Source organism: Rhizobium herbae (assembly GCF_017873135.1).
Taxonomy (GTDB): Bacteria; Pseudomonadota; Alphaproteobacteria; order Rhizobiales; family Rhizobiaceae; genus Pararhizobium; species Pararhizobium herbae.
The window spans coordinates 1-57,671 of record NZ_JAGGJV010000015.1 but is presented as its reverse complement, the minus strand read 5'-3'; the positions used below and the strand labels follow the sequence as shown (position 1 = coordinate 57,671).

The window sequence follows — 57,671 nt, the reverse complement described above, 5'->3', positions numbered from 1 at the left end:
CGTTCGTCATCCTCGCATTAAATCTGGGTTTCTCTGAAAAATTCGCCCTCGCGTGGCTGCGTTCATGGGGCATTGGCTACGTGATCGTCATCCCCGCGATCCTACTGATCGGCCCGCGCGTACAAGCCCAGGTCGAGCGCCTGATCAAGTGAACCGCTACTAGGTTATCGAGGTATCGCTCATGTCAAAACTATCGCTGGCCGCACTGACCGCCTTCATCCTGAGTTCTTCCATCGCTTGGGGGTGTACAGACATCCCTGCAGACCGCGCTCAGAATGTGGAGGTTGGATACACCGCCGTCGATCGTGACGTCACCCTTAGAAGAATGGTCGTTCACAACTCCAAACCGAAGGTGACCGTGCTCTTGCTGCATGGTTTTCCTGAGATCATGTGCGCTTGGACGGATATTTCGTTGAAGCTCGGCAAAGACTATAAAGTCCATGCGATCGACTGGCCCGGGGTACGGTCTTTCAACGAGACCCCCGGCCGGGAAATTTTCTTATGCGCCAAAAGAGTACGCTCGAATTCTACAGGAATGTGCAGATAAGGCGGAAATTCGGACGGACGAGCTCACGATCTACGCGACAGATATTGGAGCTCTACCAGTATTGCTCCTGGCTCTAGAAAATCGCGCTATCGCGCGAACGATCATTTTTGGCGACTTCGCTCCTTTCAACAGGCTGCAATATATGTATGAAAGTCTGCAAAATCTGAAGTCGCAAGCTTCGGCGGATCAAACCCGCGCTTACCTGAACAAGAACCGTGACGACATCCTTGAGAACGCCTACAGGCGAGGCCTTCCTAAAGAAGGCCAGTTCGACGTGTCTCCTGCACAAGGCAGACATGTATCCGGGTGGAATGACCTCCGCCGACGCCTTCTACCAGTACTCCAATTTCACGCGAGACCAAGATTATTTTGAGGCGAACCTGGCCAACCTCAAAACCCGCGTGAAAGTGATTTGGGGTGGTAAAGTGATTTGGGGTGGATATCTACATCAAGAAGGCGATGGGAATTGAATTCGCCAAAACGATCAACGCCGAACTGAGGCTCCTGCCTGTCATGGGATACTACCCACATCTCCAGGATGCCGAGCAAATCGTTCAAGAGATCCGCGCGTCATTTCAATAACCTGTGCTGGCGGCGCTCTGGCGGACCACGTCCGCCGCGCTCGCCAACCAGCGACCCGCCCGTTCTCCGGCTTCACTCACCGTTAACGCTTGTTTAGGTGACACGATACAACGCAGATATGCGCCTTTCTCAAAGCCTAACGCTCTTCCCACCGCGGTTGGGGCCGTTTCAACCTTCGAACAGCGGCGGCAAGGCTGGCCACCTCCGACTGCGGAAACGACCAGCCAGAGAAAAAAGATTTCAAACGAGACCCCTCAGAAGCGCCGGGATTTGCTCCGATACCGTTGGATGGATCGGAACAGACCACTGGAGATCGGTGTAGCGGGTCCCGGTGCTCATGGCGTCGATGATCCCGTGTATGGCTTCATCGCCTTCTATGCCCAGAATCGCTGCTCCGAGGATTTCCTTGGTATCTGCGTCGGCCAATACTTTCATGAAACCCCTTGTTTCACCGCGTTCCTTTGCCCGTCCTACTGCGGCCATCGGTCGCCGAGAAACAAGCACCCTGCGTCCTGAGGAGGAAGCCTCCCTTTCGGTCATCCCGGCACGACCCAGGGGTGGGTCGATGTAGAGGGCATATACGGGAATCCGGCTCGACAGCTTACGGTCTTCGCCATCGAGCAGGTTTGCGGCAGCGATCTCGAAGTCGTTGTAAGACGTGTGCGTAAAGGCTCCTCGCCCGTTGCAGTCGCCGAGCGCCCATATGCCCGCGACGTTGGTCGCCAGCCTGTCGTCAACGACGATGTAGCCACGGGAATTTACCGCGACACCGGCGACGTCAAGGCCCAGATCATCCGTGTTCGGCGTACGTCCGGTCGCAACAAGAACGTGACTGGCGTTGACGGCGGCATCACCGAAGGATATCAGAACCCCATCACTGCCGCGCACGAACGTGATGTTTTCCGCTCCTGTGCGGACGTGAATTCCCTCCGCCTCAAGGATTACCCGAATGGCTTCGGAAGTGTCCTCATCCTCGCGCGAAGCCACATGGGTTGCGCGCTCGATCACGGTAACTTCCGAGCCGAACCGTCGATACATCTGTGCGAACTCCAGGCCAATATAGCTTCCGCCTATGACAGCGAGGTGGCGAGGCAGGGTGTCGAGGTCGAGGATTGAAGTGCTGGTCAGATAGTCGACGTCGTTGATTCCGGGAAAGTCTGGAATGACCGGGCGAGCTCCGACGTTGAGGAATATCTGGGGGGCGGTGAGGGTCTCGCCGTTGATGCTGATACTGTCGGCTGCCTTGAACCGAGCATGGCCATAGACAATGGTGACGCCATCCATGTTGCCGAGCCAATCTGCCAGTCCATTGCGAGCATCCATGGTCACCTTGTTTGCGCGGTGTCGAACGACTTGCATATCGACGGAGATTGCGCCCTCGATTTTAACGCCCAACTCGGAGCCGCGCCGGCTGATATATACCGCTCGGGCGCTAGCAACCAGCGTTTTCGTAGGCATGCAACCGGCATTGACACAGGTTCCGCCGAGGAACTTTCGTTCAATAAGCGCCACCTTCATGCCGCGTTCGGCCATTCGCGCTGCTAGGAAGGGGCCGGCCTGGCCAGCGCCAATGAAAATCGCATCGAACCGTTGCATCTCAGTGCTCCGAACTATCCAGACGTTAATCCTCGAGGACGCGTCTCACCGCAGCTCCTCGCTACAGACCAAGCTTATCACACTACATTGTCTGTCCTGGCGCACCGACCTTGCGCTCGAAGCAACAGCCCGGTTTCTTCAAGTGAAGGTGTCTGCTCCGCGCAGGACAGCTGTTTCAAGGCTTGGCGGCGGCGCGCAGCTTGCGATATTGCGCTGTCGGAAGGCCGCCCCAACCCCAGTTGTCAAGGTCGACCTCCTCAATCACCACATAGGTCGATTCAAGCGGCTTATTGAGGACGTCGAGCAGCACCTGACTAACCCCCTTGATGATGGCAGCCTTTTCTTCGACGGAAATCGAACTACGGTCGGGTGTGGTTCCTTCGCGGGTAACCTGTACGGTGACGATAGGCATTGCAGTCTCCTTTGGGGGGCAAGGTCTTGATGTGCTGGTTTCGGCACCATCCCGAACCCGCATCTGGTGCTTACCAACGTCCGGCGTTTTGGCCGCCATCGACATGAAGAATTTCGCCGGTGACGAAGCCAGCAGTCTCGAGATAGAGGACCGCATCGACGATATCGCGAATTTCGCCCATTCGCCCCACGGGGTGCAGGCCGGCTAGGGCCTCGTGCGTCTCCGGTGGGTTCATCGGCGTCTTGATGATCCCCGGCGAGACAGCGTTGACGCGAATACCGCTTTTGGCGAATTCGATGGCGAGCTCTTTCGTCACGGCGTTAAGGCCGCCCTTGGTCAAGGAGGCAAGCGCTGCGGGTACACCGGCAATTGGCTGATTGACCAGGCTTGTGGTGATCGTGACGATATGGCCGCAGCCCTGTTTCAGCATTTCGGCGGCGACGCGCTGGGTAATGTGGAAGAACCCGGCGACGTTGACGCCCATGTTTCTGTCGTAGTCTTCCTGGGTGAACTCGATGAACGGCTTGGCAACGAAGACACCCGCATTGTTCACCAGCGTGTCGATACGGCCGAAGTGCTCTAGCGCTTTGCGCACAACGCGCTCGGCAGTCTCGGGCTTGCTGATATCGCCGGCCACTGCGAGAATATCAGCATCGGAATAGGCCTCGACGGATCGGGAGGTGGCGATGACGCGGTAGTTCCGGTCGCGGTAGGCGCGCACCAGGGCTGCGCCGATCCCTTGCGATGCGCCGGTGACGATGGCGATTTTCTGTTCAGTGCTCATGATCTGATCCTTTCACGGAGGTTGAGTGCATCGTCAGTTCGATGCACGTTTGTTCGGGGCGAAGCACAGCAAAGAGCTTGGGATTTTGTGCCCAATGGTTTGCGCTTCCGGTACTGGTCGATTGCGGGCGCTTAAGGCCGCATAGCCTTGAATGCGGTTCTAATCTCTTGGCTAAACAATTCGGGTTCCTCCCAAGCTGCGAAGTGTCCGCCCTTGGAAACCTGGTTGTAATAGACGAGGTGAGGGTAGGCCTTGGAGAGCCATTTCTTCGGTGGCTTGTAGACTTCGCCGGGAAAGATGGTGACCCCGACGGGAACATTGATGGGAGTCAATTTCGCTCCGGAAGCGGCATTCTCCCAGTAAATCCGTCCGCTCGAAGGGCCGGTATTCGTCAGCCAGTATAACGTGATATTGTCGAGTATTGCGTCCTTACCCAGAGCAGTCTCCGGATCTCCGGTCGTAAAAACCCAGTCGGCGATCTTGTCGTATAGCCATGCCGCCAGGCCGACAGGTGAGTCCGCGAGGCCGTAACCTATCGTCTCGGGACGGGTATTCATGATGGCCGCGTAGCCGAAGCCGTTGTTCACGAAATCACGAACCTCTCCAAAGACCATCTTTTCTTCCGGGGAGAGAGTGTCTGGTGCTGGTGTGCCGTTCATGAGCGCCTGTGCTGCTGCGGTGGGAAACGTTGTCGCGCGTTCGACCCGGTTGACGTGGATGCCCAAGAGACCATCGGGTGCTTGGCGGCCAAGGGCATCACTGATGATCGCGCCCCAATCTCCGCCTTGGGAGACATAGCGATTATAGCCGAGACGCTTCATCAACATGTCCCATGCCGCGGCGATGCGTTGAGGATTCCAGCCCGTGCTGGTCGGTTTCTGCGAGAAACCGAAGCCGGGGATCGACGGGAGCACCAAATGGAACGCATCTTCTGCCTGACCGCCATGGGCGGTCGGATCTGTGAGCGGTCCTATGACGTTCAGTAATTCGAAGACCGAGCCTGGCCACCCGTGTGTCATGATAAGCGGCAGAGCGTTTTCATGCTTTGAACGAACGTGGATGAAATGGATGTCCAGGCCATCGATGTTGGTCAGGAACTGGGGTGCCGCGTTGAGCTTCTCTTCGGCCTTGCGCCAGTCGTAGGACGTCCGCCAATAATTGACGAGCTCCCTCAATTGGGCCGATTGCACGCCCTGAGACCCGTCGCTCACCGTTTCGTCATCCGGCCAGCGGGTCACGGCAAGACGCTGCCGCAAATCGATGAGTACGGTCTCAGGAATGTCAGCCCGGAACGGCCGGATCGCCCCGGCGGCGGAAACTGCATCGACCGCGTCAGCTGCGATTGCCACCAGCGGGAGGATGGCCGTGGACAGTCCGATCGCAGCACTGCCGACCAATAGAGAGCGTCGGGACATCTGCACTGCTTGATTTGAATTTTGTCCTGTCATGACTGCCTTCCTTGGTTGGGGCCTATTTGACCAGTTCGACGAGGGCGACGCCCTTGCTGACGATGTAGGTGGCAAGTTCCGAAGCCTTGGCGTCACCGACGTTCCTGGCGGAATGCGGTGTTCCAGCAGGAATGAAGAGCGACTGGCCTGCTCTGAGCGTGACGGGCTTTTGCCCCTCGAGCTCGTACTCAAGCATACCCTCGATCACATACGCGACTTCTTCTCCGGGATGCCTATGGCTGACCGCGAAGACGCCTGGCGCGAAGTCGACCCTGACCTGGACAACTTCCTTTCCGGAGACGCTGATGTCGCTTTTGATGAGATCGGTTCGCTGCACCTGCAATTGCTGGGCCTGGACCGTCGAAAACGGCATGATGGACAGCGCAATGGCTGAGATGATGATCATGTGAGTGTTCATTTGTTTCTACCTTTTTAGGTTTCAGATGTTGCCGATAGGGCGGCGAGGGCGGGTTGCCCAAGCTCTGTCTCAGAGCGGCAGGGGCTGGCCGGCCCGTTCCGCCACGATGTAAGTGGCATACCAGTCTGGCCAGTTTGCATCGTGTTGATCACCATTCCGCTTTTCGTGTTCACCGTGTGCGGAGGCGGCGCGTCGAAGCGCGGCCGCAAGCTCGATCGATGAAGTGAACGTCGTTATGTCCGTGTCTACGCGTCCTGGCAGCCTGTCGGTCACCTCCTGCAGGAGCCAGGAGTTGCCGTCCGGGTCACTGAATGTGGCGAACGAACCATAGCTGCGCCGCTGCGGATCCAGGCCGTTGATCGCAGGCTTTCCCGGACCTGTACGGTGAAACACGTCGCTTACAGCAACGCCGCGGACGATAAGCTCGGCACGGGTCGCCTCGATGTCCGAGACGATAAGGAAAAGGCCCTGAGCTGAACCGGGTTCAGCTGATGTAGCGTTCGTTCCAAAGTGCACGGAACTGGGTGAGCCGGAGGGAGTGACCTGTACGACCCTGAACGAATCTCCGACGGTGAAATCGGCATCCAGTCTCCAGCCAAGGCCCGTGTAGAAGGTCTTGGCGCGTTCCACATCCGAAACCGGGATGGTGGCAACCTCAAGCTTCATGTCGAGAGGTCGCGCGATCACGGTCCGGATTGCCGTTTCGGATATTTTCTCTTGCTGACGGTCCATCTGTGGCATTGTCGTTTCCCTTCTGATGTTGGGTTGGTTGCTGTGGATCGGCACTAAACGGTGGCCGGGGTGCGGTAACGAGCCGGTGGGGTGCTAAGGGAAAGGCTCGGGATCAATCTCTGCCTTGCCGCTTCGTATGCGTCCCAATCCGCCCCATCCGGTAGCGATGGAATCGTGACCAGCTCACCCTGGTCCAAGCCGGCAAGTGCTGCATCGACGAGGTCATCCGATTGCATGACCATCTTGCTGGGCAGTTGCTCAACGGAGCCGCCGGCCGCGGCCCAGAAATTGGTCGCGGTGGCACCGGGTAGCACGGTTTGGATACGGACGTTCCTGTCGGAAAGCTCCTTGTGAAGTGATTGGCTGAACGCCAGCACAAAGGACTTGGTACCGCCATAGACGCCGTTTAAAATCTCCGGCGCGATGGCGACGGCCGAGGAAATGTTGATAATTGTGCCACGTCCACTAGCCACGAAAGCCGGAACAACAGCGTATGTAAGCCGTGTGAGCGCGATGACGTTCAAGGCGATCATCGCCTCCATCTCATCGACGTTTGATTCAAGCAGCGATACCAGAGCGCCGACGCCGGCGTTGTTGACCAGCATGGTGATGGCGGGATTGGTGGACAACAGGGTCTCGATTCGCTTGAGATCCATCTTGTTGTTGAGGTCGGCCGCGACGGTTTGCACGTTACGGCCCGTTGCGCTGATCAGGCGGTGGGCCACATCGTCCAACGCGCTTTGGTTGCGTGCCACTAGGATGAGGTCGTAGCCGCGACGCGCCAGGCGATCGGCATAGATCGCTCCAATACCGGCGGATGCGCCGGTGATCACAGCGATACCGTTTTTGGAGGTCTTCATTGGGGCTTCTCCTGTTTGATGTGCGCGCGTCGAAGGCGCGCTAATTCAGATCGCATCGATTGATTTGATCGAGGATGCGAGAATTAGTCCTGTGTGAGGGTCTCGGTGTAATGACCAAGTTTGCGTTCGATCTCGCCGTTGGTTTGCAGACCCAGTTTCATAAGTTGGGTGATTTTGGCTTGCGCCTCAGGACGTTGAACGGATGTTATGAATGCATCCCATCCGGCGGCGATCTCCGGATCACTGGGAAGGCTTGCGAAATCGACCAGCCGCTTGGTGTCGGCAATCGCGTTGCCGTCAAAGTTCGAGATGCGCATGGCGAGCGCATTCACGAACCCGTCAAGCTGATCGTCCGGCAGCGAGCGATTGACGTAGCCATATCTCTCGGCCAAATCGCCGTCGATGTCGTCGGCGCCGAGCAGAATTTCGAGTGCCCGCCCGCGGCCCATCAATCTTGGAAGCCTTGCCATCGGTCCGCCACCCGGCACGAGCGCCGCGCCGACTTCCCACTGAGATAGGATGGCCTTTTCGCGGCTTGCGAAACGCATGTCGCTTGCCAGCGCAAGTTCGCTCCCGACACCGGTCGCTCTTCCACGGATCAGACTGATCGACACGACCGGTGCGCGAGACAACCGAACCAGCATGTCGGGCAGAGGATGAAGACCAGTCGGCCCGGATGGCAGGCCCGTGGAATCTGTGAGCGGAGGAACGAAATCATAGTGGGTGAGAAAAAACCCAGGAACCGCGCTGTCGAATACGACGACCTTGAGGTTCGGATCATTTTCGATCGCGGTGACCACAGTATTAAGCTGCGGGATGGTTTCCGGGCCGAAAATGTTGAATGGCGGATTGTTGAATGTTACGCGCCAGTAGGAAGGCGTGCGGCGCTCCACAAGAACCTGATTTGCGGATGACGTTGCGCTTTGTGGCGAAGTTTTTGCCGTCACTTGGGTTGTAGCAATTTGAGTGGGTGCGGTAGCGTGCGAATCCGCGCCGGCCGCCGGGGCCGCACTGGCACTCATGATTGCGACGGCAAGAATTCCCGCCGAGACAGCACTGGGCTTATTTGCCCCAATAAAGTTTCGCTGCGTCGGAACACTCTTCTCTACGGCCGCGGCACCGAGCGGCGCCTTCGGTAGTCGCCCGTGCGGTAGAGGTGAAAGCGATACTGATGACATGTCGTCCTCCTGTATTGAACCGCCAACTCTCAGGCAGTTCCGTTGGAATTTTCGATGGCCGGCGGCCGCTTTCCCAATGAACAGATGGTAGGCGCAGTCCAATTGGGGCGCCACTTAAGCTCTGTGAGCAAACCTGAAATATCCTGAAGCCATCTGATCGCTTGCCTAAGGGGCGGATACCGTTCAATGCGCTCGATGGAGAAGCGGCCATTGCGTGTGCGTGAGTCCTAAATTATAAATTTCCAGTCAGAACAACTGAGACGTTATCGCCGTGGGACAGATCGAGCTACGCGTGTTTGAGTTCCGCGGTTGGGAGATCGATCTCGCGCGTCGGGAGTTGCGTGCGCTTGGCTCGGTGGTACCGATCGGCAGCCGTGCCTTCGAGATTATCGAGACGCTGTTGGATTCGCCCGGCGAACTGGTGACGAAGGACGATCTGATGAAGCGGGTGTGGCCCGGTCTCGTCGTCGAGGACAACACGATTCAGGTCCATATTTCAGCGATCCGGAAGGTACTCGGCGAGGATAAAAATATCCTCAAGACAATCGCCGGCCGCGGCTACCGCCTGCTCGGCGACTGGACAGCCCGGCCAGAAAATTTTACCGAGCAGCCCCATCTGCACGAGCAGGCGCAGTCTACAGCGGTTGCATTCAGGACCAATATTCCGATGGCTGCCTCGCCGCTCGTCGGGCGCGAGACCGCAGTCGAGCAACTCAGCGAGCTTGTCTCGGCCTATCGTGTGGTGACACTGACAGGCCCGGGCGGCATTGGAAAGACAGTGCTGGCATCTGAAGTTGGCCGCAGGGTGTTTCCAACCTTCCAGGGTGATGTCTTGTTCATTGAGCTGGTGTCGTTATCAGATCCCGATCTGGTTTCTTCGACAGTCGCTCATGTCCTTAGTCTGCGAATACACGGCGAGAAGCTGTCGCCGGAATTGGTGGCGAGGGCGATCGGCGGCAGAAGGGCCCTGCTGATCCTCGACAATTGCGAGCACGTCATCGAGGCTGCAGCGGCGCTTACCGAAAACATCGTTCACGTGTGTCCGGATGTCTGCGTGCTGGCGACCAGCCGGGAACTCCTTCGCATCGATGGCGAGTATGCTTATCCTGTGCCGTCACTAGAGGTGCCGGCACAGGATCTGGAGGGCTCGCAGGATGCCTTGGAGCACAGCGCCGTCCAATTGTTCGTCGCGCGGACGCATTCACTGAGGGCAGATTTTGAACCGCAGGATGATAAACTTCCGGCGATTGCTTCGATCTGCCGTCAACTCGACGGCATTCCACTCGCCATAGAATTCGCTGCTGCTCGGGCAGCAACGCTTGGTATCCAGCAGGTTGCAGGGCGTCTCGATGATCGCTTTGCGTTGCTTACCGGCGGACGTCGCACCGCCCTGCCGCGGCATCAGACGCTACGCGCGACGCTGGATTGGAGTTACGACCTACTGCCCGAGACAGAACGGCGGCTTCTTCGGCATCTTTCGATCTTCCCAGCGGGATTTACGATCGAGGCGGCCGCGGCGGTGGTAGATGACCTGGAAACGAGTGTCGCACTCGGTATTTCCAGCCTGGTTTCCAAGTCGCTGGTGGTGCTGGACGGATCGGAGGTGGCACGACGGTGGCGACTACTGGAATCAGTTCGAGTGTACTCGCTTGAGAAGCTGGCGGATGCGGATGAACATGGGAGGGCCATGCGCCACCTCGTGGAGTTCTGCTTGATTTTGTTCTCACCGTTCGCGCCGGAGAGTGAGATCGACCCGCCAATCGATGATCTCGAAGAGTATCGCCGCGAGATTGGCAATCTTCGTGCGGCACTGAATTGGGCGTTGTCGTCTGGTACAGACGCTACTCTCGGAGTCGCGCTTGCAGCTACTGCAAGCGATTTCTGGGTTGCCGTGTCACTGGTCGCTGAGGCAGGCGAGTGGGCCGAAAAGGCGCTCGGACAAATCGGCGACGCCACTGGAACCCGCACGGAAATGGTTTTGCGATGCAGCCTCGGCTACGCTCTGATCTATACTCAGGGGATGAGCCCGCGCGCGCGGCAGATGCTTACGGGTGGGCTGGCGCTCGCACATACCTTTCAGGATTTCGACTACCAGCAGCGCGCAACCTGCGGCCTTTGGCTCTTTTCCGCTCGCTCCATGGCGTTGAAGGATGCGCTCGCTTTTGCTCGGGAGTATGAAGAAGTTGCCAGAGGGCGTGACCTCCAATCTCGATCAACTGCCGCTTGGTTGGTGGGAATACCGCAAACGTATTTGGCATCGCACGCCGAGGCAAATGAGCAGTTGCAGTGGGCGATTGACCAATATCCCTGCGCAAGGCGGCGGCGCGATATGATGCGACTGGGCGCCGATGTGCGAACGTCGGCAAAGGCGCACAACACGGTCAATCTGCTGTCGCAAGGTTTTCTGGATACAGCCTCCCGAACGGCAGGCCGGGCGATCGAAGAGGCACGCGAAACAAATCAACCGTTCGTAGTGTGCGTGGCTCTTGCGTGGGCGGCCGGCTTCGTCGCGTTGAGCCTTGGCGAGTTCGACAAGGCAAGATCCTTTGGCGAGGAACTCGTACATCTCGCGTACAAACACGGGTTGCGCCCGTTCCACGCAGTTGGCCTCTGCGTCAAGGGCAGTCTGGCGGCGAGGGGTGACAACCCTGAAGCAGGGATCGCTCCTCTTCGCGCCGGCCTCGCTGAAATGCAACAAGCAACTTATCTTCTGTTCTATCCCTTTTTTTTGACGGAGCTTGCCGCCGCATTAGGAGCGATCGGTCGGGTCGACGAGAGCCTTGAGGAAATCGGTAAGGCGCTGCGCTTTGCGGTCGAGACAGACTACCGCTGGTTCGTGCCTGAAATCCTCAGGGTAGAAGCTGAACTTCTCGTCCTGCGTGGTTCCGATGATCCGGCGTTGATCGAGAGTCTCCTGCGCCAATCGATGGGGCAAGCTAGTGCGCAGCAAGCCGTTTACTGGGAACTATCTGCAGCTGTGTCCTTGGCTGAGCGATTGCGACGTGTGCAAAAACACGACGAGGCGGTTGAGGTCCTGGCGCCCGTATATGATCGTCTTAGCGAGGGCTTCTTTGCGCCGAGAGTCAAACGGGCCAAGACACTGTTAGACGAATTGGCATAATTCGAGTCGTTCCGCCGTCGAAAGATACCTCAGGATGGAGGTCGAGTTGGCTTTCGAACCACTCCTGGCGCTGGTCTGTGGGCTACCGGCATTATTCAGGTGCAGTTTTTGCCGAGACGGCTGAACAGATCGACCACGATGCCGGGGGCGGCAGCATCGAAAAATTTCGAAACGATGGTGCCAATGGCGATTGGATATCGGCCAGGCCGCATGATGTCTGACCTTCCATCCTAACTCAAAGGGTTAGCGGCCCGCTGATGAGATGCATCTCTTGCTTTGACACATTCCTCTTCAAATGAGAACTAATAGAGAACAGTATGGAGACTCACTGCCGATGATTCGCTATTCCCGCTATATTGAACCCGACGTACCACAGCCACGGGCAGTCCCAAAATCCCCGAGCCCGAAACCACGTACCTTTGTCGTGCCACCGGTGCAGGCTGCGACGGTGTCGGCACCTACATCTCCGAAAACCGAAATACCGCAGCCGGCTGTCGAGACCTTGTTAACGGGCGTCGAGCAACTCGAACTGGCGGCGCTCGACAGCCCGCCGCCGAAAGCCAAGAAAGGTAAGCCCGCCCCCCGCAAGCCTAAAATGCCACCAGCTGATAGCAGCACGGCGCCGGCATTGCCTTTACTCACACAGTTCGAAATTTAAGCGCGGGCCGCGTTAACCAACATCTAAAGCACTGCCTGCCGCAATAGCGAGAGTCGTTTCCCGGTGCGGTGCGGCAGGCGGGCGCTTTAACCGATGCGGGGCCGCCGAGAGCCACCATCCTATGTGAGGACTAAGCCGCCTCCCAAACTTGGTTCAGGATTTTCGCTGCCAAGGCTACCTTGTTCTGCGGTAGGAAACGATCATAGTGCTACTGATTGTCAATCGTGTGGAATATTGGGTCTGACTCACATTTGATGATTTCGAGGTCGAAACTGGTGCAGCTATCAAAAAGGATTCAGCACCATGGCGACCAAATTTCGTCTGTCGTCCCTGATCCCGGCCGGATTGATTGTTGAGCGTTCCGACGAGAGCGACGGGGTTATCACTGTTTCAGCGCGGGCAGCCACCGATCAGCGTTCCTGTCCTTTATGCAACCGTATGTCGGATCGTATTCATAGCCGTTACGTTCGGATAATTGCCGATTTGCCCTGTGCCCCAACGCGGCAGGGTTTCGGAACCACGCTGATCAAGCGCTCCTTCAAGTTAGCCCGAATTCGCCAGCGTTTCGTTTCAATGCATGACCCGTCGCCAACCTTTTTAACATTCTAAGCAACAAGACCTCATTAGACCATCATCGCGAACTGACAACCGAAACCATGCAGATGTGGAACGAAATCGCACGCCTGCAAACCGCATAAGTGGAAGCCGCGCACAACATTTTTGACCGATGTCGGTTAAATTTACAGTGCCCTCTGCTTTGATGCACAATATGCAAGTAGAGACAAGGAATGAGCGAGTTACGGCGCAATTTCTAACTAGAAAATCTCTATTGCCGGACGACTATCACCTTTGATATAAAGCACCCTGAGTTTGGACTTACACACGTTTATAATTTTCTTGCGGCGCACTTTCTCATCCGGAAAAGATGTTGCGGGCTAGGTGGCATACTCGAAGCTCCCAATGTCACCCGGTTGACACCCATGTGTTCGCGTCATGCTCTATATCCGGTAAGTAGCGCCACGACATGCATGCGTTTGTCGTGTGTATAGTTTAAGATGCCACGCTCGCGATGCCTACCGTAACGCCGTCATTTGCTCTGCAGTTCTGCCGCAATCAATCCGATTCCGATCGATCATATCAGTTCAGGAGTGTTACAAATGGCCATCACCAAAAGCTTTTCATTCAGTTTCGTCGAAAACATCGATCCTTTCTCCATTACGGGGCGTGCTGACGCCACCAGCCTTTCCGACGGCGGTATCGCCGTCGTCGGCGATCATATAGGGCACACCGACCTCACGACCTTCGAGGCTGACGGAGACATTGCGGGAAGCGCGTCCGTCATCACCGGCGTCGACTCGGCTGTGACTCAGCTCAGCAATGGAAACATCGTCATACTCTCGGACATCGGCACCGACATGTCATTCCGCATTGTTACGACTACGGGTGCGACCGTGCGAGCCGACACCAGCATCGGCGAGAGCGGAGGCGATGTCTTGGATCCGGAAGTGGAGGCCCTGACCGGCGGCGGTTTCGTCGTCGCCATCCAGGATTTCTTCAGCGGAACCGACAACGACATCGACCTCCGGATTTACGACAGCGCCGGCAACCTGATCATGAACTTCGCGGTCGACAGCAGTGGTGCGAATGATCAGAACCCGAGCGTCGCCGGACTTGTCGACGGTGGCTTCGCCGTTGCCTGGCACCGGAACATCGGCTCTGAAAGCGAGATGTGGTATGCTGTCTATAACGCCGACGGCACCGTGCGGAAGGCACCGGCGCTGCTTGACACGGCCGGTACCGTGAACCGCAATGCCAGTGTGGTTGCGCTCGACAATGGCGGATTCGCTATCGCATACGAAGATAATGGCTGGTCCGGTACCGATATCGACATCACGCTCGCGCGCTTCGACTCCGCCGGCACATTCGTCGACTGGGACGACATCACGCAGAATACCTCGAACGACACCGGGCCATCAGCCACCGTGCTTTCGAACGGCATGATCTCCATCGGCTACACCAACGACACCTTCCCCGACACCGACACGAGAGTCACGCTTGTCGATCAGAACACCGGCGAGGCTCTTACAACTTCGACGGTCGGCGGTTCGCTCGACAACGAATCGGAGATCACGATCGCCGCCATGAACAACGGCCAGATCGGGACGTTCCACACCGATTCGACCACCGGCGACGTCGTCGGCTCGATCCGGCAGGCCACCCGCTTCTCGAACAGCGATGGCGCAAGTGACACCATTGTGGTCGACAGCCTGCGCGACGTCGCTTCGGGCAATGACGGCGACGACACGTTCCAGGGCGGCGCGCTGGATGCGTTCACCAGCGATTCGATCGACGGCGGTGCGGGCAGCGACCGCATCCTGGCGACCGGCGACATCAGCCTCGTCGACACGACGCTGACCTCGATCGAGGAGATCGAGATATTGTTCCCGAACACGGCGACCAGCGTGACGATCCGCGCCGACCAGGTCGGGGCGGGCCTCGCAGCCAATTTGGTCGTCGATTTCAGCCTCAACGCAAGCCCGGACAAGTTCCGCGTCGAGATGCTGACCGCGACCTCCGTTGACCTGTCGCAGTTCCAAATTCAAGACTTCAATCCGAGCGTCGGCGAGGCGGACCGGCTGATCATCCTCGGTGACAACGACGATGAATTGATGCGCGGCACTTCCGTGCGGGACGAACTCTACGGCACGGGCGGCAACGACCTGCTGGACGGTGGCGGGGGCGGAGACTATCTGTCCGGTGGTACCGGCTCCGATCGGGTGACTTATACCAACGCGGCAGCCGGCGTCATCGTCGACCTCTCCAGCCCGGCGGGCAATGCCGGTGAAGCGGCAGGCGATACCTACAATTCGATCGAGAACCTTACCGGTTCGGCCTTCGACGATACGCTGACCGGTACGAACGGCACCAACAGCATGCTCGGCGGGAACGGCGATGACAGAATGGCCGGCTTGAACGGGAGCGACAACCTGTTCGGCAACGACGGAAATGACGTGCTGCTTGGCGGAGCAGGGGCGGATGACCTCTCAGGTGGTGCAGGAAGCGACCGTGCATCCTACGAGACTGCGGCCGCGGCCGTCATCGCAAGCCTCTCCAGTCCTGCGGGTAATACCGGTGATGCTGACGGTGACACCTACAATTCCGTCGAGAACCTGACTGGCTCGGCCTTCGACGATACGCTGACGGGCAACAACGGCACCAACAGTATCCTGGGGGGCGATGGCGATGATACGCTCACCGGCCTTAGCGGGGACGACAATCTATTCGGAAACGACGGTAATGACCTTCTAATCGGCGGAATCGGCGCTGATGACCTTGCCGGCGGCGCAGGCAGCGACCGCGCGTCCTATGCGACGGCGGTCGCAGGCATCATCGCGGCCCTATTGAGCCCGGCAACCAACACCGGCGAGGCGGCGGGCGATACTTTCACATCTGTGGAAAATCTCACTGGCTCCGGCTTCGATGACAAACTGACCGGCACCAACAGTGCCAACAGCATCATCGGCGGCGATGGTGACGATACCATCATAGGACTTGGTGGAGACGACAATCTGTTCGGGCAGGACGGCAATGACATCTTGAACGGGGGTGCTGGCGCGGACGCCTTGTCCGGCGGCGCGGGGACGGATCGTGCGTCCTATGAGACAGCCGGAGCAGGGCTGGTCGCAAACCTGACGAGCCCGGCCAGCAACACCGGCGATGCGGACGGCGACACCTATTCCTCGATCGAAAACCTGACCGGCTCGGCTTTCAACGATAGTTTGACCGGCAACAGCGGGGCCAACAGCATCATCGGTGGCGACGGCAACGACACCATCTTCGGCCTCGGTGGCAATGACAATCTGTTCGGACAAGATGGAAACGACAACCTGATCGGAGGCACCGGTGCCGATGCACTGTCGGGCGGTGACGGAACTGACAGGGCCTCCTACCAGACGGCTACATCAGGCGTGATCGCAAGCCTTACAACACCGGCCAGCAATACTGGTGACGCCGACGGCGACACGTATTCATCGATCGAAAACCTGACCGGCTCGGCCTTCAACGATACGCTGACTGCCAACAGCGCCGATAACGTTCTGATCGGCGGCGATGGCAACGATACGCTCAATGGCCGGGCGGGAAGCGATACGATCACGGGTGGAAACGGTAACGACAATTTCCTGTTCGACACGGCACTCGGAGCAAGCAACGTCGACGGCATAACCGACTTCAGTTTCGTCAACGATACAATCCGGCTGGACAACGCCATCTTTAACGCGATCATAGGCGTTGGAGTGCTCAGCGCCTCGCAGTTTGTCGCCAATACGAGCGGCACTTCTGCCGATGCCAGCGATCGCATTATCTATGAGACCGATACGGGCGAACTGTACTACGATTCCAACGGCACCTCAGCCGGTGGATCACTACTGTTCGCAACCCTCTCGCCCGGCCTCGGCATCAGCAACACGGACTTTTTTATCGCCTGAGGAACACTTGAAGTCATGAAAAAAATCAAAGCCGCCGTCAACCTCTTCCAAATCATGGTACTTGAGCGAGCCAGGAAGCGCTGGGATTTCTTGGTAATTTGATTCTCGGTCCAAGGCCTGGCTCGGCTTCCGGGCCTGTTCGCATGAGCAAAACTAGCGGTTGGCTTTCCTGAGCTTCTAGGTTGGCGTGGGTCATTGTCTCCCGCCTCACGAAATGAGCATTGCCAGCCGGGGCGCAGTATCCGTACGCGGTGTTTTGACCCCACCTACCAGCAGCACCGCCCCCGCTGATTTTCGTGCCGATCTGCAAGAGCCGGGTTTGTACCCTTCGCGATCGGCAAAGGCAGTAAAGCTATCTTGCCGCTCCACCGGGAAGGTGCACGGCGAACGTGGGCAGCCCGGTCCAAGGTATCCCCACGGTGACGGCCGTCTTGACGTTTGTCGGCATTTTGTTCGTCATCGCTTTCGCATTCGTCATCGCGATGTATGGCTTCTAAGTCTCTGACACAGGTTCCAAGTTCAGGGTCGGTCACAAATGTCGAATAGAAATTGAACAACGGGGTCAGTGGTTCAGTTCCCATCAAGGCGATCCATTCGCATGGCTCTTTCACGTTCAGGTTCTAGTCAGCAAAGCTAATTAGGCGTCACTGACAACTTCAAGTGATAAGGTTAAACTCATGAGCGTCTTCCAATCTTCGATCGCTGCACTTGCTGTCATTTGTCTTGGATCGCCTGTATTTGCGGCAAACACGGTCAAAATCACTGAGGGCGGTGAAGGCGGCGGCCCGATGACGCTGTCGGTGGACCAATCGACGATTAAAGCCGGCGAGACAACTTTCCTGGTTCACATCGACGCGCTGAGCGAAGAGCACGAGATGGTGCTTGTGAAAATGAAATCAGCAGATCAAAAGATTGCGGTCGAAGCCGCCAAGGACCGGGTCAACGAAAAGAAGCTGAACAGTATGGGCGAAGTTTCCGAGCTGAAACCCGGCGCGGATGGAGAGCTGAAAGCCAAGCTTGTGCCCGGCTCCTATGTCCTTCTCTGCAATATCAAGGGCCATTTCCAGGCCGGCATGCATGCCATGCTTACGGTTACCAAGTAAGCGTGCCATCATTAGTGTTGATGGCTTTCCAGAAAGCCATGCCGCTTCCTTTGCTCTGATCGCCTACGCCTCGTCCTATATCAAATGCCACTATCCGGATGTGTTCTGTGCCGCCCTCATCAATGCGCAACCGATGGGGTTCTACGCGCCGGCCCAGATCGTCACGGATGCCCGCGTGCACGGTGTTACAATCCGGCCAGTCTGCATCAACCGTTCGCGATGGGACTGCACGCTGGAAGAGATCAAGGGAACCGACAGTCATGCCGTGCGCCTCGGAATGCGTCTGGTCAGAGGCCTACCCGAACAGGATGCGGCAAAAATCGCGGTGGCGCGCGGCGACGAGCCCTTCGCTTCCATCGACGATATGTGGCGCCGCGCCGGCGTGTCATCGGCCTCCTTGGTCAAGTTGGCCGAAGCCGATGCGTTCCGGCCTTCTCTCAAACTTGAAAGACGCGATGCGCTCTGGGCGATCAAAGCCTTGCGCGACGAACCGCTTCCACTATTCGCTGCGGCTGCCGATCGCGAGCGGGCGGTCATTGCCGAACAGCAAGAGCCGGACGTGGCACTTCGGCAGATGACCGAGGGCGCCAATGTCGTCGAGGACTATGGCCATACCGGCGTGACGTTGCGAGCCCATCCGGTGAGCTTCCTGCGCGAGGATCTCATTCTGCGAAATATCGTCACCTGCGCCGAGGCAACCTCGGCCCGCGATGGTCGCTGGCTGATGACTTCAGGCCTTGTTCTGGTCCGTCAGAAGCCAGGTAGCGCCAAGGGCGTCATGTTCATGACGATCGAGGATGAGACAGGCGTTGCCAACATTGTCGTCTGGCCGAGCCTGTTCGAAAAGCAGCGCCGCGTCGTGCTCGGATCCTCAATGATGGCGATCAACGGCAAGATCCAGCGCGAAGGGGGCGTCGTGCATCTAGTGGCGCAACGGATGTTCGATCTGACCACCGATCTGGCAAGCCTGGGCGAGCGGGATGGTTTCCGTCTGCCGTCAGGACGGGGCGACGAGTTCGCGCATGGATCGCCGGGCAGCCCCGATAGACGCGAGCGGCCACCGGCGGGGGTCAAGCCTCGGGACATCTACGTGAGGTTATGCCGAATTCGGCATAAAGGTATTTATCCCGAGCCCGAGACTATGCCGAGCCAGTTCCCTAAAGCCCGCGAATTCCGATAGGTCTGGATGGCAAGCTCGGCATAAAACCTTGATCTGCGCTCGGCTGGATTGCGCCAACAGCGGTCATTCTGCTTGCCAACTGCAGACGATGCGGAAACGCTCTGACCGCCTGCGCTCATGCTTTAAGGCAAGGCGTTGAGTGTCAACCTGGACATTCCGCACCTGTTTGCAGCCATGCGGTGATCAAGGCGGCAAAGGTTTCTTGAGAACCCGGCGGGGCGGGGCGACCGTCCCCCGGATGCCACGCCCACCCTACGAGGTGATCGGTTCCCATGTGCTTGATGAGATCGGCGTGGCTCCGGTTGCCGTTTCTGCTCGTATCTTTGACCTGTCGGCATATTTCCCCCACCGTCAGGCCTTGCCAAGCCATGCTTGCCGGGGCGAGCTGCCAGTGGGCATTCCCAGGGATGGATTTGAGGCGGCTGCCGACGATCTGCCTATTCTCGGGGCCGTGACATGTGCTGCAGACGAGCCCGGCGGGTCCGAATGATGAATCTTTGGCTACCATCAGAGGGGCATGGGGATGCATGTCTTCGCCCTGGGTCGGGCTTCGGGTCGCGGGATGGCAGTTTATGCACCGCGGATGAGTGATCACGCGGCTGGCCTCCTCGAATATGGCCTTCGAGCGCTCGCTGGTATCGGCAATCGCATCGAAATTCGAGACGGCCTTGAGCTGAGTGCCGCCGGATGTTTCGGCGTAGCCACGGATCGAACCGAAGCCCGCAACGATGCCGAAGGATACGACAGCAAGCAACATGAGGTATGATCGCCTGGACATCTTAGACCCTCCGCAGACCCGACTGGTCGATCGGCAGTGTTCTCAGTCGCTTTCCGGTCGCAGCGAAGATCGCGTTGAACAGTGACGGCCCAACGCCCGGCGTGCCGACCTCTCCTATCCCGCCCGGCTTCTCGGAACTGGAGACGATATGGACGTCGATCTTGGGTGCCTCGTGAATGCGCAGGACAGGCGAGTCGTCGAAGTTGCCTTCCACCACTGCTCCGTCTCTGACCGTGATGCGGCCGTAAAGGGCCGCGCTGAGGCCGTAGACGATACCGCTCTGTATCTGTGCCTCAACGGTGTCGGGATTGATTACCTGCCCGCAATCGACGATACAGACGATGCGCTCGGTCTTGAGGCTGCCGTCCTCCCCGATGCTGACCTCGGAAATGGTGGCGGAGAAACTGCCGAAGTCATCCAGCAGGGCGATACCCCTTCCTTTGCCTTTGGGAAGTGGCGTCGTCCACGCCACCTTTTCGGCAGCGAGATCGAGAACGGCAAGGAGCCTCGGTTTGCCTTTCAGAAGGCGGCGGCGGTATTCCAAGGGATCGATGCCCGCTACGTGCGCGAGTTCGTCAATTCCTCCTTCGATCGCGGGCACGTTTCGGGTCGCGCCCACTCCCCGCCAGTTCCCGGTCAACATGCCATCAGGTGCTTCGTGCCTGGCGAAATCTGTGAATTTATTTGGGATCGAGTACGGGGATTCCGCGCCAGCCATGCTGTCCAGGTCGATGCCATCCTTCGTGAAGGCAGGAAACCATCTAGCCATCACAGACGGACCGATCACCCGGTGACGCCACGACAGCGGCATTCCGTCTGGCCCCAGCGTGGCCGTCACCTTGCTATAGTTGAGATAGCGGTAGCAATCATGACGGACGTCTTCTTCGCGGCTCCACGTGACCTTGACCGGGCCTTCAACCTGCTTTGCGATCTTCGCGGCAAGGATCACCCCGTCGACATCGAGCCTGCGCCCAAAGCCTCCGCCCAGCAGATGATTGTGAACCACAACCTTCTCGACAGGTAGGCCCGTGACATCCGCAACGGCCTTCCTTGTCCGCCCCATGACCTGGGTTCCCACCCATACGTCGCACCCGTCGGCGCGAACGTGCAGCGTACAGTTCATCGGCTCCATCGCGGTGTGGGCGAGGATCGGAAGGCGGTAGACGAACTCGTGGACTGGACCGTGTTCGGCCTCCGCTTTATTGACATCCCCTTCGTTGATATAGGCGAGGGCCTGTCCGTTAACGGCGCCTTCCATCCGCGCCTCAAGATCGTCGATCGTCAGATTGCCGTCAGCTCCCTTCTCCCATTCGATGGCGAGGGCTGCCAGTCCCTTGCGTGCGGCACCCGTGTTGTCGGCGACGACCGCAACTGCATCTTCAATCGTGACGACTTGTCTGACGCCCTTGACGGCAATCGCTGGCCCGTCTTCGACCCTGCCCAACTTGCCGCCGAAGTGGGGACAGATCGCTATGGCCGCGTACAACACGCCCTCGGGCCTCGCGTCGATGCCGAATTTCGCCGACCCATTGACCTTGTCCGGACTGTCCAGACGGCGGACCGGCTTGCCTATAACATTGAAGCTGGATGCGTCCTTCAACGGCACATCTTGAGGAACCGGGATCGCTGCAGCCGACTGTATGAGTTTTCCATACGCAACTCGTCTGCCACTTGCCTCGTGAACGACATGACCGGCATCCGCCTTGCATGTATCCGGAGGGACATCCCAATCCTTGGCAGCGCCGTGCACGAGCATTGTCCGCGCGCTCGCGCCAGCGTTTCGCATTTGGTCATAGACCGCGCGGATAGCGAAGGAACCTCCAGTTATCTGGTCGCCCAGGAGGGGGTTCGAATATAGAGACGGATCGGCCGGGGCATGTTCAACTGTCACCTGGTCGATAGGGACTTCGAGTTCCTCAGCAAGGAGCTGGGCCACCGCAGTATAAATGCCCTGTCCCATTTCCACCGAAGGCATCACGAGGACAATCTTTCCCTCGGCAGGAACACGGATGAACGCGTTAGGCTCGAAATCGCCTGGTGGCGTGTCGGCTGCTCGGGACGGGACCGCGCCGATTACAAGACCTGCTCCGGTCAGGGCCGCTCCGATTAGGAAGTGACGTCGAGGAAGGCGAAACTCGATCTGATCGCGGATGGACATCTCATCACCTCGCCTCTGCTGCAAGCTTGATGGCCGCCCGAATGCGGGGATACGTACCGCAACGACAGATGTTCCCGGCCATGACGGCATCGATGTCCTCGTCCGCAGGCGATGGGTTGGCTGCAAGGAGCGCGGTCGCGGACATGATCTGCCCTGACTGACAGTAACCGCATTGCACGACGTCGATGTCGAGCCACGCCTTCTGCACCCGCGCGCCCGCCTCGGTTTCGCCGATCGCCTCGATCGTCGTGATCTGTTTCGAAACCGCTTCAGCAACGGGCAATACGCATGATCTCATCGGCACGCCGTCGATATGTACGGTGCATGCACCGCACATCGCGATCCCGCAACCGAACTTCGTGCCCGTGAGACCTATGCTGTCTCGTATGACCCATAAGAGAGGAATATCGCCGTCAACATCGACGGCATGCTTCACGCCGTTCACCACGAGATCGTATGACATGTGAGCTTCGGCTGAAAGCCGCCCCCAACGAACATCTAGTGCGGGCTGAAAATATCAAACCTTCACCTGTGTGGCAACATAGTCAAACTGGGCTATAGCCTACCAAGGTCACTCCACGGCGACCACCGCCTTATACATTGAGAGGCCGGAGCATCTGGTATGATGCTCCGGCCTCGTTTGTCATTGGGGTGGAGCAACACCGCAATGGCTGCGCGCAAAGCGGTTGGGCTTGACTCCAGCGCTACGCGTAGCAGGGTTCTTCTTTGATCATGCGTGCATTGGACCCTTGTGGCGTCCGCTTCGGGCCGATATTGTTGAAAACCCGGCGAAATGCGCCCGGGTGCGTGTCTCGGGGATGGCCGGGAATATATTTTGCACCGCCGCCCCGATGAAAATTGAAGTGCGCCATTTCGAGCATTTGGGCGAATGGCCGCAAAACCATTTCAAGAGTGATCGGTGCGGCGAGGGCTGAGCGAGTTTTTCAAGAGTATCCGCCAAAAGGCGACTATCGCATCATTCAACCGCGTGTGAACTCGGCCGCCAGAGCACCGAATTCTCCTATGGGCTATAGGCATAGACGTTTCCGCTGGGCCTGCTGTGGCAGAGGTTGGATATTATGCCGAGCTTAGCATCCAGACTTACTGGAAATTCCGTGGCTTTGGGAAGGGGCTCGGCATAGTCTCGGGATCGGGATAAATTCCCGACCTGCACGTCGACGCGCTGAAGATCAAAAGCCGGGATTTTCAGTGAGTTCGGTGGGAGGCTACAGAGGAGATGCGGTCAAAAGCAAGGCAACAGGGACACTGAGCGCTGACGCGGTCAATGCCCACGCAGAAGCTAACTTGATCAGGCGCAATTTTCGCGCGCGGCCTTCGTCCCACTCATATGCCATGCTCAGTTCTCCGAGCGATAATGAAGCATTCCGAGGGATTTGAGTCGAGTCGAGAAAAGGGGGCGGGACAGGTTCATAACCCATCAGGGCGTCTGGTCTATCGACATGCTTTTGCCCCATGACGGATGTCCGACATTCATCGGTACGGCGGTAAGCCCGAACACTTTGCGGCAAGTGCAGATACGACGGCGGGCGTTACAAAAGCCAAGATAGACGATGGCAGCTAGCCGATGTCGAAGTAGTCGAGCAGCAAACCACCGAGAATACCGCCGCCGGCGATGGCCAGATTTCAGGCCGTCACGATCATCGACTGGGCCGCGTCTGAAGCTTGCCGTGCGGCATTCGCAGCCCCAGATGCCGAGCATATACGAGCGTGGCGACGCGGGCATCTGTGGGTGAAGCGGGAGACGATCGACCCGTCAGCCCGCAGCGAGTTTTGAGATGGCGTTGACGTCCACGTAATCGCGCCAGGCAACGATACGATCACCTTCGATTTCGTAGATGCCCATCAGGGTCACCCGGCCGATCTCGCTCCCGTCAGCGCGCTCAAAAATATCCAGCCGCTCTGTGAGGACCCGGTTGCCATCCGCTGCGATGGCGAGCATCTCAATGTGAACCGTCGCGATACCCATGGATTTTTCAAGCTCGTCGATCATCCCGATGGCTTCATCGATGCCGGTCGTGGATGAAATCCCGACATTGGTCCAAACCGTCTGTGGTGTGAACCACCGCCTGATGGCAGGCCTACCGCCATCCTCGACGAAGCTGTTGCAAAACTCAGATACGATCTCTAGCGGGGTAGGCATTTCAATAATCCTTTTTTGAGTATGGGCTGTCGGTTATCGATCAGTCTGTTGTTGTCCGGCATTAGATCCAGGTCGGCGCGAATTCTTCGGCATAGCGCTCGCCGAAACCGCCTTCAGGCAGGATTTCCTTGATCTTGGCCAAGTCTTCCGCCGTCAGCACCAGATCGGCGGCACCGACGTTTTCCGCGACGCGCTCCGCTTTGCGCGAGCCCGGGATCGGCACGATGTCGTTGCCCTGAGCGAGCAACCAAGCGAGCGCCAATTGCGAAACGGTGGCGTCCTTCGACGTAGCAAGCTCTTTCAACTGGCGGACGGCTTCGACATTCTTCTCGAAATTGCCGGGCTGCCAGCGCGGATCGCCACGGCGCATATCACTCTCTTCGAGTTCGGCGGCAGGTTTGACCGCACCTGTCAGAAAGCCACGGCCAAGCGGCGAGTACGGGACGAAGCCAATACCGAGCTCGCGAATGATCGGAAACAGGACTTCCACGTCGCGCTCAAACACCGAATACTCGGTTTGAAGCATCGCCACTTCCTGCACGGCATGAGCCTTGCGGATCGTCTGGGGACCAGCTTCACTTAGTCCGAAATGCTTGACCTTGCCCTCGGCGATCAGGTCCTTGACCGTGCCGGCCACATCTTCGATCGGCACGTTCGGATCAACCCGGTGCTGGTAGAGCACATCGATATGATCGACACCCAGATAGCGCAGGCTGTTTTCGGTCACTTCGCGAATGTGCGCGGGCCGGCTGTCAGCCTCCCATGAGGGGGTAAAGCCGAACTTGGTTGCCAACACCACGTCATCGCGGAAGCCTTTGACCGCGCGGCCGATGAACTTCTCGTTGTCACCCCAGCCATAAAGTTCAGCGGTATCAAAGAATGTTACGCCGAGATCATAGGCCCGACGGATTGTTGCCAGCCCGGCCTCTTCGTCGGCAGAGCCGTAAGCCAGATGAAAGCCCATGGCGCCGTAACCAATGGCAGAGACTTCCGGACCGTTGGTGCCCAGTTTACGTTTTTGCATGAACTTACCTTCCGTTGTGTGAAAGGAATCTGGGTCATCGCCAGGATTTTGGCCATGCCTGATGGTCCTGAAAAATTGCCTGATCCCGCCGGTGGGTTGATCTTTTCAGGCAATTGGCCTCTGATGAGACATGGACAAACTCGATGAAATCCGCGCTCTGGCGACCCGTCATGCTGGTGTCAAACATCCCGGCATGTCGCGATTGAGTATCTTTAGCATCACGGAGCCGACCGAATTGAATGCCTTGGTTTACAACCCGATGGCGTTCATCGTGCTGCAGGGAACCAAGCGGACGTTTATCGGCGATCAGGTGTTCGAGTACGGCCCCGGACAGACCATGGTCGTCGCTGCGGAAATCACTGCGATGGGTCAGATCATAGAGGCATCGCCGGACAAGCCGTTCTTGGCGATCAACCTCGATCTCGATCCAGCAGTGATCATGAACGTGGTGCTCTACCTGTCCGAGACCCCGGAGCTTCAGATGCAGCCGGGCTTCGCCTTCAGCATGGCCAATGCCGAGCTGATCGGCGCTTGGCAAAGACTGCTGGCAATGTATGAGCGCCCAAAGGAAATCCCTGTCATGGCACTCCATTTGGAGCATGAACTGATGTTTCGGCTGATGTTGAGCCCGCACGCCGAGATGCTGCGCCAGATCGCGGGCGTCGATTCCCGATTATCTCATATTCGGCAGGCCATGGCGTGGATCCGTGAGCATTATACGGAGCAACTCAGCATTGAGGACATGGCTGCCGTAGCTGGTATGAGCGAGTCCGTCTTTCACCGGCGCTTCAAGGCGGTGACGGCTGTAAGTCCGCTGCAATATCAAAAGCACATCCGGCTGCAGGAAGCCCGCCGCCGCATGGTTTCGAAGGAAGCCGATGCGGCTTCTGTGTCGTTCGCCGTCGGCTATAAGAGCACGTCGCAATTCAGCAGGGAATACAAGCGCCTTTTTGGCGAGCCTCCACGTCGTGACGCCGTGTTGGTGAAAGCGATCGCCGAAAAGGGTTCGAAGTAGGCTTAGGGGCATCTCGTCTCTGAGACACAAATTCCTGAAGCAGTTTTAGCCTTGAGCGATATCTGCGCCGCAATCGGCACCATCTCTATATCCATGATAAAGGACAATATCATGGATATTCAACGGTCGGCGACGGGTCGATGGTTCGTATCCGTTCAAGAGCTTCAGCCCGCCCTCTTCGCTACGGCGCAGATTGAACGGACGAAACCGGACGGTTTTGAACCGCCAAGCCTTGCGTCACGTCTAGGGCCTGCCGTTCGAGCAGCCGGCGGTAGATATCGTTGTTACGGCGAACGGGGGCTTGGGGGGCCCTCCTCGACGATCTTGCCTTTATCGAAGACGAGCAGGCGATCGAGTGCGCGCACAGGCAGCTACCAAGCGTCAGGAAATAGCGCTTTGTGAGTCTGATGGTGGGCTGGCTCCGGCTACTCCACCAGGGCCGCCGCCGTGTCTTCGAAACTTTCGGCGGGCATCGGCCGGAAACGACGGGTCCTTCTAGTGCAGGATAACGAGCTTATCCGGGTGTTAGAGGCCGACATGCTGACGGAACTCGGCTGCGAGGTGCTGGAAGCCGGATCGGTGGAGGAGAGCCCTCCCGCTGCTCGAACTTGGGCGCGTCGATGTTCTAGTTTCAGATCTCGGGCTTCCCGGAATGTCTGATGTCAACGCCTCTCCAAGTTCTGCATTTTGCTGTCGCCTGGTTCGGTTGGTGGCGCCGGAGGTTTCAAGCACTGCTCCGCGACCGGGCCAGGATCTCACGACATTCTACGACAAGCTTTTCCACCTCATGCGAGCGGGGGGTCCGTGTCCCATACTTGGAGGGTTCGCGAAACGAGGGAAGCGGATTGAAGACGCCATGACTGGAGAAGATGTGATCCATGTCGAGGGACAAGAAAATGACAGCCTTGATCGCCCGAGCGCATCCGTCCTGGATCGCCTCCTCCTTCTGATTAAGCGCCGTCCACTTCTTCAGCTTGTCGGCTTCATCGAAAGGCATTGGCACTGATCTGTAGTGGACAAGGGAATTCCTCAGCACCACAAGTGTTCGCAGATGGTCGTGCGTCGCGAAGCCAGCAGGTATCTCTTGCTGGGCGACCAGTTTCGGGATGACCATCCACTTCGCGACCAGGTCGAGCTTGTCGAGATAGGTCTTGACATAATTGTCATCCAGATGCCACGCGGCGAAATCATAGATGGCCGCTTCGAGACACATGCCGCAGAACACAATGGTTGTTACAGCCGCGGTACTTGCTTCCCCATTCGCGAGGTCATACGGGTATTCTCGCTCGTGGCGTTCTTCTTCGTCAATTTCTTCCCCAACTGTTCCATCGAGGACCTTCTGCGCCTCGTCGCGCGCCTTCCGTTTCTCGAGAAAGTCAAGGTAGGAGCGTTCAGCAATGCTGAAGTAAAAGCTTTGCGAAACGCCCATGCGTGCGCCGCTTACTGGAATTGCTGTCGTTGATGCCATCCGAACCACTTCATCAATAAGGTTACATTTCAAGGAGCATAGTTTTCCCACGATATGCCAAAGGGGTGGGTCGGCGAGCAATCAGTCTGTCGGAACAGACCAGATTGGCTGGATCCGGTCCCAATGCTCCGGAGCCATCGAAATGTTGGTATCATTGGGCAGGTTGATCGAATGTGCCGGCGTAGAGCGCCTCGATCTGCTCAACCTCCGTATCGTTGAGTGCAGCGAACTCCTTTGTGCGCGCCCGCTGCGACAGGCGACCACGATTTTGGTCGAGAAATTTGTGCAGCAACTCGGCTTGGGCCATAGGCATGTCGACGACCTCCTGAACACCAGTCGCGAAAAGATCAAAGGCTTGGAGGAACCGGACTTCCTGCGGCAGATCATGATCCACGGTCTGTTCGACGCAATCGTAGAGGAAGGCGGCATGCTCAGTCGCGTCGAAGTACCGGTAGAACGAAGCGGTGTCGTTCAGCACTTCAACGTTACCAGCAGCGGTGGGGCGCCATTCGATGAAAGGCAACAAAGGCCCAGACCAGGATTCCAGCACAGCCCTGTACTGGTCTATGTTTCGCAGGATTGCTGCGCTGACGGGAAACACGAGACCAGGCGGGCTATAGGATGCTGTCGCGAGAGCATGATGGATCAGCCAGCGGTGAAGGCGGCCGTTCCCATCGACATACGGGTGGATGTAGACGAAGCCGAACGCCAGGCAAGCTGCAGCCACGACCGGATCCATCGCTCCTCGTGTCGCGCGATCGGAATAGGCGATGAGACCGCCGATCAAGCTTTCGAGGTCCTCATGTCTCGCGCTGATGTGATCGGGAATGGGCATGTTGGTGTCGCGGTCATGAACTCCGACGAAACCGCCCTCATCTCGGAGCCCGAGACGCACGAAACGAGCATCGCCGATGACGATCCGCTGAAGACGATCGAACTCCTCGACACTGAGCGCTCTCACGCCTGCCTGCGAAATAGCCTGTCCCCAACGCGCCGCTCTTTGCCCAGACGGCCGCTCCCCTTCAATAGCAAACGATGACTTCGAATCGTTGAGCAAGATGAACGCTGCGGCGCGCGCTATCAGATCGGGTCGGACCCGGCCCATCGCCTCGCGCGCCCGCACGCCAAGCGCCTTCTGCGAGAATGCGGCAAGAGCCTCTGTCTTTCGAACGAGCGGACAGAAATCTGCAGTGCCGGGAAGGTTGTTCAGGACCTTGTGCCGAGGCGATGGATCGCCCTCCGCCAGACCATATTGCTGATCCGGGTTGAGAACCGGGACCATTCGCACTTTGCCGGGATCTGGAATATCGAGCTGGATCCCCGTCAGCCATTCGTACAGAAACCAGATCCGTCGCGCAAAGGCGCCGGTTGGAGTCATCCGGATAATCGCCTCGATCGCCTCAGGGTGAGCTGCTCGAAAAAGTGCGGCCAGTACCTGAAGGTCGATGCCTTCATATTTGAAGGCAAAGACCAGCTGAGAGACCAGGGCCGGCTCCGGACGATGGCGAGGCGTGAGCATGAGCCACGCTTCGGTCGATCTGGGGTGATGCCGCTCCGAGATCGCGGCCATCCGCGACGGCGGGGGTACGATTAGGTCAAATGCCGCAATGATCGCAGCATATCCGGCCGGCTCGCCTCGCTCAGGCAAGGGTCTTCCGTGAAAGTCAACCACGCCCTGCGCAGGCCATTCACCCATAGGTCATCTCGCGAAATTGGATCACCGGATCTAGACCCCGTTGCGGGAAACCGTCACCGTCAGCGAAAACCTATCACCGTTGGCAAAACTTGTGAAATATATTCACGCGAGGACGAATCCCTGATGTCATCTGTCTGTCAGCACGTTCGTCCACAGATCGATTCCAAAACGAATGTCGGCAATGCGTATCCCTAATGTAGAGGCCCGACGATACCGGGCCTCCACCTTTCGGGAGCCATAGCCCACAGAGCGTTCTCCTAGAGGCCGCTCGCCCTCAGCATCGCGCCATCGCCAAATACACGGCTGTTCCTGCGCAGGATTTCCGTGGCCCGCCAGTCAGTGAGATTGGCCGCGAGAAAGGGAATGGCATCACCGAACCAGCAGCCGCGAGCAGAGATAGCAACCTGCGCGGCCGTGCGGACTTTTTCCTCGTGGTGATCCGTCAGGCTGCCGAATACGAAATGGGGCATCTCATCTTCCTAGACCACTAGGTGTCGCACGGTCTCCAACGCTAGGGTACTCAATAGGCTTTCGCGCCCTCGAAAGATTTCTGGTTGAGCGTCCCGACCGAAGGCCGTTAAACCTGGCCGGTGTCGCAGCGGCCGGGTTCCGGTCGTCTCTCGACTCGATCTAAGGGCAACCTCCATTTCTATGGAGCAGCACGGAATGGAGCGACAGTATCGGGTCTGCGCCTCCTCAAATGTCAAATAGTTCCATGGTATGGTCTTATGCCGCGACGGACGCCCTACATTCCACAAAGCACATATTTCCAATGACTTAGTGTGAACGGACCGCGTGTCGATGGTTCGATTCGGCTCAAGGCGGTCGATATTGCTTACACTCGGGGACTACATCGCTGCATCGCGTAGAATTCTCAAAGCGGACGGTAGCTTAATTCCGTAGCACGCATTCTCGTGGGGCTTTTTCCGAATGTCTGCGAAAAGGCGCGCGAGAAGTGGGAGGCGTTTTCGAAGCCGACTTCGAGGGCGACTTCGATTAGGGAGGCCTTGGTCCTGATGAGCAGTTGCTTGGCGCGTTCCATCCGCACCCGCCGGTAAACGAGGGCGGGGGAGCTCTTGGTTTCGCCCATGAACAAGCGCTCGAGTTGTCGCCTGGAAAGCCCGACCGATGCGGCAAGTTCCTCGATCGGCAGCCTTCCCTCGATATGCTGCTCCATCATGATCAGCACGGCCCTGATCCTTGGATCCTTACACTCGATGGAGAGCGGTTTACGGGTCTGGATGGCAAGGGCAGTTCGGGCCTTTTCGATGTGGAGAACCTCGAGCGCATTGCGCTCGGCTTCCTTGCTGATGTGGCGTCGCACGATCAACGCCGCCATGTCCGCAGCGCTGCTTCCGCCGGCGCAGGATCCCCTTGTCCGATCGAGGTTGAAGATTCGGTCGGACCGAACTTGATGGTCAGGGAAACGCTCGCGGAACGCATTGTAGTGCAACCAGCTGACGCATGTCCGGTGCTCCTTCATCAGGCCGATTTCGGCAAGGATGAAGGAGCCGGTGCAGACACCGATCAGCTTGACGCTCCTTGTCGATGCCTTCTTCAGGAAGTCGATCGTTTCCTGGTCGACGGAGGGCCCGTTGTTGAGCAGGCCGCCGACCACGACGATGTACTGGAACTGGCTCGGATCGATGAAGTCCGACGTCGGCGCGACCTTGACGCCGCAACTGGACGTTATCAGATGCCGCGTGCTGCCAAGCACCTCCCAGTCGGCCCGTACCCGGCCCGACCTGTCGAATTCGTCGCTCGCCAGCCGCAGCGTGTCGACGAAGAGGGCAAAGGCGGAGAGCGTGAACGATTTCGCGAGCACGAAACCGATCTTCAGTCGATCGACGGGCGTGCCTGTATCCGACGATTTCATCTCAACTCCACCGCGCTTCTGCCTTTATCTGATCTGGAAACCGTGCGCCAAGGGATCCCGATCGTCTACGAAGATCGTATTGTGGCCGATAATCCTGGCCCAGCCGCCGACGCTCGGCTCGATACCGCGGAAGAGACCGACATCGATCTCTTCCTCGATGCGCCCTTCAAAGACCGTGCCGATCAGGCTCTCCTGACGGAAGGTCTCGCCGACATTCAGGCGACCCTTGCCGTGAAGCTGGGCCATGCGCGCCGACGTGCCCGTTCCGCCTGGAGACCGGTCGATGGCCTTGTCGCCATAGAAGACAGCGCCACGGCCATCGGCTTTGTCGCAGGTTGGCGTGTCGCACCATAGAGCGTGATGCACGCCCCTGATCCTCGCGTCATCCGGATGTTCCGGATCGCAGACCTTAGCGAGTGCGTCGCGCAATTTGACGCTGAGATCGACGATATCGCTGGCGGACATGCCGTCCAGTCCCGGCCAAGAGGCCTGCGGCTCGACCACGGCGTAGTAATTTCCACCATAGGCGATATCGACGATCAGGCGACCGACGCCTGCGACATCGACGGCAACGTCTGCGGCGTGAAGATAGCTTGGCACATTGAACATCCGCACCGATTCCACGAATTCGCCGGGTTTGTCGTACTGGACATCGACGCGGCCTGCCGGGGTCTCGATGGAAAGCCTGCCTTCCACTCGCGGCGTGATCAGGCCTTCCTCAATGCTCGCGGTCACGAGACCGATCGTACCGGCACCACACATGGGCAGGCATCCGCTGACTTCGATGAAGATCACCGCGAAGTCGCAATCCTCGCGATAGGCTGGATAGATGATCGCGCCGGACATGATGTCATGGCCGCGCGGCTCGAACATCAGAGCCTTTCGCACCCAGTCATGATCCCGCACGAACAGTTCCCGGCGCTCGGCGATCGGAAGATGCGGAAGAAGCGGACCGCCGCCGGCAACGAGCCGGACCGGATTGCCGCAGGTGTGGCTGTCGATGCAGAAGAAGCTGCGGCGCATGATAAGACCTTTCGAATGTGTCAGTTTCCGGCCGCGGCTGGTGTCTTGCGCTGAAGCGCGCCGCGCGACAGCCGATCGAGGAAGATCGCGACGGCGACGATTGCCAACCCGGCGCGAAGACCCAGCCCCATTTCCATGCGTGTCAGCCCGCGCGTCACCTCGGCCCCCAATCCGCCCGCTCCAACGAGACCGGCGAGGACGACGATGGCGAGGGACAAAAGGATGCACTGGTTGAGCCCGACCAGCAGGGTTGGCGCCGCCGCCGGGATTTCGATCTTGAACAGGATGGCGCGGGGCGAGGCGCCCGTAGCCTGTCCGAGTTCCAGGAGATCCTTCGGAACCTGGCTGAAGGCCAGCGTCGTCAGCCGTAGCATCGGCGGCACGCCGTAGACGATCGTTGCAATGATGGCGGGCACCCGGCCGAGGCTGAAGATCATCACGGCGGGGATGAGGTAAACCCACGGCGGGACCGTCTGCATGATGTCCAGCACGGGGCGGATGGCCGCCTCGAACTTGCGGTAACGGGAGGCGAGGATGCCAAGCGGAAACGCGATCAGCACGGAAATGCACACCGACACCGTCACCAGCGCGAGCGTCTGCATCGATGCTTCCCACAGGCCAGCGAGGAAACAGAACGTCAGCGCAATCGCGCTGGTTATCGCCACGCGAACATTCACGACTACGGCAGCGAAAGCCACGGCGATGATGATGACCGCATAGAAGGGCAGGTAGAGCAGAATCGTTTCAAGGCCACCCAGCACGGCTTCGATCACCTTCGTCACCATGTCGAAGAAGGGATGGAAATTGGCGTTCAGCCAATCGACGACAGGGGCGAGGTACGCGCCGGGGGAGAAGCGAACAAGATTGAGGTCCATCATTTGCCTCCATTGGCGCGGCGCGCGGCACTCTGGGTCAGTCGGTCGATCACCATGGTGAGGATGACGATGGCGATGGCGGCGTTGATCGAGGTGGCGATATCAAGCGTTCTGACGGCGCTGTAGATCGTCTCGCCTAGACCGCCGGAGCCGACGATGCCGGCAATGACGACCATCCCGAAGGCCATCATCAGGCTCTGGTTGATCCCCGCCATGACGCTCGGGATTGCGAAGGGAAGCCTGATCTTGACGAACATCTGCCATGGCGTCAGGCCGCTTGCCTGCCCGAGTTCGAGGAACTCGCGCGGGGTCCTGCGGATGCCGAGCGATGTCAGGCGTATTGCCGGTGGCATGGCGACGATGACGGTGGCCAGGAGAGCCGTGGCCGGACCGTATCCCATCAGCGCGATGGCCGGCAGAAGGTAAATGTAGGGCGGAAGGGTCTGGATCAAATCGAGGATCGGCTCGACGAACTTGTCGAAGGATTTGACGAAACCTGCCACGACGCCGAGCGGAATACCGATGACCAGCGCCATGAAGGTGGCCGTGATGACCAGAGCCAGCGTGCTCATGGTCTCTGCCCACAGCCCCATCACCGCGCATCCGAGCAAGGCGACGCCAGCCAGAAGCCCGGCCGACACGTTGATCAACCGCCACCCCAATGCGACCGCGACAAGGGCGATCACATAGAATGGCGGAAGCTGCACGAGCCAGAGCACGCCGTCATAAGTGCCTTCCAGAACGGTCCGGATGCTGTCGAACAGCCACGAGGCATTGTCGCTGATCCAGTTCAGCGCGTCGTCGATCTTCTCGTCGAAGCTGTCAGTGATGACGGACGTATCCATGACCATCTCCGATCTATGCCGCTACGGGCACGGTAGCAGGACTGCCGGCGACACCACAGAGAAGGCCGCGTGTCGTAACGATGCCGATCACATTGCCACCCTCAACGACGGCGACGGCGTCGCGGCTCGATTGCATGGTCAACTCGATCAGCGCGCCGATGTCCGCCACGGGCGTGGTGCGCAGCAGCGAGCCGACGTCGACATTCGGGTGGCTGCGCGTGTATTCTGCAACCGGCATCATCACGGAGTGCGCCTTGACGAGATGGATCCTGGAAATGCCGGCAACGAACTCGGCGACGTAGTCGTCCGCTGGCTTGGTCACGATCTCCTCGGCATTGCCGACCTGGACGATAACCCCGTCCTTCATGATGGCGATGCGGTCGCCGATGCGAATGGCTTCCTCAAGATCGTGGGTGATGAACACGGCCGATTTTCCGAGCGACTTGGTCAGTTGGCGGAACTCGTCCTGGAGCTGGCGACGGATCAGCGGGTCGAGCGCGCTGAACGGTTCATCCATCAGGATGATCTCGGGATCGGCGGCTAAGGCGCGGGCAAGGCCGACGCGCTGCTGCATGCCGCCCGACAATTCGGACGGGTAGCGCGCCGTCCAGTCGGACAGGCCAACCTTGTCCAGTGCCGCACGGGCTGTCTTGTATCGTTCTTCCTTGCCGACGCCGCGGACTTCAAGACCAAAGGCGGCATTCTCCAGGACGGTGCGGTGCGGGAGCAGGGCGACGCTCTGGAAAACCATCCCGATGTTGCGGGCACGAATGTCGCGGAGTTCGGCTGCATTCAGGGCGGAGATGTCCTTGCCCTTGACGAGAATCTTGCCAAGGCTCGGTTCGATCAGCCTGTTGAGCAGCCGGATCAGCGTGGACTTGCCGCTGCCCGACAGTCCCATGATACAGAAGATCTCGCCACGGCGGACCTGCAGGCTGGCATCCGAGACACCGACGACACAGTCGTAATCCGTCAGGATCTGCTTCTTGGACAAGCCGTTTGTCTTCACCGCCTCGACGGCCGCCTTGGCCCTGGCTCCGAATATCTTCCAGACCGACTGGCAGTCGATCAGGATATCGCTGGCATCATTCATTGACGTGGTCATAGCGTTCCCCGCGAGCCGGTTTGATACCGGCATTCTCATTCGTGGAATGTGGAGCCGGGCCGCCAAATGCACGGAGGCCCGGCATTCGGCTTATTCCGTCGAGATGTTTTCCCAGCGCTTCAGGAGGTCGCCATGGCTGTCGGTCCAGTCCTTGATCGCCTCGTCCATCGTCTTGCCATCGTTGACGGCGCTGTTGATCGCGGTGATGTCTGCGAGCGGGACGTAGACGCTGGCGATGACCTGGCGAGCATTCGGGTTTTCAGCCGAAAAACCCTTCTGGCCGATCCAGTAATAGCTCTGCGGCGGCGGGAAGACGGCCTTCGGATCGGCCAGGAACTTGACGTCGTATTTCTGCATCATCCAGGACGGCTCCCAGATCGTCACGGCAATCCATTCCTTGCGATCGGTTGCGGACTTCAGCGCGGCGGTCATCGCGGCCGTGCTGCCTTCGACGAGCTGGAGCTTGAGATCGTATGCCTTGACGGAGTTGCTGGTATCGCGCATCAGGCCCGATCCCGGCTCGATACCGACGATCTTGCCGCCGAACTTGTCGGCGTTGTCGTTCAGCTGGTCCATGGAATCGATGGTGACGTATTTCGGAACCGCAACGCCCTGAAACAGGCCGTGCGAGACCGGCGAAATCTTTTCGAGGCGCTTCTTGTTCTTGTCCCAGTAATCCTGCGCGACATAGTCCGTCTGCGAGGCGAGGATCTGGACGTCGCCCTTGCTGAGAGCAGCGTAGGCAATGCCCCATTCGGAGAACGGCACGACCTTCACGGTGTAGCCGGAATCTTCGAGAACCTTCTTGGTGATGCCGGTGATCGGCGTGAGGTCTTCCCAGGACATCGTGCCGATGGTGATGGTTTTTTCTTCCGCATGTGCCGACATGACGGTCATTCCGACCATTGCCGCTGCGCAGAATGCTTTCCACAGAGTCTTCATTTCTCGCTCCTAGTTTTGCGTTCCCATTATCTTTGAAGCCTCGCGCTGGGCTCAGTCTTCACATTGCGCGGCGAGGGATTATCCCTCGCGGCCTGCACGCAATTCCTGCAAACGGATCACGGAATTGATGCCGAGCCATGCGAACGGCTCCGGCGGCAGCCGTAAGGGCTGGGCGTGATCCATGTATTCATCAAGCTGTCGGGAGGCCGAGCCGGTGGCGAGGTCGGCGGCCATCATGCCGGCGAGCGTGCTTTTGACCGTGCCGAGGCCGTTTTCGCAGCAGGCCGAATAAAGCCCCTCCTCGATCTCGCCAAAGGCCGGGACGTGGTTGCGGCTGAGGCAAAGGCGGCCGGCCCAGCTGTATTCGAACGGCATGTCGGCAAGACCCGGAAACCGGGCATCGAAGGAGCGGCGATGCTCGCCCGCCATCTTCGCCATGCGCCGTTCACTGACATCAAGCGTTGTCTCGTAGGTGTATTTCGTCCGGATCACGATCCGCGACTGTCCGCCGCTGGTGATCTTGCGCACCGTCGCGCCCATCGCGTCGGCGGGAAGAAGCGCCCACTTGTCACGCCCTGATTTTTCCTTGCCCGCGCCGTCCGCATCGAAGGGCGCTGTCATCGAGGCGTAGGCGAAGATATGCATCAGCCTGCCGCCGAAGTGGCCGAAATCCTGGATGTGGCCGTTGACCGCAACGATGACCCTGGGTGCTGTGACCGTTCCGCGCAACGAGGTGGCGGTCCAGGTTCCACTCTCGCGCTTCAACGCGGTCACGGGCGAGCGCTCGTATACGTCAACGCTTTCAGACAGGCCTGCGGCGAAGCTGCGGATATAGTCGGCCGGCTGGATGAGAACCGCGCCGGGAGTGTAGAGCCCACCCAGATAATAGTCCGACCCGGTGATGTCACGCATCTCGCGCGCATCGAGAAACACATGCTTCTCGGCCGCACTCTTCAGCGATTGCCCGAACGCCATGTTCAGCTTCATGCCGCGCGCGGTTGCGGCGGCATTGATCTTGCCTGAGGGATCGAAGGTCTCGCGGGACATTCCGTATTCACCGGCGGCTTGGGCCGCGAAGGCGATCGCGGAGCGGTTCTGCGCCATCTCCATCTGCGTGGCATCGGCACTGCCGCTTGAATATTCGCTGGAGGTGAGGTTGTGCGGGACGTCGATCATGAAGCCCGAGTTTCGTCCCGACGTGCCTTTCCCCAGTTCACTCGCCTCGAGGATGACGACCTCGTCCTGCGGACGATGCTCTTTCAGCCGGCGGGCCGCGGACAGTCCCGCAAAGCCCGCGCCGATCACGAGCCAGTCCGTATTCACGTTGCCTTCCAGGCTGCGGACCGGGAGCGGTCGCTTGCTGATCGCCTCCCAGCCCGAGACGCCATTTTCAAAAGGCAAGCGCTTGACGGACTTCGTGATCATCGGATCGTCTCGTCCACGGAGCGCTCGGAGATATCGATCCAGATCGTCTTCAGTTCGCAGTAGTTATCGTGGGCAAAAACCGACTTGTCGCGGCCGCCAAAACCCGATTCCTTGTAGCCGCCGAAGGGTGTCGAGGCGTCGCCCTCGCCAAAGCAGTTGACAGTCACCAGGCCGGCCCGGATTTCGCGCGACAGCTTGATCGCCTTGCGCAGACTGCCGGTATAGACCGAAGCGGTGAGGCCATAATTGGTGTTATTGGCCAGAGCGACAGCTTCAGCCAGCGTTTCGAAGGTGGTCACCGACAGGATCGGTCCGAAGATTTCCTCCTGAAAAAGGCGGCTCGCCGGGGTGACGCCATCGACGACGGTGGGCTCGATGAAGATTCCCTTCAGGGTCTCGCCGCCATAGGCGAGCGTCAGCTTCTCCGTCTTCACGTCGTCGAGGAAGGATTTGACCTTGTCGAAATGCGCCTTGCTGACAAGCGCCCCGATGCGATTTTCCGGATCCAGCGGATCGCCGGTCTTCCATTCGCGCAGATAGGCACCGATCCGTTCGAGCAACTCATCCTTGATCTTGCTGTCCACGATCAGGCGCGACGTCGCCGAGCAGTTCTCGCCCATGTTCCAGAAAGCACCGTTGACAACCTGCTCAGCAACCAGGTCGAGATCCTCGGCATCGTCGAGGACGACGGCCGGGTTCTTTCCGCCGCATTCGAGAACGACCTTCTTGAGGTTGGAATCCGCGGCGTAACGTAGGAAGCGACGTCCCGTTGGCGTCGATCCGGTGAAGGCGACCATGTCGACATCCATGTGCAGGCCGATCGGTTCGCCGACGGCCTTGCCGCTGCCGGTGACGACATTGAACACGCCCGCGGGGATGCCGGCCTCGAGAGCCAGTTCCGCGACACGAAGGGTGGTGAGCGTTGTTTCCTGCGCCGGTTTGACGATGACGGAGCAACCCGACGCAAGGGCCGGTCCGATCTTCCAGGCGAGCATCAGCAGCGGGAAATTCCAAGGCAGCACGCAGCCGACCACGCCGATCGGTTCGCGCACCACCATGGCAAGGGCATTCGGCCCGACCGGGTTGGTGTTGTCGTAGAGCTTGTCGATGAGTTCGGCATGGAAGCGGATCGTGTGGATCGTGTCCGGCACATCGACTGTCTGGCATTCGCGCACCGGCTTGCCGCTGTCGATGCTTTCCATGACGGCCAGTTCGTGGCGGTTTTCCTCCAGGAGCTTGGCGAGTTTGAGGAGGGCCGCCTTCCTGTCGCCGGGAGGCAGCAAACGCCAGCGACCGTCGTCGAACGCCGTTTTCGCATTTGCAACCGCATCGTCGACATCACCAGCGTCACAGGCCGCGATCTCGGCCAGCGTCTCGCCGGTGGCAGGGTTCGTCGTCGTGAATGTCTTGCCGGATTTCGCCGGGCGGAAGGCGCCATCGATGAAGGCGTTGGTCGGCAGGTGAAGGTTGGCGGCGATTGCCTTGTATTCGGCCGCGCTCAAGGGTTCATGCATTGTTGGCTCCCGACGTGATCTGGGCAACCGTGCGCTTCAAAGTCGCGACGACGGTTTCAAGGGTTCTCTTTTCTTCGGAATTGAGCGGGCGCAGCGGCGCGCGCACGGAGCCAGTCCTCAGGCCGATGATCTCGCATCCATGTTTGATCGACTGGACGAACTTGCCGCATTCGAGGAAATCCATCAGCGGCAGCATCGCCGTCATGATGGCGCGGCCCTTGTCGAAGTTCTTTTCGAGAACGCAGGCTTCGTAGAGGGCGACATGTTCGCGCGGCAGGAAGTTAGAGCCGGCGCAGACCCAGCTTCTGGCACCCCAGGCGAAGAACTCCAGTGCCTGGTCGTCCCAGCCACAAGACAAGCCGATATGCGGGAATTTGCGCGCCAGGAGATGCACATTGGACATTTCGCCGGAGCTCTCCTTGATCGCCACGACGTTCTTGGATCGGCCCACGCGGGAGAAATAGTCCTCGCGCATAGTGATGCCCATGCGGGCCGGATAATTGTAGAGCATGATCGGCAGGTTGGCGGCACGGTCGATCGTCAGTGCATGGACCGCGTTCTCCTTTTCGGTCGGCAGCGCATAGGGCGGCGACGAGACGAGGATCGCGTCAGCGCCGATTTCCTTCGCAGCCTTCGCATATTCAACGGAGTCTTCCGTTCGCGTTGCACCGGTGCCGATGACGAGGGCGAGATGCTTCCCGATGACATCCTTGGCGTAGGCAGCAAGTTCGAAGCGCTCCTGGGCACTCTGAGCGTAATATTCGCCCGTTGATCCGCCGACAATGATGCCGTGCACCCTGCCCTCGATCAGCGACTCCAGCACAGCCGCAAACCCTTTTCGGTCGATCTGCCCGTCGGGGCTAAGCGGCGTGATCGCCGGGGTGTAGATGCCTTCGAATTTCATGATGATGACTCCATCGATTGCGTCGGCGTTTCGACCAGTGCGTCCGCCTTGAGTGCTTGGGGTGCGATGAACATTTCCATGTTTTCGCGCGACAGTTCCCAGTGTTCAAACACGAGGTCGACGACAGCGTCCTCGTCGCGGGCGGTGATTGCCGCGATGAAGCCGTCATGGTGACCGATCGATTTTTGAAGCCGTTCCTGCATGTCCGCGTTGCGGGGGCGGAAGAATGTGTGGCCGATACGCGCATGATCGATCAGCAACCGGCCAAGGCTCGGCTGCAGGTATTCGTTGCCCGACATCTCGCCGATGATCTCGTGAAACCGGTTGTTGGCGAGCGTCATCGACAGTGCGTCGTGCGAGATACTCGCGGCACGAAACTGTTCCTGCGTGGTCTGCAGCTCGGACAGCTGCTTCACCTTGAAGTTTTGCACCGCCAGGCGGCCGATCGCCGCATAGACCATCGGTGCCACGAGGAAGAAGTGGCGCAAGGTCGAGTGGTTCATCGGGATGACCCGAGCGCCCCGGTTGGTGCGGATATCCACGTAACCTTCGCCTTCCAGGCGACGGAAGACCTCCCGCACCGGAGTCCGTGACAGGCCGTATTTTTCGCTCAGCGACACTTCGTCCAGGTCTTCATCCGGATCGAGTTCCATCGTCAGGATACGGCGCTTGAGATCGTCGTAGAGTTCGCTCTTGCCGCCCTTCATCTCAAATCCCCGATGTGACCAGGCCCGCGCATCGCGCTGTCGGCTTATGAGGACAAGCTTGCATGAGATTTTCGATGAGTCAACAGAATTGTATTTTATAAGTACACAATAGATACACCCAAAATATACAGTTTAATAGCGTGACAAATTTCTAAGCCGGTTGCGCCCGCCCCGATTCAATATCGAGATTGCCAACGGCGATGACCGGCTTTAAGCCAATCGCGATCGGAACGCTTCGGCTTGGGGAATGAACTGAATGAAGAGCGGCAAAAGCACTCTCTACGATGATCTCAAGCGTCAGATCCTGACGATGGAGCTCGACCCCGACGAGGATGTGGATGAGGTCAGCCTTAGTGAGAAATATGGGCTTTCGCGTACGCCTGTACGGGACACCCTCCGTCGCCTCGCAGGCGAAGGGTACATTGACATGCGGGAGAACAGAAGCGCGCGCGTCATTCCGCTGAACCATTCGACTCTTCGACATTTTTTTCTTGTCGCACCGATGATCTATGCGGCGATCGGCCGCCTGGCGGTGCAAAACTTCAAGCCTAAGCAGTTGTCGGATCTAAGCGATACGCAGGAGAGATTTCGAACCGCCAGTCAGAATCTCGATACGCTTGAAATGGTCCTGGAGAACAACCGGTTCCATGCGATCATGGGCGAGATGTCCGGCAACGTCTATCTGCAGCCAAGCCTCGGGCGGCTTCTGGTGGACCACGCCCGCATAGGCCACACCTTTTTTCAACCGCGCAACGACGACATGCGGCAGCGCCTTCAGCTGGCTGTCGAGCATCACGACGGCTTCATCGACGCGATCAAGGCCCATGACGAACACGCTGTCGTCGACCTAGTCTTCAAGCATTGGGAGCTGTCGCGCGAAAACATGGAGCTCTATGTCGTGCCGAACGATATGAAGGCAGATTTTCCGGTTGAGATTGCCGCCCCGTCGCCAGAGAAAAATACTCAGGAGGCTTAAATCTCCGTGCCCGTGTGTGCGGAGCTGGTCAGGACGTTTTCTGAAGAGCCTGCGTCAGCCATCCCGCTGCAAAATCGGCGATTGCGGAGCGCTTGGCATCGACTGGCACCAAAACGTTGTATCGCCCCTCCGCCTCGAACTCCGTGTCTCCGACCTTGACGAGACTGCCGTCCACGAGAAATGTCTTGATGAGCATATCCCATCCGAGCGCAACGCCCTGGCCCGCACGCGCCGCATAGATCGTCTCGGTATAATGGCTGAAGCGAAGCATCGAGCGCAGATTGTCCGGCTTGCGGCCGCGCCGCGCAAACCAGTCTTCCCATCGATACCAGCTTCTGTTTGGAACATCGGTCTCGATCAGTTCATAGCCGCCATGAGGGAAATCCTCGACGCGACGCGACGCGGCATATTGCGGCGAGCAGACGGGATAGATCCGATCGCCGCACGAGCCCAGTACGATCCCGTCGTTGAAAGGCGGCACGCCATATCGGATCGCGATGTCGACGCCGCCATTTGTCAGATCCAGCTTGCTGTCCTGCGAGACAACCCGAATCTGGATGTCGGGATTAAGCTGGCGGAACTCGGCGATCTTCGGAAGCAGCCAGAACGACGAGAATGCGATCGTCGCCCCGATCGTCACCACGTCGGTGACGCTGGCGCGCACCGCATCGACGCTGTCGGCAATGTTGGACAGGCTGTCTGCAAGCGTCGCGCCCAGGATGAGACAGGCCGGAGTCGGCTCGACCGTCCGGTGTCCGCGATGAAAGAGCGGCCGGCCGAAATCATCCTCCAGAAGGGCAATCATGCGGCTGACCGCAGCCTGCGTCACGCCCAATTCGCTGGCGGCGGCCGTAAAGCTGCGGTGCCGGATGGCGGCCTCCAGCGCCACGAGCGCAGTCAGCGATGGCAATTTCTTGCGGAACTGCATTGTTGGAGATCTCCCGGCACATCTTCGCATAATATTTTATCATGCTTTTCACAATAATTTATGCCGTTGAAAACAGCCTGTTTTGCCTCATTCTCCATGTCATATGCATAAGAGGATATCATGCTAAACAAGTTTTCGTCTTCAATCTCCGCAATCCTCGATTCCCGCGCCGAGGGCTATTCGCTGCCGGCTGGCCTGTACACGCGCGAGGACGTGTTTCAAGCCGATCTCGATGTGTTCTTTCGCAAGCACTGGATTTACGTGGGTCTGGAATGCGATGTCCCTGAAGCCGGTGATGCCACCGTCATCGATATCGGCACCACAAGCCTGATCCTTCTGAGGGACGACGACGACGAGATCCGTGTGGTCCACAACGTCTGTCGGCATCGGGGCACCCGGCTTCTCGACGGTGGCCCGACCGTCATTTCGAAACTGGTCTGTCCCTATCACCAGTGGACCTACGAACTATCCGGTGAACTCATCCATGCGCCGCACATGGGGACCGATTTCGACAAATCCTGCCACAATCTGAAGCCGGTGCATTTCCGTTCGATCGGTGGGCTGATCTATGTCTGTCTTTCCGAGACGCCGCCTGCGGATATCGCCCATCTCGAACGCGTGATGGAGGAGCGCCTCGCCCCCTACGACATCCGCAATACCAGGGTCGCCCACCAGACGGATGTGATCGAGACGGGCAACTGGAAGCTGACGATGGAGAACAATCGCGAGTGCTACCACTGCGCCGCCAACCATCCAGAACTCTGCGTGTCCTTCATCGATCTCGACTTCGGTTTCGATCCGGCAACGCTGAGCGAAGAGGATCGCGCGGAGGCGGAAGAGCATCAGCGGCTCTATGTCAAACGCATTGCAGCCTGGGAAGCGGATGGCCATCTGTCCTCGCCGGTGGAACAACTCGCCGGCCATGAAACCAACTTCCGCACACAGCGCCTGATCATCGCAGGGGCAGGGGAATCCCAGACCCCGGACGCAACGGCTGCATCGACAAAGCTTCTCGGCACAATGACGCGCAAGGATTTGGGCGACACCCATCTCTGGGGCCACAACGCGTGGAACCATTTCATGGGCGATCACGCCGTCACCGCCATGGTCATTCCACTCTCGGCGAACCGCACGCTCGTTCGCACCAAATGGCTTGTACACAAGGATGCAGTCGAAGGCGTTGACTACGATCTGGAAAAGCTGACCAACGTCTGGGTGGCGACCACCGACCAGGACGCGGAACTCGTCGGCCGCTCGCAGCTGGGGGTCGAGGATCCGGCCTATGAACCCGGTCCATACTCTCGCTTCACTGAGGGGCAGCTGGACGATTTTGCAACATGGTATGTCGAACGGATGCGCGCTCATGGATATTAAGACAGCACACAGAGCCGACGTGCCAATTGACTGGGCCTACTGGAACCCCGATACCGACACCGAGCTTCTCTGCATCGATATTCATCCGGAAACGCCGGATGTGAAGACTTTCACCTTCGTCTCCAGGGATGGAAAACAGATCGCCTTTGCAGCCGGCCAGTATTTCGCCTTCGACATCGGCGCGGGAGACGAGACGGAGACGCGATGCTACAGCATCTCCTCCTCGCCGCTGCGGACCAACGCGATCTCCATTACGGTAAAGCGGGTTGCCGGTGGCAAGGTTTCCAACTGGCTTCACGACAATCTTGCCCCGGGCGCAATCGTCCAAGCGAGCGGACCGCTAGGCCAGTTCATCCGCCCCACCCGCCCGAACCAGAAATATCTGTTCCTCAGCGGCGGATCCGGCATAACACCGGTTATGTCGATGGCGCGCGAGCTTGCCGACAAGACGCTGCCGGTGGACGTCATCTTTCTGCATGCCGGCCGAACTCCGGGCGATCTGGTGTTCCGCAACGAACTGGCGAGTCTTGCGACCAGGCTGAAGGGATTTCGCCTCTATTTCGTGCCGGAGGCGCTGACCGGCGAAACGTCGTGGTCCGGCCTGCACGGCCGAATTTCGCGCGACCTGTTCAAGCTCATCATTCCCGACCTTTCGGAACGGGTGATAATGTGCTGCGGCCCGGCCCCGTTCATGGCGGCGGCCCGGGCGATTTCCGCCGACCTCGGCGTGCCGCCCGAAAACTACATCGAAGAGAGTTTTGACGCCGCCGTGATCGACGCGCCGCCTCCGATGACGGGCGAGGCCGTGCTCGCACCCTTCAAGGTCGAGTTTGGAAAGCAGGGCCGTACCATCGACGTGACAGCTGATCAGACGGTGCTGTCCTGCGCAAAGAAGGCCGGCATAAAAATACCGTCATCTTGTTCAAACGGCCTTTGCGGCACTTGCAAATCAAAACTCGTCAGCGGCACGGTCGACATGAACCACAATGGTGGCATCCGCCAACGCGAAATCGATGCCGGCTTCTTCCTGCCGTGCTGCTCGAAACCACTCAGCGATTTGGTTATTGAGCGATAAATGCTTAAGCTAGAGATTGAGTGGCGACCCGAAATTTGAGCACTTTGTGTGGCTATCGCGTGTTGGTTTCCGCGCAGAACTGAGCCGGTTAGGCGCTCAGTTCTGCGCGGAAACCAACACGCGGACGGTATCAAGAGCACCCTCCATCTCTGTCCAGGCGTTTTCGAACGCGACTATTTCTTCTGCAGAGTGCTGCTCCGGTGAAGATGGCACGCTCGATGCGACCGATTTCGCGTAAGGCGGCAGCCAGACTGTTCTGTTGCCGGTAGGCGGATAGCTTCTTGAGGATGAGCGAAGGTGTGACCACCTTGTCGGCAAGTGCCCGGATCGCCTTGCGCACGAGATCGCGATAAAGCCGGGAAGCCCGCTTGCTGAGTGGCAGGGCGGAACGACGGCGGAGGTCAACAGCCTGCACCGCCACGCGCTCACGGGTGCCGGCAAATTTAATGTGCTTGCCCGCGCTCCCGACGGGGTAACGGAAGCCATTGAGGCCTTGGGCGACGCCTTCTGTTTGGGTGTGCAATGGCATCCTGAATATAGGCTGACTGAGCACGACCGTCGGATCGTGAAAGGCTTTGTGGCGAAATGCGCGGAGCGCGGAACGCTAGGTGTACCGCAGCCCTCAAGCCGCAATGCTATCATCAAGGCGCGTCTCGATGAACTCGGATTGTCCCCGCCGGAGGCAAAGGCGTAGCCTGAGCGGAGGTCCCTATGCAAAGAAAGCCGCCTTGTAGGGCGACCTGACCGGTGGTGGCGACAGCTTAGCTAGCTGTCCTGCTAACCCGAAATTTGATGCATCAGTCTTCACACATCGTTGAAGCCTTATACAAGACAATTTTACTCATGTTTATTGACACGTGAAATCAATGTGTCTTTTATGCGGCGCGCGTAGAGGCACAGGGAAGAATGGGATCCATAATCAGTGAATTGGCGACAGCTCCTCAAAGGGGACGGGCGGAATTATCGGCATTGACGATGATGAACCGTCGTTCTGTGCCCCCGGCGCTTTTACAAGCCCCGGCGCCGACCGATCAGGAACTGAAGGGCATTTTGACCATTGCCTCCCGGGTACCCGATCACGGGGTACTTGTGCCTTGGCGATTCATTCTCGTGAAGGATCGTCATGCGGATGATCTTCTGGCGGAGTTTCTCCAAGCACATGCCGCTGAGGAGCAAGAAGAGGTCGTGCACTCGTGGAGACGGCGAATCGGTTGGCCATTCCGCGACGATGATCAGCACATCGCGCGGCGGCGGAACCTTGTGGACAACGGTGGCCACATGAGTAACGTTGCTGGTCTCCAAAGGCGGCCCAGGCGGCAAATCAAGTTTCACCCGTGGTCGGCGGTCGGCCAGTCATAAGGCCGCCGGTGAGATGTAATCTGGTATGGGGCAGACGTAAGGCTGTTCTCTTGTTTTTTCCAACCATTCTTCTTTTGCATCGGCAAGCAGTTCGGGTGACGTTGCGAGGTCGAGCCCTGTTGCTGCCAATGCTTTGGCCGCGTGGATCATCGCCTTGTGGGCACCGGCGCTTCGGCCTTGTGCGACCACTTGCCATGTATGGGGATTGGTACCGATCGCCCAGGCCGGTGCCCAGCATTGTGCTGTCGGGGTTACGCGGCTGACATCGCCGACGTCGGTGGAACCGGCTCGGAAATGTGACTGACCTTCGAAGTCACGCAGGCCAAGATGCAGCGGCGTTGAACCATCAATTTTTTCGTTGGAAAAAACGTCCTTCTTGATCTGGTAGAGGCGGATGCTGCTCTTGATTGCCTCGTCGGTAAACGTTGCCTGTATCTTGCGGGCAAAGTCTATATCGCTCTCATCAAACGGGACGGGGCCAATCGAAACAAGATTGTCGTGGATCGCATTTTCTAGCGTCAGATTGGGAAGCAGATTGGTAGCAGCTGTGTCGAAAATAATCTCAACTTCCGTCCCGGTCATCATCGCTGCGCCCCGTGCGACGTGATCGACGCGCTCTGCAAGCGCCAGCGCCTGCGACATTTCCGGTGCGCGGACGAGATAGAGGACTTCGGCATTTGCCTGCACGACATTGGCGGCACGTCCGCCGGTATCGGTAATGGCATAATGCACCCGGCAATCCTGAGGCATGTGTTCGCGCAGGAAATTGACCCCGACATTCATCAGTTCAACGGCATCCAGCGCCGAGCGGCCGAGGTGTGCAGCGTTTGCAGCATGGGCTGCAATGCCCTTGAATCGGTAATAGTATTCGAGAACGGCAAGATTGTGGGTCGAACGCACGCCATTGAAAGGTGCGGGATGCCATGTGAGCGCGGCATCGACATCGGCAAAGGCGCCGGCCCGCACCATGAAGGTTTTGCCTGAGCCACCTTCTTCGCCGGGGCAGCCGTAATAGCGGACAGTTCCCGGCAGGCCATTGGCTTCCAGGTGTCTGGCAAGCGCAATCGCTGCCAGCATCGAGCCGCTGCCAAGGAGATTGTGACCACAGCCATGGCCGCTTCCGCCTGGCTCCGTTGCCACGGGCCGATCCACGCCCGCCGTCTGGCTCATGCCAGCCAACGCATCATATTCGCCGAGAAACGCAATGACAGGCTTGCCACAACCGTACTCGCCGATAAAGGCGGTCTTCATCCCTGCAATATTCTGTCGAACGGAGAATCCATTCTGCTTCAGGGTTTTGACCAACAGTTCCGATGACTTTACCTCGTTGAATTTCAGCTCCGCAAACTCCCAGATCTTGTCGCTGAGGGTGGTGAACTCGGGAGCCAGGGCATCAATGGCCTTGGTGAGTGACTGCAAGGCAGCAGTATCGGGCATGCTTTTTCCTCGGGGAAGATATTGGATGATCCTGGTGCAGGCTGGCCGGTGTGGACCGGCAAGCCTGAAAGCGAAGCCGGCGCTGCGGCATGACGTGCAGCGCCGGCCTGTCGCCGAATCTTACTTGTCGAGCGAAACTTCCCAGAGGCGGGCATTCGACTGCCAGACCGGCTGGCCCTTCAGCGACTTGCTTGCACCCCAGACGTCGATCATGTCGTAGAGGAAGATACCGGGCATCTCCTGAAGCATCAGCTCGTGGAATTCGTCGAAGATCGCCTGGCGCTTGGCTGTGTCAATCTCGGCATAGGCTGCCTTCATCAGTTCGATCGCCTTCGGGCTATCCCACATCAGCGAGGCGTTCTTGTCCTTGTCGCCAACGTAGAAGCTGTACATCAGGGCCGGATCGAGACGCGGTGCGACGGACTGCGAGATGATCTGGTAGTTGCCGGAACGGCGACGATCGACCTGGGTGGCATAGTCGAGCACCTCGATCTGAACATTGAGGCCGATCTGCTGCAACATCGCCTGCGCGATGACGGCTGCCGGGAAGCTCGGCACATTGCCGCGCTTGTTGGCGATGATGCTGATCGGTTCACCCTTGTAGCCGGAATCGGCCAGTTCTTTCTTTGCCGCTTCCAGATCATAGGGCAGACGCGTCTGCTGGGTTTCGCTGAAATAGAGCGAATCCGACGACACCATCGAGCCGTTCGCCTTGCCGGTGCCGTTCGATGCGGCCGCCACCAGTTCGTCGAGATCGAGTGCCATGGCAATGGCGCGGCGCAGGCCCGGCTTGGCCATGACGGGATCGCGGGTCTGGATATAGAAGAGGTTCTTGCCGTTGTTCTGCGAGATGATCACCTGGGCCGTCTCGCTCTTTTCGAACTCGGGGATCAGGTCGGGCGAGATTTCTGCCGTGTCGAGCACGCCGGACTGCAGGCCTGCTTTCACGGTGGAGGCATCCGGAATGACCATGAACTTGATGCCATCGACCAGCGGGCGCTTCGAGCCGACCATGCCGTCCGGCTTTCCGTCATTGGTGGGCGAGACGTACTGATCGAACTTGGAGAGATGGATATATTCGCCCTTCTTCCATTCGTCCCACTTGAACGGGCCGGTGCCGATCGGCTTGTCGAACGTGCCGTCGGCGGCGATCGAGTCCGGTGAAATCATGCCGGTATAGCCGCATTCAGGGCGTGACATCAGGCCGAGGAAAACGGCAGAGGGCTTGTCGAGCGTCATGCTGACGGTCGTGGTGTCCACCGCCTTGATGCCTGTGACCTTCAGCGTGGCGCTGCCGTCAAAATCCTTGAGGCAAGTCCATTTGGTTGCGGGATCGAGATAACGGTTCCAATTCCAGACCACGTCGTCGGCGGTCAGCGTCTTGCCGTTGTGGAATTTCACATCCGGACGCAGCTTGAACGTATAGGTCTGGCCATCGCTGGACATGTCGAAGGACTGGGCCAGCAATGGCTTGACCTCACCATTGTTGGCATAGCCGACAAGACCTTCGACGATGTGCAGGATGACGCCATCGGTATTGCCGTCGCGGTTGACACCGGGATTGCTGCTGCGCAGGTCAGAGCTTTGGGCGATAACGATATCGCGGGCGGCGGAAACACCGGCAACCGACATCAAGATCGTTCCGGCTAGGAGAATGGTTTTCATGTTCTACCCTCTTTTATTGTTGACGTTCGGATGTTTCAGTTGGCTTGGAATGCGTCCCAGCAGGCACGTGACAGTCTGCCGATGGTTTCAAGCGACAGCGTGTAGCCCGGTGTGCCGTCCGGCATGTCCTGGGGCACCTGATCGGTAAAGGCGGCAATGATGTAGAAGGGCTGGCCGTCGCGGTAGACGATGCCGGCATTCATCCGTCCACGCTTTCCGGTGCCGCCCTTGTGGGCAACGACGGTACCGAACGGCAGTCGCGACGGAATGGCATAGCGCAGGATCTGGTTCTTCAGCGTCTGGAGCGCATAGGCGCAGAGGTCCTGTGAAGCGCCGAGCCTTGCGGCGGCTTCCGCCGATGTCTGGGCGTCGAGGATGGTCTGCAGCAGAAACGCCTGATCGCGTGCCGTCGTCGTGGTGACGGACGTCAATGTGTGATCGGGGGACAAGGCCAGCGGTGGAATGAGGAAGCGGTGATGGGTGCCGCTCATGCCGATCGACTTGCAATAGCTGTCGACCTCTTCCAGCGTCAGCCGCTCGAAGACCATCTTGGTGCAGACATTGTCGCTGAGCACCATCATGCCGGTGATCGCGTCGCGCAGCGTGATGACGATGCCGGGCGTCATGTAGCGGAACATGCCGCTGGCCACTTCTTCGGCAAAGCGTGCCTCGTAGGTGATCTGCTCGTCCAGATCGAGCCGACCTTCGTGCACCGCCTTGAGCGCCGCCATCATGATCGATGTCTTGCGCGTGCTTGCCGACGGCGTTTCCTCATCCGCGCCGCGGTCGAACGTCTCGCCGGTCAGGAGGTTTCGGATGCTGAAGCGCGTGACGAAGGTCTGCGCGTCGCAAATGGCGTTCAGGTGTTCGGCTGTGGCCCCGGCCGGTTTGTCGATTGTCGTGCTGTTGTTCATTTTCAATTCTCCAGGCGCCATTTCAGTTTGACGCCGCCGGTCTCGTTGAGATCGAGTGCGGGGATGGCCGAGAGCAGGCGCCGCGTATAGGCCTCCTTCGGGGTGTCGAAGATCGTGTCGCGATCACCCTGTTCGATGATCCGGCCGTCCTGCATGACGACGACGCGGTCGGCCACCTGCTCGACGACGCCGAGATCGTGACTGATGAACAGGCAGGAGAAGCCATAGCGCTTCTGCAGGTCGGAAAAGAGCGTCAGCACCTGCGCCCGGACGGTCACGTCGAGGGCCGATACCGGCTCGTCGGCAATGAGGAAACGTGGCCGGCGGGCAATCGCGCGGGCAATCGCCACGCGCTGCCGCTGACCGCCCGATAGTTCATGCGGATAGCGCAGTGCATATTCCGCACTAAGCCCGACTTCCTCCAGCGTTTCATAGGCACGCTTTTTCTTCGCAGCGCGATCGATGCCGGGAACGAGCCGGAGGGCTTCCTCCACCAGCGCCAGAATGGTCATGCGCGGATCAAGGGACGAGTAGGGGTCCTGAAACACCATCTGGCAGTTCAGCCGATAATCCTTCCAGTCTGCGTCGCGCTTGCGCCCTTGGAACAGGATCTCGCCTTCGCTCTCGCGAACCAGGCCTGCAATGGTGCGACCAAGTGTCGTCTTGCCGGAACCGGACCCACCAACCAGGGCGACGACCTCGCCCTCGTGAATGTCGATCGAGACTCCGTACAGGGCACGCTTGGCGGCTCCTTTTTTCAAAAGCGATTTGCGGCCCGGATAATCGACGACGATATTGCGGGCGGACACCATCGGCGCGGAGGTTATGTTTATGGCCCTGACCTCGCCCCGCACGGGCAGCGAGGACAGGAGCTTGCGGGTATAGGGATGCTGCGGCGTCTCTAGGATCTGTTCGGTCGTTCCGGCCTCGACGATCGATCCTTTCTCCATCACCACGATGCGGGTGGTGTAGCGCGCCACCATCGGCAGGTCATGGCTGATCAAAAGGACGGCTGTCCCTTCCGCCTGGGTCAGCTCGACCATCAGTTCCATGACGTCGCGCTGGATGACGGCGTCGAGCGCCGTCGTCGGTTCGTCGGCAATCAGCAGGGCCGGCTTCAGAAGCATGACCGAGGCGAGCATGATGCGCTGGCGCATGCCACCGGAGAATTCGTGCGGATAGGAGACCAGAGCCCCTTCCGGGTCGCGGATGCCGACCCGCTCCAGCATGGCGAGGATTTTGGCGCGCCGTTCGGCAGGCGTATCCCTGGTGTGAAGGATTAGACCCTCTTCCAGCTGCCGTCCGATGGTCATCGACGGATTGAGCGAGGTCATCGGCTCCTGGAAGACCAGGCCGACTTCGGCGCCGCGCATCGCGCGCAGATCTGCTTCACTCATCGACGTGATGTCGCGGCCTTTGTAGATCACCTGGCCGCCGGTTTTGCGGATCGCGGGCGGCAGAAGCGAAATCAGGGCGCGGGTCGCAAGCGATTTGCCGGAACCGCTTTCGCCGACAATGCCGAAGATTTCACCGGGTTCGAGATCGAAGCTGACATCTTTCACCACATTGAAGCCGCGGTGGGTAATTTCCAGCGAGAGATTGCGCACGCTGAGAAGTTTTTCCTGCGTCATTTCAGACCTCTCATGCGGGGATCGAGTTTGTCGCGAAGCGCGTCGCCGAGCAAGTTTATGCCAAGCAATGTCAGCGCGATGCAGAGACCGGGGAAAAGCCCGAGCCAGACGGCCTGTTCGATGAAGGGCCGTCCGGCCGCCAGCATGTTGCCCCAGGTCGGCGCCGGTGGCGGCACGCCAAGGCCGAGGAAACTCAGGGCACTTTCCGACAGGATGGCCCAGCCGAACATCGATGTGGCGAGAACGGTGATCGGCGCCAGGCAATTGGGCAGGATATGCCGCAGCATGGTGTAGATCTCGCCATTGCCCATGATCTTGGAGGCTTCGACGAATTCGCGTTCGCGCAGCGACAGAACCGCGCCACGGACCACACGCGCCATCGATGGCGTGTAGGCGATGCCGAGCGCAAAGATGATGCCGTACGCGTTGGCGCCGAACACGGCGAGCAGACCAAGCGCCAGCAGAATGCCTGGAAAGGCGAGAAGCGCGTTGTTGATCGCCATGATGATGCCATCGATCCAGCCGCGGGCATAACCGCTGATCAGTCCGATCAGGGTGCCGACGACGACGGCGAAACCGACGGTCAGGCAACCGATCCAGACGCTGGCGCGCGCCCCGATCATCAGGCGGCTGAGGACATCGCGACCGAACTCGTCCGTCCCGAGCAGGTGCGGGGCACCCGGTGCGGCAAGGCGGGCGGTGAAGCTGAGCTTCATCGGGTCGAAGGGTGTCCAGAACAGGCCGATGGCTGCGACGATCAGCAGAATCGAGACAAGCACGCCACCGATCATGCCATTGAGAGTAAAGCGTTTCATTCAGCCACCACACGCGGATCGAAGAGAGGATAGAGGAGATCAACGATCAGGTTGACGACCACATAGGAGAGCGCGACGAACAGGAGACATCCCTGGATGACCGGGTAGTCGCGCTGGAAGATACTGTCGACCATCAGGCGGCCAAGGCCGGGAATGGTGAACACCGTTTCGATCACGGCTATGCCCCCGAGCAGGTTGCCGAGAATGAGGCCGATCATCGTCCAGGTCGGGCCGAAGGCATTCTTGAACGCATGCTTCCAGAGCACGGCGCTTTCCGAAAGGCCTTTGGCACGCGCGTGGGTGATGTAGTCCAGCCGCAGCACTTCGAGGGTGGAGGCGCGGGCCATGCGGATCAGCACGCCAGCCTCATGGATCACCAGCGTCATGATCGGCAGCACCAGATAGAGAAGGCCGCCCACCACGTTGTCGCCGATCGACACATAGCCCAGCACCGGCAGCCAGCCGAGCTTCAGGCCGAAGAACAGCAGCAGCAACAGTCCGAGCCAGAAGGTCGGAATGGACAGAAGTACGGTGGCGGTTCCCACCAGCACCAGATCGGTCCAGCTGTTCTGGCGCCATGCAGCGATCATGCCGGCGGGGACCGCAATCAGGCTTGCCAGAACCACGGCGATGATGACGATCTCAGCCGAGACCATGAAGCGCGACACGACGAGCGGCAGGACGGGCTCGTCATTGACGATCGAGCGGCCGAAATCGCCGGTGAGCACATTGCCGCTCCAGACGAGAAACTGCTCCGGCATCGATTTGTCGAGACCAAGTTCGGTGCGCATGCCGGCGACCTGATCGGGCGTCGCCATATCGCCCAGCATCAGGGCGGCCGGATCACCGGGAATGAAGCGGATCAGCGCGAAAACCGTGATCGATACGATCACAACGGTCGGCAGCGCCATCAGCAGGCGGTTGAGTATGAATCTAATCATCGGTTCCCCTGAACGCGAATGTTGGGGCCGGATCTGCAAAGTCACCGGCTTTTATGCGGCGACTATGAGCGATGCGAAATTTTTGTGCAATATTATGCAGTTTCGTCATAGTCTTATGCGGATAGTGCGTCGGGCACGGCAAGCCGTCACATGGTTGAAATTTTACAACTGATTGTTAGGGCTTGTCTTTTTGGGAGATGATGATCTGCCGCTTGAGCGCCTCCATCAACGCTTTGGCAGCTAGCGACGAGGATGTACCCGAAGGCTTGGCCAATCCGAATTCCTGTTTTGAGATCGGAATGAAAGGACGTTGGACCACCGGCAGGTTTCGGTAGAGGTTGGCGAAAAAGCTGCTCAGAATAGCAACGCCGAGGCCATGCGCGACATACGCGCAAGCCGAACTGTTGGTATGCGTCTCGATCTTGACATTCTGCTTGACGCCGGCGCGTTTGAAGGTCTGGTCGAGCAGCATACGCGTCGGTCTCTGCCGTCCGATCAGAATGAGCGGCACGCCGCGCAGATCCTTCGGCGTGATCTCTCCAAGGGATGCCAGTGGATGTTTCTCCGGAATGACGCAGACACTTGACCCGGTTGCGACCATCTCCATATCAATGCCCGGCCCAACCTGGTCCTCGTAGCGTAGGAAGCCAAAATCGATTACCTGCTGCTCCACCAACCTTGAGATGGTGGAGGTGGTTTCGAAAAAAGTCTCGATCCGCACAGTCGGATAATCGCGTGCGTATTCGACCAACATAGCTGGCGCGAAATTTTCCCACATGCTGCTTGGCAGGCCAATGCGGACCAATTCCGGCCCGGTGGCGCCGCTGCGCAGATCCTCCGCCAGACCGGCAAACCGGTTAATCCCCAGAAGAATGTTTTCCGCATCGCGCGCCAAAATAACGGCTTCCGGCGTCGGGATGAGGCGTCCCTTGTCGCGATCGAAAAGCGTCAGGGACAGATCCGCTTCGAGCTGCTGCAGAAGACGGCTTACGCCGGACTGGCTCAGCCCCATGCTTTTGGCCGTGGCGATCGTTGATCCCGTTGCGAGCAGAGTTTTCAGCACTTCCAGCTGTCTGAAATTGATCATGTGTGGCAGGGCCCCGTGTTCAGCTACGCAGGAGAAACAGCATCTCGTCTTCTATGCCCATTCCCGAAGGTAATGCAGAAACGGTGCCGCCGATTTCGGCAGTGGAATCCTGTCGGAACTAACGATTGCGTAGTCGACGGTAAGATCGGGTTTGAGCGGCACGAAGGCAAGCGGCATGGTCTTATATTCGCGTGCTAGCAATTCGCTGACAATGGCGAGGCCCAGTCCCTCCGCTGCCAGCGCGCAGGCGCAACCGACGGAATGTGCCTCGATAGCCGGGCGCTGACGCAGGCCCTGCTTGTAGAAAAGCGCTTCCAGTTCGTGGCGCACCGGCCGCTCGCGGTTCAACAGGATCAGGTGCTGCGATTTGAGTTCCGGCACGGTCAACGTCTGCTGCCCGGCAAGCGGATGATCCCGGTGCATGACGCAAATATTGCGTGACGGCAAAACATGCTCTTCCCGCAGCCCCGGTGTGGGCGACGGCAACCGGGTGAAACCGAGATCCGCCTGGCCATCGGCGACCATGCGTTCGATTGCCAGATAATTGCCGGACGCGACCTCGATGCGCACCGGCCCGTTCTCGGCCAGGAACCGCTTGATCAGGCGCGGCACCAGTGTCACCGACAGGCTTGCCGGAAAGGCGAGCCGCAACGGGATTTCCAGCGAGCGGCCATTTTCAAGCTCTTTGGCAGTCACCTTCAATGCGGTCAGCCGATCGGATATCGCTCTTATTTCCGGGCCGAGTTGGAGGCCTTCACGTGTCATGGAGAGCCTGTTCTTGTCGCGTTCGAACAGTCGCACGCCGAGATAGAGTTCAAGCTGATGCAGCAGCCGGCTGGCGTTCGATTGGGAAATGCCCAGATCGACCGCGGCGGCAATCGTCGAGCCGGTGGCGGCAATCGCATCATAGGCGTGGATGTGCTTGACGCTGATCGCGATTTCGTTGCCCTGCGCCATTCTCTCTCCTCAAAACGAATAGAACCACCCGCAAACTGCATAAGATTGCGCGATAGAACGAAGCCTCACATTACTGCAGCCACGACAGCGCCGTGCGTCATGCATGACGCACAAAGGACGCGGTAGCGATTTCAATCTGTTGCATAATTTTATCCTAAAGCCATGCCCGGTTTAAGGAATTATGCAATCGAAGTCTTGGCAGGGGTAATAGTCAATGGCAACAGTTCTGGAAAAAATCGCAACGCATGTGGTTTCGAGACCGTTTTTTTCACCTCTTGCCCGGACGCGCGCGCAACAAGCCATCGTCGATACCATCGGCTGCATGGTGGCGGGAGCCAAGGATCAGGCGCCTCAGTCGGTCGCGGCTGCATTTTCCAACGAAATCGGCCCAACCGGCGTCTCAGGGGTGTTCACCGGCGGTCGGTCATCACTCTCGGTTGCCGCCCTGATCAATGGCACGGCCGCGCATTGCCTGGATTTCGATGATAATTTCCATCCTGCCCGCGCCCATGCTTCCGCGGTCCTCGTGCCTGCCTTGCTGGCTGTCGCATCAGCGGACGGCTCTATTTCCGGCGACCAACTCATCCGGGCCTATCTTGCTGGTCTCGAAGCGCAGGCGGCTGTCGGCTTTGGGGTCAATCCTCCGCATTACAACAGGGGTTGGCACGGCACGTCGACTGTCGGCTGCATTGGAGCCGCGGCAGGCGTGGCAATTCTTCTCGGTCTCGATGAAGAGCGTGTGGCACAGGCGATGAGTATTGCGACCAGCCTTGCAGCAGGTCCTAAAGGCCAGTTTGGAACGGCAGTAAAGCCTCTTCATGCCGGCATGGCAGCGCGCAATGCGGTAGAGGCGGCCCATCTTGCGCAAGCAGGTATTACTGGCAGATCTGACATTCTGGAGCGGCGGCAGGGTTTCCTCGATCTGTTTGGCGGTGCGGATTCGACGGGATGGGATTCGCTTTTGTGGGGAGAAAACCACATCATTGAAACACGAGGCTTAGTGACGAAACTTCATCCATGCTGCGCCTCTACACACCGCGTCATAGATGCGGCCCGCGATTTGCAGAATGAGCATGGGTTTTCGCTCGATGAGGTACGGGGCATCGAAACAAAGGTGGGACAGTCCGCCGTCGACAATCTGGCTTATTCCGATCCCGCAGATGAGATGCAGGCGCGTTTTTCGATGCAATATTGCCTTGCCGCCGCGCTTCTTCAAGGCAGGCTTTCCTTGGCTGATTTCACCCGGGACGCGATTTTCCGACCAGAAATCCGGCGTCACATGACCAAAATTTCCATGAGCGCCTTCAGTGCAGAGGAGGAGCGTGGCGTTGAGCGCATTGCGCATCAAGTCACAGTCACGTTGCTTGACGGCCGGAGATTATGGACTGAGCGGCTTCATGCCCAAGGTGCCATTGCCGCCCCAATCACGGAGGCTGAACGGCATTCGAAATTTTCGGATTGTATGCGTTGGGCTGGACTGGAAGATGACCGCTTATACCCAACATGGGCAGATATTGGAGGGGCTGATTCTGTTAAGTCAGCGCTACGGACCTTCGACCAGTCGTACTCCGACCTCACAAGACCCTAATATCATGGCGTTCCTCCCATGAGTGAAGAGGCCAATGTCCGATATCTATACGAGACAGTTCGATATTGAACACTCCAGAAATACGTGCCGCGTTGGATCGCACCATTTTTCCGCTATCGTACCCGATCAGGGCATGACTGCCACCACAAATCTAAGTTAAATCAGTTGCCTATCCAAATTTCTGACACGGCGCTGGGCCAAATCCGTTCAAGGCGCCCATGGGCGAACCAGCGATAGGGTTCTGCGACGCTTGCGGTCAGCACGAGCAGTTCACGTGTCTTCGGGCCGAACTCCCCATCAGG

Annotated in this window: 49 protein-coding genes and 4 pseudogenes (1 of these 53 running past the window's edge); 16 read left to right on the top strand and 37 right to left on the bottom strand. The window is 58.8% G+C overall.

Annotated elements, in window-relative coordinates; translation table 11 throughout:
• The 3 genes from J2Z75_RS28570 to J2Z75_RS29455 form a co-directional block, all read left to right on the top strand.
• Window positions 1-152, top strand: the 3' portion of a protein-coding gene (locus J2Z75_RS28570; RefSeq protein ID WP_209857301.1) for a DUF2798 domain-containing protein. It extends 70 nt beyond the left edge of the window; only the last 152 of its 222 coding nucleotides appear in the window; its start codon lies beyond the left edge, outside the window; it ends in the stop codon at window positions 150-152.
• 29 nt (window positions 153-181) lie between these two features.
• Window positions 182-547 (top strand): alpha/beta fold hydrolase, encoded by a 366-nt coding sequence (locus J2Z75_RS29460; RefSeq protein ID WP_234937637.1) that lies wholly within the window; start codon window positions 182-184, stop codon window positions 545-547.
• A 435-nt stretch (window positions 548-982) separates the two neighbouring features.
• Window positions 983-1,129, top strand: a complete 147-nt coding sequence (locus J2Z75_RS29455) for a hypothetical protein (protein WP_234937636.1) — start codon at window positions 983-985, stop codon at window positions 1,127-1,129.
• 240 nt (window positions 1,130-1,369) lie between these two features.
• Here J2Z75_RS29455 and J2Z75_RS28560 read toward each other — a convergent pair whose 3' ends face one another.
• The 8 genes from J2Z75_RS28560 to J2Z75_RS28525 all read right to left on the bottom strand — a co-directional run bounded on the left by J2Z75_RS28560 (window position 1,370) and on the right by J2Z75_RS28525 (window position 8,557).
• Entirely contained in the window at window positions 1,370-2,725 is a 1,356-nt protein-coding gene (locus J2Z75_RS28560) for an FAD-containing oxidoreductase (protein ID WP_209857300.1), read from the bottom strand.
• A gap of 175 nt (window positions 2,726-2,900) precedes the next feature.
• The gene (locus J2Z75_RS28555) at window positions 2,901-3,137 is read right to left on the bottom strand and encodes a tautomerase family protein (RefSeq protein ID WP_209857299.1); all 237 of its coding nucleotides are present in this window, start codon (window positions 3,135-3,137) and stop codon (window positions 2,901-2,903) included.
• 70 nt (window positions 3,138-3,207) lie between these two features.
• Window positions 3,208-3,921: an SDR family NAD(P)-dependent oxidoreductase gene (locus J2Z75_RS28550; protein WP_209857298.1), complete on the bottom strand. Its 714-nt coding sequence runs from the start codon at window positions 3,919-3,921 to the stop codon at window positions 3,208-3,210.
• A 131-nt stretch (window positions 3,922-4,052) separates the two neighbouring features.
• A complete protein-coding gene (locus J2Z75_RS28545; protein ID WP_209857297.1) occupies window positions 4,053-5,369 on the bottom strand; it encodes an epoxide hydrolase family protein in 1,317 nt (438 codons plus the stop codon).
• Window positions 5,370-5,391: 22 nt separating this feature from the next.
• Complete coding sequence (locus J2Z75_RS28540; RefSeq protein WP_209857326.1) at window positions 5,392-5,775, bottom strand: cupin domain-containing protein; 384 nt, start codon at window positions 5,773-5,775, stop codon at window positions 5,392-5,394.
• Between the two features lie 81 nt (window positions 5,776-5,856).
• Entirely contained in the window at window positions 5,857-6,519 is a 663-nt protein-coding gene (locus tag J2Z75_RS28535; protein WP_234937639.1) for a VOC family protein, read from the bottom strand.
• A 53-nt stretch (window positions 6,520-6,572) separates the two neighbouring features.
• Entirely contained in the window at window positions 6,573-7,379 is an 807-nt protein-coding gene (locus tag J2Z75_RS28530; RefSeq protein ID WP_209857296.1) for an SDR family NAD(P)-dependent oxidoreductase, read from the bottom strand.
• 83 nt (window positions 7,380-7,462) lie between these two features.
• Entirely contained in the window at window positions 7,463-8,557 is a 1,095-nt protein-coding gene (locus J2Z75_RS28525; RefSeq protein WP_234937635.1) for an enoyl-CoA hydratase/isomerase family protein, read from the bottom strand.
• Window positions 8,558-8,828: 271 nt separating this feature from the next.
• Between J2Z75_RS28525 and J2Z75_RS28520 the strand changes: the two genes are divergently transcribed.
• From J2Z75_RS28520 to J2Z75_RS28495, 6 genes and pseudogenes are all read left to right on the top strand, one after another.
• The gene (locus J2Z75_RS28520; protein WP_209857295.1) at window positions 8,829-11,678 is read left to right on the top strand and encodes an ATP-binding protein; all 2,850 of its coding nucleotides are present in this window, start codon (window positions 8,829-8,831) and stop codon (window positions 11,676-11,678) included.
• A gap of 334 nt (window positions 11,679-12,012) precedes the next feature.
• Window positions 12,013-12,336 (top strand): hypothetical protein, encoded by a 324-nt coding sequence (locus tag J2Z75_RS28515; protein ID WP_209857293.1) that lies wholly within the window; start codon window positions 12,013-12,015, stop codon window positions 12,334-12,336.
• Between the two features lie 303 nt (window positions 12,337-12,639).
• Window positions 12,640-12,840 (top strand): annotated as a pseudogene (locus J2Z75_RS28510) (ISL3 family transposase); the annotation flags it as partial.
• A 653-nt stretch (window positions 12,841-13,493) separates the two neighbouring features.
• Window positions 13,494-16,823, top strand: a complete 3,330-nt coding sequence (locus J2Z75_RS28505) for a beta strand repeat-containing protein (protein ID WP_209857291.1) — start codon at window positions 13,494-13,496, stop codon at window positions 16,821-16,823.
• A gap of 677 nt (window positions 16,824-17,500) precedes the next feature.
• A complete protein-coding gene (locus J2Z75_RS28500) occupies window positions 17,501-17,926 on the top strand; it encodes a plastocyanin/azurin family copper-binding protein (protein ID WP_209857289.1) in 426 nt (141 codons plus the stop codon).
• Window positions 17,927-17,948: 22 nt separating this feature from the next.
• A pseudogene (locus J2Z75_RS28495) lies at window positions 17,949-19,106 on the top strand (helix-hairpin-helix domain-containing protein); the annotation flags it as partial.
• A 142-nt stretch (window positions 19,107-19,248) separates the two neighbouring features.
• On the opposite strand, the gene J2Z75_RS28490 reads toward J2Z75_RS28495, so the two are convergent.
• From J2Z75_RS28490 to J2Z75_RS28470, 5 genes are all read right to left on the bottom strand, one after another.
• Window positions 19,249-19,863 carry an Isoquinoline 1-oxidoreductase subunit gene (locus tag J2Z75_RS28490; RefSeq protein ID WP_209857287.1) on the bottom strand — a complete coding sequence of 205 codons (615 nt, stop codon included), beginning with the start codon at window positions 19,861-19,863 and terminating at the stop codon, window positions 19,249-19,251.
• A 22-nt stretch (window positions 19,864-19,885) separates the two neighbouring features.
• Window positions 19,886-22,042 (bottom strand): xanthine dehydrogenase family protein molybdopterin-binding subunit, encoded by a 2,157-nt coding sequence (locus tag J2Z75_RS28485; RefSeq protein ID WP_209857285.1) that lies wholly within the window; start codon window positions 22,040-22,042, stop codon window positions 19,886-19,888.
• Between the two features lie 4 nt (window positions 22,043-22,046).
• On the bottom strand, window positions 22,047-22,505 hold the full coding sequence (locus tag J2Z75_RS28480) for a (2Fe-2S)-binding protein (protein ID WP_209857283.1): 459 nt from the start codon (window positions 22,503-22,505) through the stop codon (window positions 22,047-22,049).
• Window positions 22,506-23,816: 1,311 nt separating this feature from the next.
• Window positions 23,817-24,203: a limonene-1,2-epoxide hydrolase gene (locus J2Z75_RS28475; RefSeq protein WP_209857281.1), complete on the bottom strand. Its 387-nt coding sequence runs from the start codon at window positions 24,201-24,203 to the stop codon at window positions 23,817-23,819.
• Window positions 24,204-24,264: 61 nt separating this feature from the next.
• Window positions 24,265-25,227: an aldo/keto reductase gene (locus J2Z75_RS28470; protein ID WP_209857279.1), complete on the bottom strand. Its 963-nt coding sequence runs from the start codon at window positions 25,225-25,227 to the stop codon at window positions 24,265-24,267.
• 130 nt (window positions 25,228-25,357) lie between these two features.
• On the opposite strand from J2Z75_RS28470, the gene J2Z75_RS28465 reads away from it, so the two are divergent.
• On the top strand, window positions 25,358-26,242 hold the full coding sequence (locus J2Z75_RS28465) for an AraC family transcriptional regulator (RefSeq protein ID WP_209857277.1): 885 nt from the start codon (window positions 25,358-25,360) through the stop codon (window positions 26,240-26,242).
• A gap of 181 nt (window positions 26,243-26,423) precedes the next feature.
• Here the strand turns inward: J2Z75_RS28465 and J2Z75_RS28460 are convergent.
• The 14 genes and pseudogenes from J2Z75_RS28460 to J2Z75_RS28395 all read right to left on the bottom strand — a co-directional run.
• A pseudogene (locus tag J2Z75_RS28460) lies at window positions 26,424-26,607 on the bottom strand (hypothetical protein); the annotation flags it as partial.
• 359 nt (window positions 26,608-26,966) lie between these two features.
• Window positions 26,967-27,710 carry a hypothetical protein gene (locus J2Z75_RS28455; protein ID WP_209857275.1) on the bottom strand — a complete coding sequence of 248 codons (744 nt, stop codon included), beginning with the start codon at window positions 27,708-27,710 and terminating at the stop codon, window positions 26,967-26,969.
• Window positions 27,711-27,861: 151 nt separating this feature from the next.
• Entirely contained in the window at window positions 27,862-29,406 is a 1,545-nt protein-coding gene (locus J2Z75_RS28450) for a Fic family protein (protein WP_209857273.1), read from the bottom strand.
• 257 nt (window positions 29,407-29,663) lie between these two features.
• A complete protein-coding gene (locus tag J2Z75_RS28445) occupies window positions 29,664-29,876 on the bottom strand; it encodes a hypothetical protein (protein ID WP_209857271.1) in 213 nt (70 codons plus the stop codon).
• Window positions 29,877-30,280: 404 nt separating this feature from the next.
• Complete coding sequence (locus tag J2Z75_RS28440; protein WP_209857269.1) at window positions 30,281-31,282, bottom strand: GlxA family transcriptional regulator; 1,002 nt, start codon at window positions 31,280-31,282, stop codon at window positions 30,281-30,283.
• A 24-nt stretch (window positions 31,283-31,306) separates the two neighbouring features.
• Window positions 31,307-32,305 (bottom strand): 4-hydroxyproline epimerase, encoded by a 999-nt coding sequence (locus J2Z75_RS28435; RefSeq protein ID WP_209857267.1) that lies wholly within the window; start codon window positions 32,303-32,305, stop codon window positions 31,307-31,309.
• Window positions 32,306-32,325: 20 nt separating this feature from the next.
• Window positions 32,326-33,180, bottom strand: a complete 855-nt coding sequence (locus tag J2Z75_RS28430; protein WP_209857265.1) for an ABC transporter permease — start codon at window positions 33,178-33,180, stop codon at window positions 32,326-32,328.
• Window positions 33,180-34,025 carry an ABC transporter permease gene (locus J2Z75_RS28425; protein WP_209857262.1) on the bottom strand — a complete coding sequence of 282 codons (846 nt, stop codon included), beginning with the start codon at window positions 34,023-34,025 and terminating at the stop codon, window positions 33,180-33,182. The genes J2Z75_RS28430 and J2Z75_RS28425 overlap by 1 nt, the downstream gene beginning before the upstream one ends.
• 13 nt (window positions 34,026-34,038) lie before the next feature.
• Window positions 34,039-35,130: a quaternary amine ABC transporter ATP-binding protein gene (locus tag J2Z75_RS28420; protein ID WP_209857260.1), complete on the bottom strand. Its 1,092-nt coding sequence runs from the start codon at window positions 35,128-35,130 to the stop codon at window positions 34,039-34,041.
• Between the two features lie 90 nt (window positions 35,131-35,220).
• A complete protein-coding gene (locus J2Z75_RS28415) occupies window positions 35,221-36,072 on the bottom strand; it encodes a glycine betaine ABC transporter substrate-binding protein (protein ID WP_209857258.1) in 852 nt (283 codons plus the stop codon).
• A 78-nt stretch (window positions 36,073-36,150) separates the two neighbouring features.
• Window positions 36,151-37,497, bottom strand: coding sequence for an NAD(P)/FAD-dependent oxidoreductase (locus tag J2Z75_RS28410; RefSeq protein ID WP_209857256.1), 1,347 nt, complete (start codon window positions 37,495-37,497; stop codon window positions 36,151-36,153).
• Window positions 37,494-39,011, bottom strand: coding sequence for an aldehyde dehydrogenase (locus tag J2Z75_RS28405; protein ID WP_209857254.1), 1,518 nt, complete (start codon window positions 39,009-39,011; stop codon window positions 37,494-37,496). Before J2Z75_RS28405 ends, J2Z75_RS28410 begins: the two co-directional genes overlap by 4 nt.
• A complete protein-coding gene (locus J2Z75_RS28400) occupies window positions 39,004-39,915 on the bottom strand; it encodes a dihydrodipicolinate synthase family protein (protein ID WP_209857252.1) in 912 nt (303 codons plus the stop codon). Before J2Z75_RS28400 ends, J2Z75_RS28405 begins: the two co-directional genes overlap by 8 nt.
• A complete protein-coding gene (locus tag J2Z75_RS28395; RefSeq protein WP_209857250.1) occupies window positions 39,912-40,622 on the bottom strand; it encodes a GntR family transcriptional regulator in 711 nt (236 codons plus the stop codon). The genes J2Z75_RS28400 and J2Z75_RS28395 overlap by 4 nt, the downstream gene beginning before the upstream one ends.
• Window positions 40,623-40,878: 256 nt before the next feature.
• On the opposite strand from J2Z75_RS28395, the gene J2Z75_RS28390 reads away from it, so the two are divergent.
• Window positions 40,879-41,598: a GntR family transcriptional regulator gene (locus tag J2Z75_RS28390; protein WP_209857248.1), complete on the top strand. Its 720-nt coding sequence runs from the start codon at window positions 40,879-40,881 to the stop codon at window positions 41,596-41,598.
• Window positions 41,599-41,626: 28 nt separating this feature from the next.
• Here J2Z75_RS28390 and J2Z75_RS28385 read toward each other — a convergent pair whose 3' ends face one another.
• Window positions 41,627-42,526, bottom strand: coding sequence for a LysR substrate-binding domain-containing protein (locus tag J2Z75_RS28385; RefSeq protein WP_209857246.1), 900 nt, complete (start codon window positions 42,524-42,526; stop codon window positions 41,627-41,629).
• Between the two features lie 120 nt (window positions 42,527-42,646).
• Between J2Z75_RS28385 and J2Z75_RS28380 the strand changes: the two genes are divergently transcribed.
• Window positions 42,647-43,900 carry an aromatic ring-hydroxylating oxygenase subunit alpha gene (locus tag J2Z75_RS28380; RefSeq protein WP_209857244.1) on the top strand — a complete coding sequence of 418 codons (1,254 nt, stop codon included), beginning with the start codon at window positions 42,647-42,649 and terminating at the stop codon, window positions 43,898-43,900.
• Window positions 43,890-44,975, top strand: coding sequence for a hybrid-cluster NAD(P)-dependent oxidoreductase (locus tag J2Z75_RS28375; protein ID WP_209857242.1), 1,086 nt, complete (start codon window positions 43,890-43,892; stop codon window positions 44,973-44,975). The genes J2Z75_RS28380 and J2Z75_RS28375 overlap by 11 nt, the downstream gene beginning before the upstream one ends.
• Before the next feature lie 202 nt (window positions 44,976-45,177).
• Here the strand turns inward: J2Z75_RS28375 and J2Z75_RS29795 are convergent.
• A pseudogene (locus J2Z75_RS29795) lies at window positions 45,178-45,336 on the bottom strand (Tn3 family transposase); the annotation flags it as partial.
• On the opposite strand from J2Z75_RS29795, the gene J2Z75_RS28370 reads away from it, so the two are divergent.
• Together J2Z75_RS28370 and J2Z75_RS28365 are read left to right on the top strand one after the other, a co-directional pair.
• Window positions 45,319-45,669 carry a gamma-glutamyl-gamma-aminobutyrate hydrolase family protein gene (locus J2Z75_RS28370; protein WP_209857321.1) on the top strand — a complete coding sequence of 117 codons (351 nt, stop codon included), beginning with the start codon at window positions 45,319-45,321 and terminating at the stop codon, window positions 45,667-45,669. The pseudogene J2Z75_RS29795 and the gene J2Z75_RS28370 overlap by 18 nt on opposite strands.
• A 281-nt stretch (window positions 45,670-45,950) precedes the next feature.
• Window positions 45,951-46,334: a nitroreductase family protein gene (locus J2Z75_RS28365; RefSeq protein WP_209857320.1), complete on the top strand. Its 384-nt coding sequence runs from the start codon at window positions 45,951-45,953 to the stop codon at window positions 46,332-46,334.
• Here the strand turns inward: J2Z75_RS28365 and J2Z75_RS28360 are convergent.
• The 8 genes from J2Z75_RS28360 to J2Z75_RS28325 all read right to left on the bottom strand — a co-directional run bounded on the left by J2Z75_RS28360 (window position 46,329) and on the right by J2Z75_RS28325 (window position 55,781).
• Window positions 46,329-47,771, bottom strand: a complete 1,443-nt coding sequence (locus tag J2Z75_RS28360; protein WP_209857241.1) for a M20 family metallopeptidase — start codon at window positions 47,769-47,771, stop codon at window positions 46,329-46,331. The two genes, J2Z75_RS28365 and J2Z75_RS28360, sit on opposite strands and share 6 nt — an antisense overlap.
• A gap of 120 nt (window positions 47,772-47,891) precedes the next feature.
• Window positions 47,892-49,436 (bottom strand): ABC transporter substrate-binding protein, encoded by a 1,545-nt coding sequence (locus tag J2Z75_RS28355; protein ID WP_209857239.1) that lies wholly within the window; start codon window positions 49,434-49,436, stop codon window positions 47,892-47,894.
• Window positions 49,437-49,471: 35 nt separating this feature from the next.
• Entirely contained in the window at window positions 49,472-50,350 is an 879-nt protein-coding gene (locus J2Z75_RS28350) for a serine hydrolase (protein WP_209857237.1), read from the bottom strand.
• 2 nt (window positions 50,351-50,352) lie between these two features.
• Window positions 50,353-51,981, bottom strand: coding sequence for an ABC transporter ATP-binding protein (locus tag J2Z75_RS28345; protein ID WP_209857234.1), 1,629 nt, complete (start codon window positions 51,979-51,981; stop codon window positions 50,353-50,355).
• A complete protein-coding gene (locus tag J2Z75_RS28340; protein WP_209857232.1) occupies window positions 51,978-52,796 on the bottom strand; it encodes an ABC transporter permease in 819 nt (272 codons plus the stop codon). Before J2Z75_RS28340 ends, J2Z75_RS28345 begins: the two co-directional genes overlap by 4 nt.
• On the bottom strand, window positions 52,793-53,737 hold the full coding sequence (locus tag J2Z75_RS28335) for an ABC transporter permease (RefSeq protein WP_209857230.1): 945 nt from the start codon (window positions 53,735-53,737) through the stop codon (window positions 52,793-52,795). Before J2Z75_RS28335 ends, J2Z75_RS28340 begins: the two co-directional genes overlap by 4 nt.
• 175 nt (window positions 53,738-53,912) lie before the next feature.
• A complete protein-coding gene (locus J2Z75_RS28330; RefSeq protein WP_209857319.1) occupies window positions 53,913-54,821 on the bottom strand; it encodes a LysR family transcriptional regulator in 909 nt (302 codons plus the stop codon).
• A 54-nt stretch (window positions 54,822-54,875) separates the two neighbouring features.
• Window positions 54,876-55,781, bottom strand: coding sequence for a LysR family transcriptional regulator (locus tag J2Z75_RS28325; protein WP_209857228.1), 906 nt, complete (start codon window positions 55,779-55,781; stop codon window positions 54,876-54,878).
• Window positions 55,782-55,995: 214 nt separating this feature from the next.
• On the opposite strand from J2Z75_RS28325, the gene J2Z75_RS28320 reads away from it, so the two are divergent.
• Complete coding sequence (locus J2Z75_RS28320; protein WP_209857226.1) at window positions 55,996-57,369, top strand: MmgE/PrpD family protein; 1,374 nt, start codon at window positions 55,996-55,998, stop codon at window positions 57,367-57,369.
• Window positions 57,370-57,671 lie beyond the last annotated feature (302 nt).

What these genes read in the sequence shown, in the direction of transcription:
- J2Z75_RS29460 (WP_234937637.1), top strand. Translation starts at nt 182, where the DNA reads ATGTCAAAACTATCGCTGGCCGCACTGACCGCCTTCATCCTGAGTTCT.
- J2Z75_RS28560 (WP_209857300.1), bottom strand. Translation starts at nt 2,725, where the DNA reads ATGCAACGGTTCGATGCGATTTTCATTGGCGCTGGCCAGGCCGGCCCC.
- J2Z75_RS28555 (WP_209857299.1), bottom strand. Translation starts at nt 3,137, where the DNA reads ATGCCTATCGTCACCGTACAGGTTACCCGCGAAGGAACCACACCCGAC.
- J2Z75_RS28550 (WP_209857298.1), bottom strand. Translation starts at nt 3,921, where the DNA reads ATGAGCACTGAACAGAAAATCGCCATCGTCACCGGCGCATCGCAAGGG.
- J2Z75_RS28545 (WP_209857297.1), bottom strand. Translation starts at nt 5,369, where the DNA reads ATGACAGGACAAAATTCAAATCAAGCAGTGCAGATGTCCCGACGCTCT.
- J2Z75_RS28540 (WP_209857326.1), bottom strand. Translation starts at nt 5,775, where the DNA reads ATGATCATCATCTCAGCCATTGCGCTGTCCATCATGCCGTTTTCGACG.
- J2Z75_RS28535 (WP_234937639.1), bottom strand. Translation starts at nt 6,519, where the DNA reads ATGGACCGTCAGCAAGAGAAAATATCCGAAACGGCAATCCGGACCGTG.
- J2Z75_RS28530 (WP_209857296.1), bottom strand. Translation starts at nt 7,379, where the DNA reads ATGAAGACCTCCAAAAACGGTATCGCTGTGATCACCGGCGCATCCGCC.
- J2Z75_RS28525 (WP_234937635.1), bottom strand. Translation starts at nt 8,557, where the DNA reads ATGTCATCAGTATCGCTTTCACCTCTACCGCACGGGCGACTACCGAAG.
- J2Z75_RS28515 (WP_209857293.1), top strand. Translation starts at nt 12,013, where the DNA reads ATGATTCGCTATTCCCGCTATATTGAACCCGACGTACCACAGCCACGG.
- J2Z75_RS28505 (WP_209857291.1), top strand. Translation starts at nt 13,494, where the DNA reads ATGGCCATCACCAAAAGCTTTTCATTCAGTTTCGTCGAAAACATCGAT.
- J2Z75_RS28500 (WP_209857289.1), top strand. Translation starts at nt 17,501, where the DNA reads ATGAGCGTCTTCCAATCTTCGATCGCTGCACTTGCTGTCATTTGTCTT.
- J2Z75_RS28490 (WP_209857287.1), bottom strand. Translation starts at nt 19,863, where the DNA reads ATGTTGCTTGCTGTCGTATCCTTCGGCATCGTTGCGGGCTTCGGTTCG.
- J2Z75_RS28485 (WP_209857285.1), bottom strand. Translation starts at nt 22,042, where the DNA reads ATGTCCATCCGCGATCAGATCGAGTTTCGCCTTCCTCGACGTCACTTC.
- J2Z75_RS28480 (WP_209857283.1), bottom strand. Translation starts at nt 22,505, where the DNA reads ATGTCATACGATCTCGTGGTGAACGGCGTGAAGCATGCCGTCGATGTT.
- J2Z75_RS28475 (WP_209857281.1), bottom strand. Translation starts at nt 24,203, where the DNA reads ATGCCTACCCCGCTAGAGATCGTATCTGAGTTTTGCAACAGCTTCGTC.
- J2Z75_RS28470 (WP_209857279.1), bottom strand. Translation starts at nt 25,227, where the DNA reads ATGCAAAAACGTAAACTGGGCACCAACGGTCCGGAAGTCTCTGCCATT.
- J2Z75_RS28465 (WP_209857277.1), top strand. Translation starts at nt 25,358, where the DNA reads ATGGACAAACTCGATGAAATCCGCGCTCTGGCGACCCGTCATGCTGGT.
- J2Z75_RS28455 (WP_209857275.1), bottom strand. Translation starts at nt 27,710, where the DNA reads ATGGCATCAACGACAGCAATTCCAGTAAGCGGCGCACGCATGGGCGTT.
- J2Z75_RS28450 (WP_209857273.1), bottom strand. Translation starts at nt 29,406, where the DNA reads ATGGGTGAATGGCCTGCGCAGGGCGTGGTTGACTTTCACGGAAGACCC.
- J2Z75_RS28445 (WP_209857271.1), bottom strand. Translation starts at nt 29,876, where the DNA reads ATGCCCCATTTCGTATTCGGCAGCCTGACGGATCACCACGAGGAAAAA.
- J2Z75_RS28440 (WP_209857269.1), bottom strand. Translation starts at nt 31,282, where the DNA reads ATGAAATCGTCGGATACAGGCACGCCCGTCGATCGACTGAAGATCGGT.
- J2Z75_RS28435 (WP_209857267.1), bottom strand. Translation starts at nt 32,305, where the DNA reads ATGCGCCGCAGCTTCTTCTGCATCGACAGCCACACCTGCGGCAATCCG.
- J2Z75_RS28430 (WP_209857265.1), bottom strand. Translation starts at nt 33,180, where the DNA reads ATGGACCTCAATCTTGTTCGCTTCTCCCCCGGCGCGTACCTCGCCCCT.
- J2Z75_RS28425 (WP_209857262.1), bottom strand. Translation starts at nt 34,025, where the DNA reads ATGGATACGTCCGTCATCACTGACAGCTTCGACGAGAAGATCGACGAC.
- J2Z75_RS28420 (WP_209857260.1), bottom strand. Translation starts at nt 35,130, where the DNA reads ATGACCACGTCAATGAATGATGCCAGCGATATCCTGATCGACTGCCAG.
- J2Z75_RS28415 (WP_209857258.1), bottom strand. Translation starts at nt 36,072, where the DNA reads ATGAAGACTCTGTGGAAAGCATTCTGCGCAGCGGCAATGGTCGGAATG.
- J2Z75_RS28410 (WP_209857256.1), bottom strand. Translation starts at nt 37,497, where the DNA reads ATGATCACGAAGTCCGTCAAGCGCTTGCCTTTTGAAAATGGCGTCTCG.
- J2Z75_RS28405 (WP_209857254.1), bottom strand. Translation starts at nt 39,011, where the DNA reads ATGCATGAACCCTTGAGCGCGGCCGAATACAAGGCAATCGCCGCCAAC.
- J2Z75_RS28400 (WP_209857252.1), bottom strand. Translation starts at nt 39,915, where the DNA reads ATGAAATTCGAAGGCATCTACACCCCGGCGATCACGCCGCTTAGCCCC.
- J2Z75_RS28395 (WP_209857250.1), bottom strand. Translation starts at nt 40,622, where the DNA reads ATGAAGGGCGGCAAGAGCGAACTCTACGACGATCTCAAGCGCCGTATC.
- J2Z75_RS28390 (WP_209857248.1), top strand. Translation starts at nt 40,879, where the DNA reads ATGAAGAGCGGCAAAAGCACTCTCTACGATGATCTCAAGCGTCAGATC.
- J2Z75_RS28385 (WP_209857246.1), bottom strand. Translation starts at nt 42,526, where the DNA reads ATGCAGTTCCGCAAGAAATTGCCATCGCTGACTGCGCTCGTGGCGCTG.
- J2Z75_RS28380 (WP_209857244.1), top strand. Translation starts at nt 42,647, where the DNA reads ATGCTAAACAAGTTTTCGTCTTCAATCTCCGCAATCCTCGATTCCCGC.
- J2Z75_RS28375 (WP_209857242.1), top strand. Translation starts at nt 43,890, where the DNA reads ATGGATATTAAGACAGCACACAGAGCCGACGTGCCAATTGACTGGGCC.
- J2Z75_RS28365 (WP_209857320.1), top strand. Translation starts at nt 45,951, where the DNA reads ATGATGAACCGTCGTTCTGTGCCCCCGGCGCTTTTACAAGCCCCGGCG.
- J2Z75_RS28360 (WP_209857241.1), bottom strand. Translation starts at nt 47,771, where the DNA reads ATGCCCGATACTGCTGCCTTGCAGTCACTCACCAAGGCCATTGATGCC.
- J2Z75_RS28355 (WP_209857239.1), bottom strand. Translation starts at nt 49,436, where the DNA reads ATGAAAACCATTCTCCTAGCCGGAACGATCTTGATGTCGGTTGCCGGT.
- J2Z75_RS28350 (WP_209857237.1), bottom strand. Translation starts at nt 50,350, where the DNA reads ATGAACAACAGCACGACAATCGACAAACCGGCCGGGGCCACAGCCGAA.
- J2Z75_RS28345 (WP_209857234.1), bottom strand. Translation starts at nt 51,981, where the DNA reads ATGACGCAGGAAAAACTTCTCAGCGTGCGCAATCTCTCGCTGGAAATT.
- J2Z75_RS28340 (WP_209857232.1), bottom strand. Translation starts at nt 52,796, where the DNA reads ATGAAACGCTTTACTCTCAATGGCATGATCGGTGGCGTGCTTGTCTCG.
- J2Z75_RS28335 (WP_209857230.1), bottom strand. Translation starts at nt 53,737, where the DNA reads ATGATTAGATTCATACTCAACCGCCTGCTGATGGCGCTGCCGACCGTT.
- J2Z75_RS28325 (WP_209857228.1), bottom strand. Translation starts at nt 55,781, where the DNA reads ATGGCGCAGGGCAACGAAATCGCGATCAGCGTCAAGCACATCCACGCC.
- J2Z75_RS28320 (WP_209857226.1), top strand. Translation starts at nt 55,996, where the DNA reads ATGGCAACAGTTCTGGAAAAAATCGCAACGCATGTGGTTTCGAGACCG.